This window comes from Actinoplanes awajinensis subsp. mycoplanecinus (assembly GCF_001509495.1).
Lineage (GTDB): Bacteria > Actinomycetota > Actinomycetes > Mycobacteriales > Micromonosporaceae > Actinoplanes > Actinoplanes palleronii.
In genome coordinates this window covers 1-55114 of sequence record NZ_LLZH01000121.1, presented here as the reverse complement: position 1 = coordinate 55114, position 55114 = coordinate 1, and the positions used below count along the sequence as shown (strand labels likewise).

At 70.5% G+C, this 55114-nt stretch carries 58 protein-coding genes and 1 pseudogene (1 of these 59 cut by a window edge); 41 read left to right on the top strand and 18 right to left on the bottom strand.

Annotation, left to right across the window (positions count from 1 at the left end; genetic code table 11):
• Positions 1 to 333 carry the 5' portion of a peptidylprolyl isomerase gene (locus tag ADL15_RS15440; RefSeq protein ID WP_067690458.1) on the bottom strand. The gene continues 207 nt to the left of window position 1, outside the view, so 333 of the gene's 540 nt are visible here — the first part of the coding sequence; it begins with the start codon at positions 331 to 333; the stop codon falls past the left edge of the window.
• 132 nt (positions 334 to 465) lie between these two features.
• Here ADL15_RS15440 and ADL15_RS15435 point away from each other — a divergent pair, with 132 nt between their 5' ends.
• Positions 466 to 1068, top strand: a complete 603-nt coding sequence (locus tag ADL15_RS15435) for a hypothetical protein (RefSeq protein WP_083971312.1) — start codon at positions 466 to 468, stop codon at positions 1066 to 1068.
• Between the two features lie 18 nt (positions 1069 to 1086).
• On the opposite strand, the gene ADL15_RS15430 is transcribed toward ADL15_RS15435, so the two are convergent.
• From ADL15_RS15430 to ADL15_RS15420, 3 genes are all read right to left on the bottom strand, one after another.
• Entirely contained in the window at positions 1087 to 2070 is a 984-nt protein-coding gene (locus ADL15_RS15430) for a type VII secretion protein EccB (RefSeq protein WP_067690454.1), read from the bottom strand.
• 61 nt (positions 2071 to 2131) lie between these two features.
• On the bottom strand, positions 2132 to 3259 hold the full coding sequence (locus ADL15_RS15425) for a magnesium and cobalt transport protein CorA (protein ID WP_067690452.1): 1128 nt from the start codon (positions 3257 to 3259) through the stop codon (positions 2132 to 2134).
• A gap of 203 nt (positions 3260 to 3462) precedes the next feature.
• On the bottom strand, positions 3463 to 4557 hold the full coding sequence (locus tag ADL15_RS15420; RefSeq protein WP_067690449.1) for an aminotransferase-like domain-containing protein: 1095 nt from the start codon (positions 4555 to 4557) through the stop codon (positions 3463 to 3465).
• A gap of 148 nt (positions 4558 to 4705) precedes the next feature.
• Between ADL15_RS15420 and ADL15_RS15415 the strand changes: the two genes are divergently transcribed.
• The 3 genes from ADL15_RS15415 to ADL15_RS15405 are packed head-to-tail and all read left to right on the top strand — an operon-like array spanning position 4706 to position 7192.
• Positions 4706 to 5437 carry a phosphocholine cytidylyltransferase family protein gene (locus ADL15_RS15415; RefSeq protein WP_067690446.1) on the top strand — a complete coding sequence of 244 codons (732 nt, stop codon included), beginning with the start codon at positions 4706 to 4708 and terminating at the stop codon, positions 5435 to 5437.
• Positions 5425 to 6486 (top strand): iron-containing alcohol dehydrogenase family protein, encoded by a 1062-nt coding sequence (locus ADL15_RS15410; RefSeq protein WP_067690443.1) that lies wholly within the window; start codon positions 5425 to 5427, stop codon positions 6484 to 6486. The genes ADL15_RS15415 and ADL15_RS15410 overlap by 13 nt, the downstream gene beginning before the upstream one ends.
• Positions 6461 to 7192: a CDP-alcohol phosphatidyltransferase family protein gene (locus ADL15_RS15405; RefSeq protein ID WP_067690440.1), complete on the top strand. Its 732-nt coding sequence runs from the start codon at positions 6461 to 6463 to the stop codon at positions 7190 to 7192. The genes ADL15_RS15410 and ADL15_RS15405 overlap by 26 nt, the downstream gene beginning before the upstream one ends.
• Positions 7193 to 7321: 129 nt before the next feature.
• Here the strand turns inward: ADL15_RS15405 and ADL15_RS15400 are convergent, their stop codons facing one another.
• Positions 7322 to 8494 (bottom strand): glycosyltransferase, encoded by a 1173-nt coding sequence (locus ADL15_RS15400; RefSeq protein WP_067690437.1) that lies wholly within the window; start codon positions 8492 to 8494, stop codon positions 7322 to 7324.
• 24 nt (positions 8495 to 8518) lie between these two features.
• Between ADL15_RS15400 and ADL15_RS15395 the strand changes: the two genes are divergently transcribed.
• From ADL15_RS15395 to ADL15_RS15340, 12 genes are all read left to right on the top strand, one after another.
• Positions 8519 to 9382, top strand: a complete 864-nt coding sequence (locus ADL15_RS15395) for an Fpg/Nei family DNA glycosylase (protein WP_067690430.1) — start codon at positions 8519 to 8521, stop codon at positions 9380 to 9382.
• A gap of 178 nt (positions 9383 to 9560) precedes the next feature.
• Positions 9561 to 11153: a sugar transferase gene (locus tag ADL15_RS15390; RefSeq protein ID WP_067690427.1), complete on the top strand. Its 1593-nt coding sequence runs from the start codon at positions 9561 to 9563 to the stop codon at positions 11151 to 11153.
• A 207-nt stretch (positions 11154 to 11360) separates the two neighbouring features.
• Positions 11361 to 12554 carry a sensor histidine kinase gene (locus ADL15_RS15385; RefSeq protein ID WP_067690421.1) on the top strand — a complete coding sequence of 398 codons (1194 nt, stop codon included), beginning with the start codon at positions 11361 to 11363 and terminating at the stop codon, positions 12552 to 12554.
• On the top strand, positions 12551 to 13303 hold the full coding sequence (locus ADL15_RS15380; protein ID WP_067690419.1) for a LytR/AlgR family response regulator transcription factor: 753 nt from the start codon (positions 12551 to 12553) through the stop codon (positions 13301 to 13303). The genes ADL15_RS15385 and ADL15_RS15380 overlap by 4 nt, the downstream gene beginning before the upstream one ends.
• A 201-nt stretch (positions 13304 to 13504) precedes the next feature.
• Positions 13505 to 14200: a response regulator transcription factor gene (locus tag ADL15_RS15375; RefSeq protein ID WP_067690417.1), complete on the top strand. Its 696-nt coding sequence runs from the start codon at positions 13505 to 13507 to the stop codon at positions 14198 to 14200.
• 11 nt (positions 14201 to 14211) lie between these two features.
• Positions 14212 to 15249 carry a HAMP domain-containing sensor histidine kinase gene (locus ADL15_RS15370; RefSeq protein WP_067690942.1) on the top strand — a complete coding sequence of 346 codons (1038 nt, stop codon included), beginning with the start codon at positions 14212 to 14214 and terminating at the stop codon, positions 15247 to 15249.
• 17 nt (positions 15250 to 15266) lie between these two features.
• Positions 15267 to 16841, top strand: a complete 1575-nt coding sequence (locus ADL15_RS15365) for a DUF4153 domain-containing protein (RefSeq protein WP_067690415.1) — start codon at positions 15267 to 15269, stop codon at positions 16839 to 16841.
• Between the two features lie 31 nt (positions 16842 to 16872).
• The gene (locus ADL15_RS15360) at positions 16873 to 17256 is read left to right on the top strand and encodes a DUF485 domain-containing protein (RefSeq protein ID WP_067690411.1); all 384 of its coding nucleotides are present in this window, start codon (positions 16873 to 16875) and stop codon (positions 17254 to 17256) included.
• Positions 17253 to 18878, top strand: a complete 1626-nt coding sequence (locus tag ADL15_RS15355; protein WP_067690409.1) for a sodium/solute symporter — start codon at positions 17253 to 17255, stop codon at positions 18876 to 18878. Before ADL15_RS15360 ends, ADL15_RS15355 begins: the two co-directional genes overlap by 4 nt.
• 96 nt (positions 18879 to 18974) lie before the next feature.
• Entirely contained in the window at positions 18975 to 19679 is a 705-nt protein-coding gene (locus tag ADL15_RS15350) for an RlpA-like double-psi beta-barrel domain-containing protein (protein ID WP_067690939.1), read from the top strand.
• Between the two features lie 383 nt (positions 19680 to 20062).
• Positions 20063 to 20842 (top strand): ABC transporter ATP-binding protein, encoded by a 780-nt coding sequence (locus tag ADL15_RS15345; protein ID WP_067690407.1) that lies wholly within the window; start codon positions 20063 to 20065, stop codon positions 20840 to 20842.
• Complete coding sequence (locus ADL15_RS15340; RefSeq protein WP_067690400.1) at positions 20833 to 22428, top strand: ABC transporter permease; 1596 nt, start codon at positions 20833 to 20835, stop codon at positions 22426 to 22428. The genes ADL15_RS15345 and ADL15_RS15340 overlap by 10 nt, the downstream gene beginning before the upstream one ends.
• Before the next feature lie 2 nt (positions 22429 to 22430).
• Here ADL15_RS15340 and ADL15_RS15335 read toward each other — a convergent pair whose 3' ends face one another.
• Both ADL15_RS15335 and ADL15_RS15330 read right to left on the bottom strand, forming a co-directional pair.
• Positions 22431 to 22658, bottom strand: a complete 228-nt coding sequence (locus tag ADL15_RS15335) for a hypothetical protein (RefSeq protein ID WP_067690397.1) — start codon at positions 22656 to 22658, stop codon at positions 22431 to 22433.
• Positions 22659 to 22761: 103 nt separating this feature from the next.
• A complete protein-coding gene (locus ADL15_RS15330; RefSeq protein WP_198170793.1) occupies positions 22762 to 23043 on the bottom strand; it encodes a hypothetical protein in 282 nt (93 codons plus the stop codon).
• 100 nt (positions 23044 to 23143) lie between these two features.
• Here ADL15_RS15330 and ADL15_RS15325 point away from each other — a divergent pair, with 100 nt between their 5' ends.
• From ADL15_RS15325 to ADL15_RS15290, 8 genes and pseudogenes are all read left to right on the top strand, one after another.
• A complete protein-coding gene (locus ADL15_RS15325) occupies positions 23144 to 23647 on the top strand; it encodes a flavin reductase family protein (protein ID WP_067690393.1) in 504 nt (167 codons plus the stop codon).
• A gap of 119 nt (positions 23648 to 23766) precedes the next feature.
• Positions 23767 to 24057: pseudogene (locus ADL15_RS15320) on the top strand (DUF485 domain-containing protein); the annotation flags it as partial.
• Positions 24058 to 24173: 116 nt separating this feature from the next.
• Positions 24174 to 25850, top strand: a complete 1677-nt coding sequence (locus tag ADL15_RS15315) for a solute symporter family protein (RefSeq protein WP_067690390.1) — start codon at positions 24174 to 24176, stop codon at positions 25848 to 25850.
• A gap of 208 nt (positions 25851 to 26058) precedes the next feature.
• Entirely contained in the window at positions 26059 to 27234 is a 1176-nt protein-coding gene (locus ADL15_RS15310) for an LCP family protein (RefSeq protein ID WP_067690387.1), read from the top strand.
• A 43-nt stretch (positions 27235 to 27277) separates the two neighbouring features.
• Complete coding sequence (locus ADL15_RS15305) at positions 27278 to 27613, top strand: rhodanese-like domain-containing protein (protein WP_067690384.1); 336 nt, start codon at positions 27278 to 27280, stop codon at positions 27611 to 27613.
• Between the two features lie 32 nt (positions 27614 to 27645).
• Positions 27646 to 28443 carry a glycerophosphodiester phosphodiesterase gene (locus tag ADL15_RS15300; RefSeq protein WP_067690377.1) on the top strand — a complete coding sequence of 266 codons (798 nt, stop codon included), beginning with the start codon at positions 27646 to 27648 and terminating at the stop codon, positions 28441 to 28443.
• A 49-nt stretch (positions 28444 to 28492) separates the two neighbouring features.
• The gene (locus ADL15_RS15295; RefSeq protein ID WP_067690374.1) at positions 28493 to 29695 is read left to right on the top strand and encodes a sensor histidine kinase; all 1203 of its coding nucleotides are present in this window, start codon (positions 28493 to 28495) and stop codon (positions 29693 to 29695) included.
• 58 nt (positions 29696 to 29753) lie between these two features.
• Complete coding sequence (locus ADL15_RS15290) at positions 29754 to 30629, top strand: DUF5926 family protein (protein ID WP_067690371.1); 876 nt, start codon at positions 29754 to 29756, stop codon at positions 30627 to 30629.
• 182 nt (positions 30630 to 30811) lie between these two features.
• Here the strand turns inward: ADL15_RS15290 and ADL15_RS15285 are convergent, their stop codons facing one another.
• Positions 30812 to 32011, bottom strand: coding sequence for an arginine deiminase (locus ADL15_RS15285; RefSeq protein ID WP_067690369.1), 1200 nt, complete (start codon positions 32009 to 32011; stop codon positions 30812 to 30814).
• A 288-nt stretch (positions 32012 to 32299) separates the two neighbouring features.
• On the opposite strand from ADL15_RS15285, the gene ADL15_RS15280 reads away from it, so the two are divergent.
• The 5 genes from ADL15_RS15280 to pheA all read left to right on the top strand — a co-directional run bounded on the left by ADL15_RS15280 (position 32300) and on the right by pheA (position 35687).
• Positions 32300 to 33040 carry a hypothetical protein gene (locus ADL15_RS15280; RefSeq protein WP_067690366.1) on the top strand — a complete coding sequence of 247 codons (741 nt, stop codon included), beginning with the start codon at positions 32300 to 32302 and terminating at the stop codon, positions 33038 to 33040.
• 82 nt (positions 33041 to 33122) lie between these two features.
• Positions 33123 to 33584 carry a hypothetical protein gene (locus ADL15_RS15275; protein WP_067690363.1) on the top strand — a complete coding sequence of 154 codons (462 nt, stop codon included), beginning with the start codon at positions 33123 to 33125 and terminating at the stop codon, positions 33582 to 33584.
• An 83-nt stretch (positions 33585 to 33667) separates the two neighbouring features.
• Positions 33668 to 34054: an ACT domain-containing protein gene (locus tag ADL15_RS15270; RefSeq protein WP_067690361.1), complete on the top strand. Its 387-nt coding sequence runs from the start codon at positions 33668 to 33670 to the stop codon at positions 34052 to 34054.
• A 43-nt stretch (positions 34055 to 34097) separates the two neighbouring features.
• Positions 34098 to 34721 (top strand): hypothetical protein, encoded by a 624-nt coding sequence (locus ADL15_RS52920; protein WP_067690358.1) that lies wholly within the window; start codon positions 34098 to 34100, stop codon positions 34719 to 34721.
• A 24-nt stretch (positions 34722 to 34745) separates the two neighbouring features.
• On the top strand, positions 34746 to 35687 hold the full coding sequence (gene pheA / locus ADL15_RS15260; RefSeq protein WP_067690355.1) for a prephenate dehydratase: 942 nt from the start codon (positions 34746 to 34748) through the stop codon (positions 35685 to 35687).
• Positions 35688 to 35948: 261 nt separating this feature from the next.
• Here pheA and ADL15_RS15255 read toward each other — a convergent pair whose 3' ends face one another.
• Complete coding sequence (locus tag ADL15_RS15255) at positions 35949 to 36296, bottom strand: metallopeptidase family protein (protein ID WP_198170792.1); 348 nt, start codon at positions 36294 to 36296, stop codon at positions 35949 to 35951.
• Between the two features lie 93 nt (positions 36297 to 36389).
• Positions 36390 to 36818: an OsmC family protein gene (locus tag ADL15_RS15250; protein ID WP_067690352.1), complete on the bottom strand. Its 429-nt coding sequence runs from the start codon at positions 36816 to 36818 to the stop codon at positions 36390 to 36392.
• Positions 36819 to 36884: 66 nt separating this feature from the next.
• On the opposite strand from ADL15_RS15250, the gene ADL15_RS15245 reads away from it, so the two are divergent.
• The 4 genes from ADL15_RS15245 to ADL15_RS15230 all read left to right on the top strand — a co-directional run bounded on the left by ADL15_RS15245 (position 36885) and on the right by ADL15_RS15230 (position 40612).
• On the top strand, positions 36885 to 37589 hold the full coding sequence (locus tag ADL15_RS15245; RefSeq protein WP_157441376.1) for a hypothetical protein: 705 nt from the start codon (positions 36885 to 36887) through the stop codon (positions 37587 to 37589).
• Positions 37590 to 37641: 52 nt separating this feature from the next.
• On the top strand, positions 37642 to 38901 hold the full coding sequence (gene serS / locus ADL15_RS15240; protein ID WP_067690346.1) for a serine--tRNA ligase: 1260 nt from the start codon (positions 37642 to 37644) through the stop codon (positions 38899 to 38901).
• Between the two features lie 107 nt (positions 38902 to 39008).
• The gene (locus tag ADL15_RS15235) at positions 39009 to 39821 is read left to right on the top strand and encodes an HAD family hydrolase (RefSeq protein ID WP_067690343.1); all 813 of its coding nucleotides are present in this window, start codon (positions 39009 to 39011) and stop codon (positions 39819 to 39821) included.
• Positions 39821 to 40612: a Cof-type HAD-IIB family hydrolase gene (locus ADL15_RS15230; protein WP_067690340.1), complete on the top strand. Its 792-nt coding sequence runs from the start codon at positions 39821 to 39823 to the stop codon at positions 40610 to 40612. Before ADL15_RS15235 ends, ADL15_RS15230 begins: the two co-directional genes overlap by 1 nt.
• A gap of 62 nt (positions 40613 to 40674) precedes the next feature.
• On the opposite strand, the gene ADL15_RS55315 is transcribed toward ADL15_RS15230, so the two are convergent.
• The 3 genes from ADL15_RS55315 to ddaH form a co-directional block, all read right to left on the bottom strand.
• Positions 40675 to 42588 carry an FG-GAP repeat domain-containing protein gene (locus tag ADL15_RS55315; protein WP_067690337.1) on the bottom strand — a complete coding sequence of 638 codons (1914 nt, stop codon included), beginning with the start codon at positions 42586 to 42588 and terminating at the stop codon, positions 40675 to 40677.
• A 265-nt stretch (positions 42589 to 42853) separates the two neighbouring features.
• A complete protein-coding gene (locus ADL15_RS15220) occupies positions 42854 to 43393 on the bottom strand; it encodes a bacterial proteasome activator family protein (protein WP_067690334.1) in 540 nt (179 codons plus the stop codon).
• A 41-nt stretch (positions 43394 to 43434) separates the two neighbouring features.
• A complete protein-coding gene (gene ddaH, locus ADL15_RS15215; RefSeq protein ID WP_083971281.1) occupies positions 43435 to 44265 on the bottom strand; it encodes a dimethylargininase in 831 nt (276 codons plus the stop codon).
• A gap of 68 nt (positions 44266 to 44333) precedes the next feature.
• Between ddaH and ADL15_RS15210 the strand changes: the two genes are divergently transcribed.
• Positions 44334 to 44804 (top strand): Lrp/AsnC family transcriptional regulator, encoded by a 471-nt coding sequence (locus ADL15_RS15210; protein ID WP_067690328.1) that lies wholly within the window; start codon positions 44334 to 44336, stop codon positions 44802 to 44804.
• On the opposite strand, the gene ADL15_RS15205 is transcribed toward ADL15_RS15210, so the two are convergent.
• The 3 genes from ADL15_RS15205 to mobA all read right to left on the bottom strand — a co-directional run bounded on the left by ADL15_RS15205 (position 44805) and on the right by mobA (position 46886).
• Entirely contained in the window at positions 44805 to 45890 is a 1086-nt protein-coding gene (locus ADL15_RS15205) for a T3SS (YopN, CesT) and YbjN peptide-binding chaperone 1 (protein ID WP_067690325.1), read from the bottom strand. It abuts the gene before it with no gap.
• Positions 45891 to 45960: 70 nt separating this feature from the next.
• Entirely contained in the window at positions 45961 to 46290 is a 330-nt protein-coding gene (locus ADL15_RS15200; protein WP_067690933.1) for a DUF6457 domain-containing protein, read from the bottom strand.
• Positions 46287 to 46886, bottom strand: a complete 600-nt coding sequence (gene mobA, locus ADL15_RS15195; protein WP_232344111.1) for a molybdenum cofactor guanylyltransferase — start codon at positions 46884 to 46886, stop codon at positions 46287 to 46289. The genes ADL15_RS15200 and mobA overlap by 4 nt, the downstream gene beginning before the upstream one ends.
• Positions 46887 to 47071: 185 nt before the next feature.
• Here mobA and fdhD point away from each other — a divergent pair, with 185 nt between their 5' ends.
• Positions 47072 to 47902 carry a formate dehydrogenase accessory sulfurtransferase FdhD gene (gene fdhD, locus ADL15_RS15190; RefSeq protein ID WP_067690319.1) on the top strand — a complete coding sequence of 277 codons (831 nt, stop codon included), beginning with the start codon at positions 47072 to 47074 and terminating at the stop codon, positions 47900 to 47902.
• 71 nt (positions 47903 to 47973) lie between these two features.
• Positions 47974 to 49623, top strand: coding sequence for an alkaline phosphatase D family protein (locus ADL15_RS15185; protein WP_067690315.1), 1650 nt, complete (start codon positions 47974 to 47976; stop codon positions 49621 to 49623).
• Positions 49624 to 49664: 41 nt separating this feature from the next.
• On the opposite strand, the gene ADL15_RS15180 is transcribed toward ADL15_RS15185, so the two are convergent.
• Both ADL15_RS15180 and ADL15_RS15175 read right to left on the bottom strand, forming a co-directional pair.
• The gene (locus tag ADL15_RS15180; RefSeq protein ID WP_067690930.1) at positions 49665 to 50681 is read right to left on the bottom strand and encodes a DUF4192 domain-containing protein; all 1017 of its coding nucleotides are present in this window, start codon (positions 50679 to 50681) and stop codon (positions 49665 to 49667) included.
• 79 nt (positions 50682 to 50760) lie between these two features.
• Positions 50761 to 51264 (bottom strand): GNAT family N-acetyltransferase, encoded by a 504-nt coding sequence (locus ADL15_RS15175; protein WP_067690312.1) that lies wholly within the window; start codon positions 51262 to 51264, stop codon positions 50761 to 50763.
• 56 nt (positions 51265 to 51320) lie between these two features.
• Here ADL15_RS15175 and ADL15_RS15170 point away from each other — a divergent pair, with 56 nt between their 5' ends.
• The 5 genes from ADL15_RS15170 to ADL15_RS15150 form a co-directional block, all read left to right on the top strand.
• A complete protein-coding gene (locus ADL15_RS15170; protein WP_067690309.1) occupies positions 51321 to 52199 on the top strand; it encodes a fructosamine kinase family protein in 879 nt (292 codons plus the stop codon).
• A gap of 178 nt (positions 52200 to 52377) precedes the next feature.
• Positions 52378 to 53394: a GTP 3',8-cyclase MoaA gene (moaA, locus tag ADL15_RS15165; RefSeq protein WP_157441375.1), complete on the top strand. Its 1017-nt coding sequence runs from the start codon at positions 52378 to 52380 to the stop codon at positions 53392 to 53394.
• Positions 53395 to 53397: 3 nt separating this feature from the next.
• The gene (locus ADL15_RS15160) at positions 53398 to 53637 is read left to right on the top strand and encodes a MoaD/ThiS family protein (protein ID WP_067690302.1); all 240 of its coding nucleotides are present in this window, start codon (positions 53398 to 53400) and stop codon (positions 53635 to 53637) included.
• Positions 53638 to 53974: 337 nt separating this feature from the next.
• On the top strand, positions 53975 to 54544 hold the full coding sequence (locus ADL15_RS15155) for a DUF6939 family protein (protein WP_067690299.1): 570 nt from the start codon (positions 53975 to 53977) through the stop codon (positions 54542 to 54544).
• A gap of 195 nt (positions 54545 to 54739) precedes the next feature.
• Positions 54740 to 55114 (top strand): 4a-hydroxytetrahydrobiopterin dehydratase (locus ADL15_RS15150; RefSeq protein ID WP_232344110.1); only part of this gene is annotated, 375 nt, incomplete at its 3' end.

Here is a 55114-nt window from a genome sequence, read left to right as displayed (position 1 = left end):
GCCGGGGCCCGCGTTCGCCATCGCCAGCAGGTACGGCCGGTCGAAGGAGAGCTCCGGGTGGAACTCGTCACCGAACTGGAAGCCCGGGCCGCCCCGGCCGGTGCCGGTCGGGTCGCCCATCTGGACCATGAAGCCGCTGATCACGCGGTGCGAGATGGTGCCGTCGTAGTACGGTCCGCTGCCCGGCTGACCGGTGCGCGGGTCCGTGTAAGCCTTCGTGCCCTCGGCGAGTTCGACGAAGTTGCGGACGGTCTGCGGGGCGTGGTCCGGGAACAGCTGGAGCCGGATCGGACCATGGTTGGTGTGCAGGGTGGCGTAAATCGTCTCGGCCACGGGTACTCCCGTCTGCGAAGTTCGGAAAATGTTCTCGTCAGGTCGGATCCTCCCCCATGTGTCTGATCCGGCCGCGCGGGGGTACCCGAGAAGGCAACATGAGCTGGGAACAGACCACAGGAGGTGGCACTGATGTTCGCAACGATGCGCCGTAAGCGCCGGAGTGCGCAGATGCGTGACGAGCTCGGTCAGAGCGTGGATCACTTCAAGCGCGCCGCTTCGCTTGCCGCTCTGGAGACCAGCGCGACCGTCGGCCCCAGGTTCAACGCCGCGGTCGAGCGGGTCCAGCCGGTGGCCGGTAAGGCGAAGGACACGGCGTCGCAGAGCTGGGACAGTGCCCTCGCGGCGCTGACCCCGCTGGTCACGGCCGCGACCGACAACGTCCGGCAGGCCGGCAAGACGACCAAGAAGATCTCCAAGAAGGAGATCAAGGCGCAGCGCAAGCGGGCCGAGAAGCTGCAGGCCCGCGCCGAGAAGGCGCTCGGCCGCAAGAAGAGCAACCGCGGCGGCAAGCTCGCCGGGTACGCCCTGCTCGGCACGGCTGTCGGTGTCGGCGCCGCCTGGTACGTCAAGCGTCGCAACCAGGCGCAGTGGGAGGAGTACGACGCGGCGCCCAGCCCGACCACGGTCACCGGCGCGGACGACGCGGCGTTCGAGCCCCTCGAGCCGACCGTCTACACGTCGGCCAACGGCACCTCGGCCGACCCGATCGGCAAGACCGACCCGCTGAAGTAATCCGTCAGTGGTGTCTGCTCAGTGCCGGCGGGCCCGTTCCGGATCCAGGAGCGGGCCGGCCGGCAGCAGCGCCACCAGCTCGGCAGGCACCGGCACCGGGCGTACGTCCGGGTAGCCGAGTGTGACCAGCAACTCCCGGCTCGCCAATGGATAGGCGCGCCCCTCGTCGGTGACCACCTGGACCGCACCGGTCGGTGACGTCACCACGGCACCGTGGCCGCGAGGCACGTACACCGGGGTACCCGACGGCACCGCCGGGTTCAGCCGCACGCTCGCCGGCCCGTCCGCCGGGCGGGTGACACACGCCCGTACCGGAGGATCCGCGAACGCGGGCACCGGCGGGCTGATCAGATCCGGTCCGGCCGGCACCGCGTCGATCCACGCAGCCGCGACCGGCCAGGCAGTCCCGCGCATCGCGCTGTCCACCCGGGACCGTCGGCCGTCGTGCACCAGGAACGTCCGACCGGCCGGGTCCCGCACCAGCAGCGCCCGGTCGGTGACCGGCGGCCCGTCCGGGGTGAACCCGACCAGCAGCGTGCTCGCGCCGTTCTCGGTGCAGACCGTCCAGGCGCCGCCGAGCAGGTTCCCCGCCGCCGGGAGCGCGTCCGGCGCGTCCGGAATGCCCAGCGTCGCACCCAGTGGAACCTCGGCCAGCCGCGCCGCCGTGACAGTTTTCACACCCGGTCTCGGGCCGGCCGCCAGCAGCAGACCGGACGTGTAGTTGAGCACCGGGTGCAGGCGGCGGTCGGACTCCAGGTAGACGTACCGCGCGCCGGTGCGCCGGTCCAGCAGCACCGCGGACGGATCGGTGGGTTCGGCGAGTCCTGTGCCGGCTCCGCTGAGCATCCCGTATCCGGCCAGGACGCCGGCGGTGAGCGCGGCGAGCAGCACCCCGGTCAGCGCCACCGCACCGGCACGCCGCAGCGGCGGCCGGCTCGGGTCCGCGTCGTGCGCGATGAGCGCCCCGGTCAGCCGTTCGAGCGCGAACCGCTCCGACGACATCCGGTCATTTTATCGGCTCCGGTCGATCTTCTGGCGCGCCGGACGGCGGGCGGAAGGGCGCTCAGAGCCAGCCGTTGCGCCGGAAAGCGCGGTAGAGCACCACCGTGATCAGCGAGAGGATCGCGACCAGCCCCGGATAGCCGAACCGCCAGGTGGTCTCCGGCATGTAGTCGAAGTTCATCCCGTAGACCCCGGCCGCGGCGGTCCACACGGTGGCGATACCGGCCCAGGCGGCGATCTTGCGCATGTCGTTGTTCTGGTCCACCGTCACCTGGGCCAGGCGCGCCTGCAGGATCGAGTTGAGCAGGTCGTCGTACGACGCGACCTGCTCGACCGTACGGGTCAGGTGGTCCTGCACGTCCCGGAAGTACCGGCGGATCTCCTTGGGCACCACACCCTGGCTCGCGATGATCCCGGAGAGCGGGCGCTGCAGCGGCACCACCGCGCGGCGGAACTCCACGAGCTCCCGCTTGAGCTGGTAGACCTGCTGGATCGGCGCGCTGCGATCGCGGGAGAAGACACCCTCCTCGATCAGGTCCAGGTCCGCCTCGACCTGCTCGGCGACCACGAGGTAGTGGTCGACCACCCGGTCGGTCACCGCGTAGGCCACCGCCCACGGGCCCTGCTGCAGCAACGCCGCGCGCTGCTTCTCCAGGTCGGCGCGCACCGGGGACATCTCCGAGGCGTCACCGTGCCGGACAGTGATCACGAACTTGTCGGCAATGAAGATCATCATCTGGCCGGTCTCGACCACCTGGGAGCTCTCGGTCAGCTCCTGGTGCGGCACGTACCGCGCGGTCCGCAGGACCAGGAAGTGCACCTCGCCGAACTGTTCCAGCTTCGGCCGCTGCTCGGCCTTGACCGCGTCCTCCACGGCCAGCTCGTGCAGCCCGTAGGTGTGCGCGATGTCGGCCATCTCCAGCTCGGACGGCTCGTGCAGGCCGAGCCAGACGAACGCGTCGTCGCGCCGGCTCACCTCGTCGAAGGCCTGGTCCGGGGAGAAGTCACCGGCGATCCGCTCGCCACCGACGTACACCGCGCAGTCGACCACCGAGGTGCCGGGCGTACCCGGTTCGCCGGCGTCCTCAGGTGTCTCGGCGGAGCCGAGGAAGCGGTTCATCGCCCGGGCCGCCCACGCCTTGGACAACGGCCGGCCTCGGCTCCACGCGCCGTTCTCACGGTCGCTCATGCCAACCTCCCCCGGGTGACCCGACAAACCAACCGAGGCTACTTCCTCGGTGCCCGGTCGCACCGGGAGGGAGTGCCGGAGAGCGTGCCGGAAGAGTTACGACCGGGCGGGCCGCCGCTTGTCGGCGGGGGGTCTGACGCGCGGGGCCCACCCGGGCATGCCGTATCAGTTACCCGACCGGCCCGGGTGGAAACCAGCGACTTTCAGCCGCGTACTTCGTCAATGGCCTCGGCGAGCCGCCGGACACCCTCGTCGATCTGCTCGACGGTGACCGCCGAATACGCCAGACGCACCGAGTTGTGGCCGCCCTCGAGCAGGAAGTCGCTGCCCTTGACGATCGCGACGCCCTTCTTCATGGCCGCCGGGAACAGCTTGTCCACGTTGACGTCGGCCGGCAGGTCGACCCAGAGGAAATACCCGCCGTCCGGCTCGGTGAAGGTGGCGCCGGGGATGTGCTTGCGGATCGACTCGGCGAGGCGGGTGGCCCGCTCGCCCAGCGCCGCGCTGACCGTCCGGACCGACTTCTCGATGTCACCGGAGACGCAGAACTGGTGCACGATCGCCTCGGACACCATGCCCGGGGAGATGTAGAGGTTGGTGGCCTTCTTGGCGATCGCGTCGATCAGCGCGGCCGGGCCGACCAGGTAACCGACCCGGACACCGGGGCAGACCGTCTTGGTGAAGCTGGAGGCGTGCACCACCAGGTTGTTCGAGTCCAGCGAGAGCATCGACGGCAGCGGCTCGCCGCGGAACCGGATGTCCACGTACGGGTCGTCCTCGAAGATGAGGAACTCGTACTGCTCGGCGAGGGCCAGCAGCGCGTGCCGCTTCTCCTCGGAGAGCGTGAGGCCGGCCGGGTTCTGGTAGTTCGGGATGATGTGCGCCAGCTTCGGGCGGATCCCGGACTCCAGCAGGGCGCGCAGCTCGTCGACGTCGATGCCGTCCGGCCGCAGCGTCACCTGGTGCACGGTGGCGCCGAGGTTCTGCAGGTTGAGCAGGGTGCGGTCGTAGGTGGGCTTCTCCACGATCACGTCGTCGCCGGGCTGCACCAGGTGGCCGAAGAGGAACGCGTCGGCCTGCAGTGAGCCGTTGGTCACGATGACCTGATCCGGCGACACGCCGTGCTTGTCCGCGATCCACTTGCGCAGCGGGAGATAACCGACGGACGTGCCGTAAGCGGTCACGCCGGCCGGATCGGCGTCGAAGGCGCGGATGGCGGCGGCCTTCAGGCCCTCAACGTCGACGATGTCCAGCGACGGAGCACCACGGGCGAACGAGATGAGCTGCTCAGCGGTCATGGTGCCAGCTTAGAAGCAGCCTCTACCCGTTTTTCCCGGTGGCCCGCCAGTGTCCACCTCTCGGTCGCCCTGCGCGAAGTCCGGGGAAAGGTGAACGGTAGGTATCCTTCCGGGGCACACCTCTCTCTTCGTTGGAAGGATCCACCCCATGATCGGTCTGGTGCTTGCCGCCGGCGCCGGGCGCAGGTTGCGCCCGTACACGGACACGCTGCCGAAGGCGCTCGTCCCGGTGGACGGGGAGACCACGATCATGGATATCTCCCTGCGCAACCTCGCCGCAGCCGGCCTGACCGACGTGACCATCGTCGTCGGGTACTGCGCGAGCGCGGTGGAGGAGCGGGTCGACGCCTTCCAGAAGAAGTACGGCGTGAAGATCTCCCTGGTGCACAACGACAAGGCCGAGGAGTGGAACAACGCCTACTCGCTCTGGCTGGCCCGGGACCACTTCGCCAAGGGCGCGCTGATGGTCAACGGCGACACCGTGCACCCGGTCGCCGTCGAGGAGATCCTGCTCGCCAAGCGCGGGCCGAGCATCCTGCTCGCCATCGACAATGTGAAGAAGCTGGCTGACGAGGAGATGAAGACCGTCTTCAATGAAGATGGCCAGCTCACCAAAATCACGAAGCTGATGGAGCCGGCCGAGGCATTCGGCGAGTACATCGGCGCCAACATCATCGAGGCGACCGCCGCGGCCGCGCTGGCCGACGCGCTGAAGACGACCTGGGAGCGCAACCCCGACCTGTACTACGAGGACGGCTTCCAGGAGTTCGCGAACCGCGGCGGCGAGGTCCGCGCGGCGACCATCGGCGAGCTGCCCTGGGTCGAGGTCGACAACCACGAGGACCTGGCGAAGGCCCGGGACATCGCATGCCGCTACTAGCTCGTAGCGTCCAGACCCCGCTGCACATCGACGTGCGGCGGGGCGCGGTCGCGGACCTCGGCCGGATCCTCGCGGACGGCCGCATCTCGGCCGGCGGGGACGTGGCCGTGGTGGTCGGTCCCGGGATCGGCGAGCAGATCGTCGACCTGCTGCGCCCGTCGCTGCAGTCGGCGAGCGTCTACGTCACCACCGGTGGCACCCTGGACGCCGCTCTGGAGCTGGCCGACAAGCTGCGCTCCGGGCACTTCGACGCGGTGGTCGGCATCGGCGGCGGCAAGACGGTGGACACCGCGAAGTACGCCGCCAGCCGCTGGGGCCTGCCGATGGTCTCGGTCGCCACCAGCCTGGCCAACGACGGCATCGCCTCACCGGTGGCCAGCCTGATCAACGACGGGATCAAGGGCTCGTACGGGGTGCACATCCCGTTCGGCGTCATCGTCGACCTGGACTTCGTGGAGAACGGGCCGGAGCGGGTCAACCGGGCCGGCATCGGCGACGTGATCAGCAACATCAGCGCGCTGGCCGACTGGGAGCTGGGCCGTCAGGTCCGCGGCGAGCCGGTCGACGGGCTGGCCGCCTCGCTGTCCCGGATGGGCGCCGAGGCCGTGCTGAGCATGCCCGGCGACATGTCCGACGACGCGTTCGTCACCGTGCTGGCCGAGGCGCTGATCTCCAGTGGCCTGGCGATGGCGGTCTGCGGCAGCAGCCGGCCGTCCAGCGGTGGTTGTCACGAGATCATGCACGCCATCGACTCGCTCTACCCGGACACCGCCTCGCACGGCGAGCTGGCCGGCCTGGGCGCGCTGTTCTGCACGTTCCTGCGCGGCGACCAGCGCCGGTTCGAGCAGATGGCCGACTGCCTGGCCCGGCACCAGCTGCCGCGTACGCCGGGTGACGTCGGCCTGACCGCCGAGCAGTTCGTGCGGGCCGTCGAGTTCGCCCCCCGGACCCGCCCGGACCGCTACACGATCCTCGAACATCTGGCGATGTCGCCGGACGAGACCCAGCAGAGACTGGACGCGTATGAGCTCGCCGTCGCGGCCCGCTGAGCCCGGGCGGGTGCCCACCGCCGCCGACTACTACGCGGTCAACCGGGGTGGTGGCCTGTTCAGCGAGGCGATCAGCCAGCGGATCGGCTCCCGGCTCTCGGTCTTCGCGTTCAAGAACAAGCTCAGCCCGACCGTGATGACCGTCGGCAACCTGGGCATCGGCTGCCTCACCTCGTTCGTGGTGATCGCAGCGGCCGGCCCGGTCGCCGACGGCAACGGGTTCGGCTGGCTGGTCGGCCTGATCGCGCTGGTCGGCTGGCAGCTGGCGTACGCGTTCGACTGCTCCGACGGCCAGCTGGCCCGGGTGACCGGCCAGACCAGCGCGGCCGGCGGGCGGCTCGACGTGCTCTGCGACGTGGCCGTGCAGTCCGCCCTAGTCGCCGCGCTGGCCTCGGTCGCCAAGGCGCAGGAGCCGGACACCCCGGCGTGGCTGCTCGCCGCGTTCGCGGCCACCTGGATGGTCAACCTGGTCACCTCGGTGATGCAGCACGGCGATCAGGCGTCCAGCATGCTGAGCAGCACGTCGTTGCCGGTCCGGGCGGTCAAGCTGGTCCGGGACTACGGCGCGGTGATCGCGCTGGCCGGGGTGCTGCTGACCGTGGCGCCGCAGTGGACCGTGTGGTTCGTCGCGCTGTTCACCCTGATCAACGCGGGCTTCCTGGCCGCGAGCATCGCCTTCACCGGCCGCACCGCCCTACGAGGCTAAAACCCACGAGCGTGTGAAGTTTCGGTGCGGAGCGCACCGAAACTTCACACACAACCGCGCTGCCCACCGGGCGTGGGGAGTTTGGGCGCGGAGCGCACCAAAAGTTCACACACAACCGCGCTGCCCGCTTCACGTGCGAGCTGCGGCCATCCCGGCGTAGATGTCGATCAGGCGCTTGGTCAGCACGTCCGGGTGGAAGTGCCGCAGATACCGCTCCCGCGCGCCCACCGCCATCGCCATCGCACCGGCCCGCGCCACCGGCAGCGCCGCGGCCAGCGCGGAGACCTCCGGCGCCGCCAGCCACCCGGCCGCCTCCGGACCGTCCCCGATCAGGTACGGCACCCCGCCCACCGCGGTGCCGAGCACCGGCCGCCCGGACGCCATCGCCTCGAGGATCACCGTCGGCAGCACGTCCTCCCAGGTCGGCACGGCCACCACCACGGCCGCCGCCTGCCGGGCCGCGGTCATCCCGGCCCGGTCCAGCGGACCGAGATAGGTCACGTCGCTCCGGTCCGCGGCGGCCTGCTCGGCCAGATGCCGCAACTCACCGTCGCCGGCGATCCGCAGCGGGCCGAGCGACCCGTCCGGATGCTGCCTCCAGGCGTCCAGCAGCAGGCCGAGGCCCTTCTCCGCGGAGAGCCGGGCGCCGTAGAGGAAACCGTCGCCGAGCGGCTCCGGCTGTCCCGGGTCGGGCAGGCCGTTCGGCTTGATCACGATGCGCTCGGCCGGGATGCCGTAGCTGATCAGGTGCGCGGCGATCTTGTCGGTGAGCGCGATGTAGCGCTCCACCGAGCGCCAGGTCGGCCGGTGCACGGCCAGCGTGGTCGCCATGATCGCGCTCTGCGCCGCCGAGCCGCGGTAGCACTTGTTCGTGATCGCCGGCCAGCCGAGCACCTTGCCGCGGCAGTCGTGGCAGTTGTGCCCGTCCCGGAAGTACAGCCCGGACGAGCAGACCTGCCGGTAGTTGTGCACGGTCTGCACCACCGGGATCTGGTAGCGGTGTGCGGTCCGGATCACTCGGGGCGACAGGAGCGGGTACGGGTTGTGCAGGTGCAGGACATCCGGTCGCTCGGTCTCGATCAGCGCGGCGAGATCGCGCTGCGCGGTGACCCCGAGCATCGGCGAGACCGGCAGCAGCGCCTTCTGCGCCACCGACATCCCCTCGATCGAGTCGGAGCTCCGTTGGAAAGGGACGACTGACAAGCCCGCTGCACGCAGCTGCTCGATCTCAGTGTCGACGATGACGTTCTCCCCGGAGGGAATCGCCTCGCGATACCGGTTGTGTGCTACCACCACCTTCACGCTCGCAAACGCTACCGTGAGGGTGTGCCCGAACTCCCCGAGGTCGAGGCGCTCGCTGCCTACCTGCGTGAGCGTGCGGTCGGCCACACCGTGCAGCGCTTCGAGGTCTCCTCGTTCAGCGCGTTGAAGACGTATGAGCCGGCGCCCTCGGCGCTGGCCGGTCTGCCGATCGTTTCCGCCGGTCGGCACGGCAAGTTCCTGGACATCGGCATCGGGCCCGAGGTGCATCTGGTGGTGCACCTGGCCCGGGCCGGCTGGCTGCACTACCGCGACGCGTTCAAGTCGCCGGCCCCGCTCAAGCCGGGCAGCGGACCGATCGCGATCCGGCTGCGGCTCGACGACGGGTCCGGTTTCGACCTGACCGAGGCCGGGACGCAGAAGTCGCTGGCGGCGTACCTGGTCCGCGACCCGGCGACCGAGGTGCCCGGCGTGGCCCGGCTCGGTCCGGACGCCCTGGCGGTCAGCCGCGACGAGTTCGCCGCCCGGCTGAAACTGCGCAACGGCCAGGTCAAGGGGGTGCTCGTCGACCAGGAGGTGCTGGCCGGGATCGGCAACGCGTATTCCGACGAGATCCTGCACGTGGCGAAGATGTCGCCCTTCGCACTCACCCAGAAACTCACCGACGAGCAAATCACCACGTTGTACGAAGCGATGCGCGAAGTGGAGACCGACGCCGTGCAACGCTCCGTCGGCCAGCGTGCCGCCGAGCTCAAGGGCGAGAAGCGGGCCGGTATGCGGGTGCACGCCCGCACCGGTCTACCGTGTCCGGTTTGCGGGGACACCGTGCGCGAGGTCTCGTTCGCCGACAAGAGCCTGCAATATTGCGCTACCTGTCAGACCGGCGGAAAACCGCTCGCGGATCGTCGCCTGTCCAAGTTGGTGCGGTGAAGACCGCGATCGTTCGATTACGCATCGCGACGGTAAGGATTGCTATCACAACGTCACCTTCTCTCCGGCCGATCCATCGGTATAGTGGCCCGGTCCCTGGGAACCGTTGGTACGCGAACGGGTATCCGCGGACCTGCCGACCGTCCCGAGGTCGTGGCGGTGCGTAATCTTTTTCCGGATGCGGGAGGACGTAGGCGAAGTGACGACTAGCCTGCACCGCCCAACGACCGACAGCAGCCGGAGTAAACCCGTGGGGTACGACAGCTTCGAGTGGCCGGCACAACAGCAGCCACCGAGCAACGGAGTCCCGCGTTCCGCGTGGACCCGCCAGCACCGCCGGATCTCCCGGTGGCATCGGCCGTACACCGCGGTCCTGATCGTCCTGGACCTGCTCTCCACCCTCGCGGCCAGCATGATCGCCGACGCCTTCATCGAGAAGTCGAAGAGCGGCTTCCTCGACAAGAGCTGGTGGTTCCTGCAGGGGACGGACCTGTTCGGCTTCTTCGCCTACCTCGTCCTGCCGCTCGGCTGGGTCTTCCTGCTCTGGACCAGCGGCAGCTACGACCGCCGCTACCTGGGTCTGGGCAGCGAGGAGTTCAAGCGGGTGGTGCGCACCTCGGTCACCGTGGTCGCCGCCGTCTCGCTGCTGTCGTTCGCCACCAAGACCGACCTGTCCCGCGCGACGGTCGGCCTGGTGTCGCTGAGCTCGCTGCTGCTGATCCTGTTCGGCCGGGTCTTCGCCCGGCAGGTCCTGCACATCTCCCGGCGGCGCACCGGCCACGGCGCGCACCGGATGATCCTGGTCGGCACGCTGCCCGAGGCGCTCGAGGTCTACACCGCGGTCACCCGCAGCCCGGCCGCCGGCCTGATCCCGGTCGCTATCCACATCACCGACGGCTACGCGGCGGCCCGCGGCATCGAGACCCCGGTCCCGGTCTTCGCCGGCCGTGACGTGCTCGCCCTGGTCCGTGAGTTCAGCGCGGACACGCTCGCGGTCTGCGGTTCGGCCAGCGCCGAGCCCGGCGAGCTGCGCCGGCTGGCCTGGCAGCTCGAAGGCACCGGCGTCGACCTGGTGGTCGCCCCGCAGCTCACCGACATCGCCGGCCCGCGCGTGCACATCCGCCCGATCGAGGGCCTGCCGCTGCTGCACGTCGAGGAGCCCACCCTCTCCGGCCCCGGCTGGCTGATCAAGAACCTGCTCGACCGGGTGGTGGCCGGCCTCGGCCTGCTGCTGATCAGCCCGATCCTGGGGCTGATCGCGCTCGGCATCCGGCTCTCCGACCCGGGCCCGGTCTTCTTCCGGCAGACCCGCGTCGGGCACGACGGCCGCACGTTCAAGGTCTGGAAGTTCCGGACCATGTACATCGACGCCGAGGAACGCAAGGCCACGCTCGAGGAGCTCAACGAGTCCGACGGCATGATGTTCAAGATGAAGGAAGATCCCCGGATCTTCCCGTTCGGCAGCAAGCTGCGCGCCACCTCGCTGGACGAGCTGCCCCAGCTGGTCAACGTCCTCAAGGGCGAGATGTCGCTGGTCGGCCCGCGCCCGCTGCCCGCCGACGACGGCGACTACCTGGGCGACGTCCGCCGCCGTCTGCTGGTCCGCCCGGGCATCACCGGCCTGTGGCAGGTGTCCGGCCGCTCGGACCTGTCCTGGGACGAGGCAGTCCGCCTGGACCTCTACTACGTCGACAACTGGTCGCTGACCTACGACCTGAGCATCCTGTGGCGCACGATCTGGGTGGTCCTCCGCCGCAAGGGCGCCTACTAAAACCTTCAAGGTCAAAATCAGAAGATCGATGTCGTGCGTCCGCTGGTGTACAGATCGTCGCTCCCGCCGGGACCCCTGCGGGCTTCGCTGGCCGCTGGCGCGTCCATGACGCGAAACCCTCCGGGGCGACGTCCGCGGGTGGGCACGGTCAGACCTGTCGATCTATGAGCTCTGCCGACGGTGCGGTGAAACCCATAGGCTCTGGCGATGGCCGGACAGATCGGTAGTGTGCTGGCGGTTCTCGCCGTGCTGGCGGCGCTGGCCGCCGCCGTCGTGGCCGTGCTGCGGCTGCGGGCCCGGCGCGGGATCGCCACCACCATGCAGCGCGCCACCTACGACGTGCTGCACACCGCGTCGCTGGCCGCCGAGCCGCTGCGGGCCGGGCTGACCCCGGCCACCGCGGCCAAGGCCGTGCGGCATCTGCGCACCCTGGTGGGCGCGGTCGGCCTCGGTCTGGACGACGGCGAGAAATGCCTGGCGTACGACGGTCGCGGCGGCCACCACGCGGAGCAGCTGACCGCCGCCGCGCAGCGGGCCCTGACCGGCCGGCGTTCGATCGTGCTGACCGCTTCCGATCTGCCCTGCGACCGGGTCGACTGCGTGGTCCGCGGCGCGGTGGTGGCCCCGCTGTCCGGCCCGGACGGCGCGGCGGTGGCCGCCCTGGTCGCGGTCGCCGACGACCATCCGGCACCGGGCCTGGTGCAGGCCACCCTGGAGGCGGCTCGCTGGGCCGGTTCCCAGGTCGCGCTCGCCGAGCTGGAGTCGTCCCGGGAGCGGCTGGCCCGGGCCGAGGTGCGTGCGCTGCGCGCGCAGATCAGCCCGCACTTCATCTACAACGCGCTGACCGCGATCGCCTCGTTCATCCGTACCGACCCGGAGCGCGCCCGCGAGCTGATCCTGGAGTTCGCCGAGTTCACCAGGTACTCGTTCCGCACCCACGGCGAGTTCACCACGCTCGCCGAGGAGCTGCGCTCGATCGACCGCTACCTGACCATCGAGCGGGCCCGGTTCGGCGACCGCCTGCAGGTCCGGTTGCTGATCGCGCCGGAGGTGCTGCCGGTCGGCCTGCCGTTCCTCTGCCTGCAGCCGCTGGTGGAGAACGCGGTCCGGCACGGGCTGTCCCGCAAACCCGGCGTCGGTATGGTGAGCATCGAAGCTCGTGATGCCGGCGCCGAATGCCACATCACGGTCGAGGACGACGGTGTCGGCATGGATCCGTCAGTTTTCGGCCTGGACAGTTCCGACAACGAGGACGGCCAGCACGTCGGCCTGGTCAATGTGGACGAACGCCTCCGGTCGGTCTTCGGCGACCATCACGGGCTGGTCGTCGAGACCGCCCCCGGCGCGGGGACGAAGGTGAGCATGCGAGTGCCGAAGTTCCATCCCCAGGTGCGGGCATGACCCTCGTCGTGCTCGCCGTCGACGACGAGCCACCTGCCCTGGACGAGCTGGCCTACCTGCTGAACGCGGACGGCCGGGTGGCGTACGTGCACCGGGCCGGCGACGCCACCGAGGCGTTGCGGGTGCTCCGGGACACCGAGGTGGACGCGGTCTTCCTGGACATCCGGATGCCCGGCCTGGACGGCATGGAACTGGCCCGGATCCTGCGCCGCTTCGCGCATCCCCCGGCGATCGTCTTCGTCACCGCGTACGACGACGGCGCGGTGGACGCCTTCGACCTGGGTGTCACCGACTACGTCCGCAAGCCGGTCCGGGCCGAGCGCCTGGGCGAGTCGCTGCGCCGGGTCGCCGGGCTGCGCTCCACCCCGATGCCGGCGGCCGGCTCTGCCGGTGCCGGCGTCGACGAGCAGGCCATCCCGGTCGAGCTGGCCGGCACCACCCGGATGCTGCCGCGGTCCTCGGTCCGCTGGGTGGAGGCGCAGGGCGACTACGCCCGGCTGCACACCGCGGACGCCTCCCACCTGGTCCGGGTCTCGCTCGCCACGCTCGCCGAGAGCTGGGCGAACGCCGGTTTCGCCCGGATCCACCGCTCCTACCTGGTGCAGTTGCGCCTGGTCACCGAGTTGCGGCTGACCGGTTCCGGCTATGTGGTGGCGGTCGACGGCGTGGAGCTGCCGGTCAGCCGGCGGCACACCCGGGAGCTGAAGGACCGCCTGATCCGGGCCGCCAAGCACGACTGGACCCGCTAATCCACACGCTTATCCACAACCCCACCGAGTTCTCCACAGAGTTATCCACAGGCAGCCGGGGATAACTCATCTCCACAGTTCGTTCACAACTCCACCTCCAGCCCTCCTTCAGCGGTTTATAAGCTGCTGACCACGCGGGCGGCCGGTGAGTCACGGGGGCGCACCGGCCGCGGCCGCGGCGATCGGTGAGGGAGTGCAGGCGTGGAGACGACGACCGAGCGGCGAGTTCTCGTCGTCGAGGACGAGCGGGCCATCGCCGACGCGGTGGCGGCCCGGCTGCGGGCCGAGGGCTTCCTGGTGCAGGTCGTCGGGGACGGGCCGAGCGCGGTCGAGGCCGCCCGGCACACCCCGCCGGACGTGATCGTCCTCGACATCATGCTGCCCGGCTTCGACGGTCTCGAGGTCTGCCGCCGGATCCAGGCCGAACGTCCGGTCCCGGTGCTGATGCTGACCGCCCGTGGCGACGAGACCGACCTGCTGGTCGGCCTCGCGGTCGGCGCCGACGACTACATGGCCAAGCCGTTCTCGATGCGCGAGCTGGCCGCCCGGGTGCACGCCCTGCTGCGCCGGGTCAACAAGACCGCGGCGATCCCGAAGCCCGGCCCGCCCACGCTGCGGTTCGGCGACCTGGAGATCAATCAGGCGGAGCGCCGGGTGCTCCGGGGCGGCGCCGAGAAGCACCTCACCCCGACCGAGTTCGACCTGCTCGTGCACCTGGCCCGGACGCCGCGCACGGTGCTGCCCCGGGAGCGGCTGATGGCCGAGGTGTGGGGCTGGGCGGACGCCTCCGGCACCCGTACCGTCGACAGCCACATCAAGGGCCTGCGCCGCAAGCTGGGCGCGGATCTGATCCGCACGGTGCACGGCGTCGGGTACGCGTTGGAAGTCGACCGATGATCGGCCGGGTGATGCAGGTCGTGCACGACGTGGCGGCCCACCTGTTCCGCTGGCTGCCCCGCCCGCTCGACCCGGTGCGCTCGATCAAGGCGAAGCTCTCGCTGGCGCTGGGCTTCGCCGGCGGCATCGGCCTGCTGGTCTTCCTGTGGAGCATCGACTTCTACCGGGTGGACGTGCTCTGGATCGGCATCGCGGCCGCTCTCGGGCTGGCCACGCTGCAGGTGATGGCACACGGAGCGACGATTCCGCTGCGCGAGATGACGGTCGCGGCCGGCGCCATGGCCCGCGGCGACTACACCCGCCGGATCCGGACCCGGTCACAGGACGAGGTCGGCGAGCTGGCCCAGGCCTTCAACCAGATGGCCGCCGACCTGGAGGCCGCCGACCGGCAGCGCCGCGAGCTGATCGCGAACGTCTCGCACGAGCTGCGTACGCCGATCACCGCCCTCCGCGGCCTGCTGGAGAACATCGTCGACGGGGTGGCCGACACCGACCCGCAGACCATGCACACCGCGCTGAGCCAGACCGAACGGCTCAGCCGCCTGGTCGCCGACCTGCTCGACCTGTCCCGTTTGGACGCCGGTGTGGTGCCGATGCGCCGTGAACTGATCAACGTGCCGGAGTTCCTGGACGAGGTGGTCCGGGAGGCGAAGGTCAACGCCGACGGCATCGGGCAGGACGTCCGGTTCGAGGTGTCCGCGCCGGCGCTGGTGCTGCCCGCCGACCGCGAGCGACTGCACCAGGTGTTCGCGAACCTGCTGGACAACGCGACCCGGCACAGCCCGCCCGGCGGCCTGGTCACGCTGCGCGCCGAGCGCCGCGACGAGCAGGTGCTGTTCGCCGTCGCCGACCAGGGCGCCGGCATCCCGGCGGCGGATCGGGAACGGGTCTTCGAACGCTTCACCCGGGGTGAGCGGCCGACCGGCGGCGGCACCGGGTTGGGCCTGGCCATCGCCCGCTGGGTGGTGCAGCTCCACAACGGAACGATCGCCGTGGTCGAGCCGACCGAGCGCCGCGGCTGCCACATCCACGTACGTCTCCCCCTCTAACAAGACGAGGTTTCGCCATGTCCACGGCACCGCCTGCCCAAAATACGGAACAATTCGTCGCAAAAGGTCAGTTGCACGGCCCGTGGCCGGACGTCTCCACCTGGGGCCGGATGATGCCCGGACCGGGCGCACCGGCCTCGGCGAGCACGATCGTCGCGGTGATCGCCGCCACCGTGGTCGCCGCGGTGTCCCTGCCGCTGGACCAGCCCGGCCTCGGCTGGCTGATCACCGCGCTGGCCGGTGGGATCGCGCTGCTGGTGGCCCGGCCGGCGACCAGCGCGGTGCCGCCGCTGGTGATCCGCCCGGCCCGGCGCCGACGCGGGGACCAGCTGTTCTGGGGTGTCGCCACCATCGCGCTGCTCGGGGTCGGCACGTTCCGCGCGGCCGGCTGGCTGTTCGCGCTCTGCCTGCTCACCGCGACGCTGACCTTCGCGCTGGCGATCGGTGCGGGACGGTCGATCAGGGCGGCGCTCACCACGTACCTGATGGCTCCCCGCGCGATCCTGCGGTCCTTGCCCTGGCTGGTCCGCGGCCTGGCGCGGATGCGCCGGACCGGCAACGGCCCGGCGCCGATCCGGATCATCGCCACCCTGGCCGTCTCGGTTGTCCTGCTGACCGTTTTCGGTCTGCTCTTCGCCTCGGCCGACCCGAAGTTCGCCCGCCTCTTCGACACGGTCCTGCCGGACCTGCAGGTGGACGGCATGTTCCGCTGGGTCTTCATCTGCTGCCTGGCCGCCCCGGTGTTCGGCGGTGCCGCCTTCCTGCTCGCCGCCCCGCCCGACCTGACCGAGCTCGATCACACCGAGGGCCGCAAGGTGAGCCGCCTGGAGTGGGCCGTGCCGCTGGGCCTGCTGACCCTGCTCTTCGCGGCGTTCGTCGTGGTCCAGCTGGTGCCGCTGTTCGGCGGGGACCGGCACGTGCGGACCACTGCCGGTCTCACCTACGCCGAGTACGCCCGCGGCGGCTTCTGGCAGCTCTGCTTCGTCACCGGGCTGACCCTGCTGGTGCTGGCCGGCGCGGCCCGCTGGGCACCCCGGGAGGCACCCGCCGACCGGACCGTGTTCCGCGCGGTCCTGGGCCCGCTGACCGGGCTCACCCTGCTCATCGTGGCCTCGGCGCTGATCCGGATGCAGGCCTACATCGACATCTACGGCCTGACCCGGCTGCGCCTGCTGGTCGCCTGCTGCGAGGTGTGGTTCGGGGTGGTCCTGATCCTGGTGCTGCTGGCCGGGATCCGGATCCGCGCGCCGTGGCTGCCCCGGGTGGCGATCGCGACCGGCGTGCTGGCCCTGCTCGGCCTTGCGGTGGCGAACCCGGACCTGATGATCGCCCGTAACCAGGTGGACGCGCCGGTCGGCCGGATCGACGTGGCCTACCTGTCCGACCTGTCCCCGGACGCGGTCCCGGCGGTGATCGAGCTGTCCGACGCCCGGGACCGCAGTTGCGTGCTCTACCACCTCGGCCTGACCATCGCCGACAGCGACTGGCAGGCCTGGAACCTCGGCCGGTCGACGGCCATGGACCTGATCGGCAACGGCGCGTACCCGATGGACCCGGATGGATGCGCGGCGCTGACCCGGTCCGGGGGTTGACATTCCGCGCGGGGCGGCGAGACTGCCGGACATGGCCGACGAACCGCCGCTGCCACGGACCCGGGTGGTGCTCGGCGAAGCCGCCGCCCGCCGCGGCCCCGCCGACCCGGCCCGCACCGACCTGACCGAGGGCACCCCGATCGGCGATGCCCTGGTGAAGGGGCTGATCCGGGCCCAGCTGGCGCTCGCGCTGCGGCTGTCGCTGGTGGTGGCGGCCGGGCTCGGCGCGCTGCCACTGCTGTTCGCCGCGGCGCCGGCGGTGGGCGGGCTCAAGGTGTTCGGGATGAACCTGCCGTGGCTGCTGCTCGGTGTGCTCGCCTTCCCGTTCCTGGTCCTGGTCGGCGCCGCCTACGTGCACTGGGCCGAACGCAACGAGCAGGACTTCACCGCGGTCATCCGGCGGCCCGAGCGGTGAACCCGTACCTGGTCCCCGGCCTGGTCCTGGTCGTGCTGATCACCGTGGCGATCGGCGCGTACGGCCTCCGTTTCGCCCGCACCACCTCGGACTTCCTGGTCGCCTCGCGCAGTGTCAGCCCGGCCTGGAACGCCGCCGCGATCAGCGGTGAGTACCTCTCCGCCGCGTCGTTCCTGGGTGTGGCCGGGCTGGTCCTGCGGTACGGCGTCGAGGTGCTCTGGTACCCGGTCGGTTTCGCCGCCGGATACCTGGCGCTGCTGCTCTTCGTGGCCGCGCCGCTGCGCCGCTCCGGCGCGTTCACCCTGCCCGACTTCTGCGAGGTACGGCTGAGCTCCACCCGGTTGCGCCGGCTGGCCACCGCGTTCGTGCTGTTCATCGGCTGTCTCTACCTGCTGCCCCAGTTGCAGGGCGCTGGCCTGACCTTCGCCACCGTGACCGGCGGGTCGTACGTCTGGGGCGCCCTGCTGATCGGCATCGTGGTGACCGGCAACGTGGCGTTCGGCGGGATGCGCGCGATCACCTTCGTGCAGGCGTTCCAGTACTGGCTGAAGCTGACCGCGCTGGCCGTGCCGATCGTGTTCCTGATCATGCAGTGGCAGTCCGACGGCCGTCCGCCGGTGACACCGCCGGCCGGTGCGGTGTTCCCGGCCGCGACCAGCGTGGTGATCGAGCGGGACGCCGAGCTGGCCGGGATCGGTCCGGTGAGCGCGGGCGAGACGCTGCACTTCGCGGCCGGTGACCCGGTGCCCCGGGTGAGCACCGTCGACGCCAAGTTCGGCGCGGACTGGCTGCAGCCGGGCGGCGACTCCGGGCTGTTCGGGACGTACTCGCTGATCCTGGCGACGTTCCTGGGCACGATGGGGCTGCCGCACGTGCTGGTGCGGTTCTACACGAATCCGGACGGCGCGTCGGCCCGGCGCACCACGCTCGTGGTGCTGGCCATGGTCGGGCTGTTCTACCTGCTGCCGACGCTCTACGGGGTGCTCGGCCGGATCTACACGCCGCAACTGCTGATGACCGGGCGTACCGATGCCGTGGTGCTGCTGCTGCCCGAGGCTGCCCTGGGCGGCGGGCACCTGGGCCGGCTGCTCGGCGCGCTGGTCACCGCGGGGGCGCTGGCCGCCTTCCTGTCCACCTCGTCGGGGCTGCTGACCAGCGTCGCCGGGGTGATCTTCACGGACGTGCTGCGGCCCGGCCGGTCCGGTTCGGTGCGCGAATTCCGGCTGGCCACGCTGCTGGCCGCGGTCGTACCGATCACCATGTCGATGTTCGTGTCCGACATGGACGTCTCCCGGGTGGTCGGGCTGGCGTTCGCGGTCGCCGCGTCGAGCTTCTGCCCGCTGCTGGTGCTGGGCATCTGGTGGCGCGGGCTGACCGACGCCGGCGCGACCGCCGGAATACTGGTCGGTGGCGGTGCGGCAGTGCTTGCGGTGCTGGTCACGGTGCTCGGGGCGGACCTGCCGAGCGGGCTCGCCGAGTTCGTCGGCCAGCCGGCCGCCTGGACCGTGCCGCTGGCGTTCCTGGTGATGGTGGCGGTGTCACTGCTGACCAGCCGCCGGGTCCCGGCCGACGTGAGCGCCACCATGCTGCGCCTGCACGCCCCGGAATCCCTGCGTTCCTGAAGCACCGGCGGTTGCGGCCGCGGGCCGCTGGAGCATTTAAGGATCTTTAAGGTACGACCCACGTCCGCGGCCGAACCGCCCTGCGTAATGACGGTCATGAGGAGCTCACGTGCATACAAGCGGCCGGGTAGCGGACTGTTCGGGCGCAACCGCAAGGTCGTGATCGGACTGGTTGTCGCGGGCCTGGCCGGCGGTGCGCTGGCCGTCGGCACCGGGATGAGCAACGCCGCCACCAACTGCGGCGGCCTGGACCAGTCGTTGCGCGACACCCTCACCTTCATGGCCGATCAGCGAGCGCACCCCAACGCGCAGACCGACGCGATCCTGGCGAACCGGCAGGCCGTGGTCGACCTGATCAACCTGCAGCGCCGCGAGGCCGGCTGCACCACGAACATCGCCGCGCCCGCCGCGCCGACGAAGGCGCCGACCAAGGCGCCCACAAAGGCCCCCACGAAGGCGCCGACTCAGGCGCCGACCAAGGCCCCCGCGACGACCGCGCCCGCGCAGCAGGCGACGAGTGCGCCGGCCGGGGCCGCGAACGGCACCGGCGCCGGCGAGGTGGTCTGCAAGGGCTCGACCGTGACGCTGTCCGGCGAGGCCGGCGCGCCGTTCGCGTCCAGCGGGACGTTCCCGATCGGCACTCGTCTCAAGGTCACGAACCTGGACAACAACAAGAGCACCACGGTGACCGTGCAGAGCACGTCGGGTAGCTGCATTCTGCTGAACAACGCCGCATTCGAGCAGGTTCGCGAGGCGGGCAAATTCCTGATCCGCCGCGCGGTGATCGAGCGCGTGGGCTGATCGGGTCCGGGTGTTCCGCGTTCCCCCCGTTTAGCCGCGGAACACCCGTCCCTTTCGGAAACCGGAATGCACCCGGTATTTCCGTGACGCAGCAATGATCTAGCGGTGCAACCCCCGTTCCGCATCGCAAGATCATGCGTTATCGCGGCAGATCTTGCGCCGCGCCGGGTCGGCGGAGCAAGCCGAACCGGACGCCTGTGACAAGCGTGACAACGGGGCCAGAATGTCAATTAACTGAACTAATTGTGCCGTCCGTTCTCCATTGTGGAATGGTGACGGTGTCGGCCGAACCGGCAGCCCGTTCTGTCCGGACCGTCGTATCCACCCGCCGGGCCGGTGAACAGGCTGGTCGGAGCCCGGATGCCCGGCTAGGTTGCTAAGACATGACGCTGCCGGAACAACGCACCGGCCAGATGGCCCCGGCGATGTCGGTGCGCGGGCTGGTCAAACACTTCGACACCAAGCTCGCGGTCTCCGGCGTCGACCTGGACGTCCCGGCCGGGTCCTTCTATGGCCTGCTCGGCCCGAACGGCGCCGGCAAGACCACCACCCTCTCGATGGCCGTCGGCCTGTTGCGGCCCGACGCGGGTCAGGCTTTCCTTCTCGGGTACGACGTCTGGCAGGCCCCGGTCCAGGCGAAATCCCTGGTCGGAGTGCTCCCCGAGGGCAGCCGGATGTTCGACCGGCTCAGCGGCCCGGAGCTGCTGGCCTACCAGGGCCTGTTGCGCGGGATGCCGGCCGCGACCGTCGACCAGCGTTCCCGTGACCTGCTCGACGTGCTCGAGCTCGGTGTCGACAACCGCACCCTGGTGGTCGACTACTCGGCCGGGATGAAGAAGAAGATCGGCCTGGCCTGCGCCCTGCTGCACGCGCCGCGGCTGCTGGTGCTCGACGAGCCGTTCGAGGCGGTCGACCCGGTCTCGGCCGCCCTGATCCGGGACATCCTGCAGCGGTACGTCGCCGGCGGCGGCACCGTGGTCTTCTCCAGCCACGTGCTGGAGGTGGTCGAGCGGCTCTGCTCGCACGTCGCGATCATGTCGGACGGCGTGCTCCGGATGCACGGCGCGCTCGACGACGTCCGCGCCGGCCGTCCGCTGCAGGACGTCTTCGTGCAGGTCGTCGGCGGCCGGGTGGCCACCGGCTCGGAGCTCGCGTGGCTGTAGGCGTCTGGCCGTTCGTCAAGCTCAAGCTCCGGATCACCGCGAACGGCCTGCGCGGCCGACCGGCCCGGGTCACCCTCTTCGTGGTCGGCGCGTTCGCGGCCACCGTGCTGGCCGTGCTCGGCTACGCCGGGTTCGCCCTGCCCGGGCTGCTCGGCGACGAGCGCGCGGCCGGCATGCTGCTGCCGTTCGGCGGCGCGCTGCTGGTGCTCGGCTGGCTCTTCCTGCCGCTGCTGTTCTTCGGCGTCGACGAGTCGCTGGACCCGGCACGGTTCGCGCTGCTGCCGCTGCGCCGGCGCACCCTGATCGCCGGGCTCGGCGTCGCCGCCCTGGCCGGGCTGCCGGCCCTGGCCACCCTGACCGCCACCGCCGGGATGGTGGACACCGCGACCCGGCTCGGCGGACCCCTGGCCGGGCTCGCCGAGGCGCTCGGGGTGACCGCCGGGCTGCTCCTGTGCGTGACCCTGAGCCGCGCGGTGACCAGCGCCTTCGCCACCGCGCTGCGGTCCCGGCGGGCACGTGACCTGGCCACCATCATGCTGGCCGTGGTGGCCGCCTCGGTCGGGCCGCTGCAGTTGCTGCTGCTCGGGCTGCTGAACCGGGCCGACTGGGACAACGTCGCGGCGATCGCGACGGTGGCCGGGTGGACACCGCTCGGCGCTCCGTACTCCATGGGTCTGGATGTGGTGGCCGGGCGGGCCTGGGCCGTACCGATCAAGCTGGTGATCGTGCTCGCCGCCGTCGGCGGCCTGGTCTGGTGGTGGAGCCGGACCCTGGAGCAGGCGATGGCCGGCACCGCGACCTCCGGCGGACGCGGACCCGCGGCCCGGGCCGACGGTCGCGGACCTGTCGATCAACTGATGTTCCGCTGGTGGCCGCGGACCCGGTTCGGCGCGCTGGTGGCCCGCGAGACGCGGTACTGGTGGCGGGAGAACCGGCGGCGGGCCGGGCTGGTCGCGCTGACCATGGCCGGGCTGTTCCTGCCGCTGACCTCGGCGCTCGGACCGGTCACCGGGATGGCCGGCGGCATGGCGTTCCTGGTCGGCGCGATCGCGCCGGTGGCACTGTCCAACCAGTTCGGGTACGACGGCAGCGCCTACGCCACCAACCTGTCGATCGGGATACCCGGCCGCCTGGAGATCCACTCCCGGGCGGCGGCACACGCCCTGTTCACGGTCCCGCTGCTGGTGCTGGTGGCGGTGCTGGCCGGCGTCATCTCCGGGCAACCGGCCCGGATCCCGGCCCACCTGGGCACGCTGTTCGCGGTCTACGGCACCGGGCTGGCCCTGATGCTGCCGATCTCGGTACGGGCCGCCTACGCCCTGCCGGAGTCCACCGGCCCGTTCGCCGTCACGTCCGGTGGCGGCCTGGCGAAGGGCCTGCCCAGCCTGGCCGGCATGATCGGCGGTCTGTTCGGGGCGCTGCCCGTCGTGCTGGCCGGCTACCTGCTCGGAACGGCGTGGACCTGGGCCGGGCTGCCGATCGGCCTGGGTTACGGAGCGGCCGCCTATCTGGTCGGCTCCGGAATAGCCGGTGATCTGCTGGATCGCCGGATGCCGGAAGTGCTCGCCGCGGTCACTCCGCGATAGCGTCAGCACATTTTCCGCAGCCCGTCGTGGCGGACGAAAATGACCCGCCGATCGACCGCTTCACCGGACGGGCCCAGCACATATCCGTCGATCCACAGCCAGCCGTCATAGGTCCGTCGGGGATCCACCCGGATCACCCGGAACGTCAACGCCCGCTCCCCGGCGAACTGCACACTGGCCGCGCCACCGACGTGCAGCACGTCGCCCGCGCGCGGCAAATCGTCGGTCATGACGGCACCCCCGGACGAGATTACACAGAATGGGTAATCCGATGAAACCCGGAGATCGTCCACTTTCGAGGGTTAAATGGCGGTCGCCATTACCGGCCGTTCCTCAGGGGCGGCCGACATTTCGAGATCCATTACGCGGGGCCGGCACCCGGTTGGCCCGGATCGTCCGCAGACCCTCCTGCCGGACGAAGATCCGCCGTCGCTGCAACGCGTTGCCGGCCGGGCCGAGGACGTACCCGTCCAGCCAGATCCAGCCGTCGTAGGTGACCCGGGGATCAACCCGGATGATCCGGAAGGTCAGGGCCCGGTCGCCGGAGAACTGCACACTCGCGTCGGCCCCGACGTGAACGACGTCGCCTGGCCGTAGAACCACCTGTTGAGGCATGCGCCGTCTCCCTCCCGCCAGAAGCCCCCAGAGGAAAATAGCCGCTGATCAATTAAATTCGGAAGCGACGTGCACGATCTGTAATCGGGAGAATGATCGGATGACGATCCACTCCACCGACCCGTTCGCCGTGCCCGACGAGGACAAGTCCCCGGTACGCCGGTTCCGGGGCCGGCTGGCCGCACCGGTCACGCTCTGGACCACGCCCGGACCGGCCGGGCTTACCGTCTCCTCGATCCTGGTCGCCGACGGTGATCCGGGCCGGGTGCTCGGCCTGATCGACGAGGAGAGCGACTTCTGGGACGCCGTCGCCGAGTCCCGGCGGTTCGCGGTCACCCCGCTCACTCCGGCCGACCGGCAGCTCGCCGACCGGTTCGCCGGGCTGATGCCGGCGCCGGGCGGGCTGTTCGCCACCGGTGAGTGGCAGCAGACCGCGTACGGCCCGATCCCGGCACACGCCGGCACCTGGCTGGGCTGCCGGCTGGACTCCGACCGGCCCTGCGGCTGGGCCCTGCTGACCGAGTCGATCATCGAATCGGTCCAGGTGGGCGGGGCCGCCGCACCGCTGGCGCACTTCCGGGGGAGGTACGCCGAACTGCACTGACAACCGCTCAGCGCAGTCAGACCACCACTCAGCGCAGGCACTGACCGGGGTTCCGGGCGGTACGGCTTTCCTTCGTACGGTGCCGGAAAGTCCACCCGCCGATCAAAGGTGGTGATCCCGTGCCGGCTACGCCCGAGAGATATCTCGAGGTGCAGAACTCCGAGGAATTCGGTCGACTGCGCCAAACCCTTCGCAAGTTCATCTTCCCGACGACGATCGCGTTCATCCTCTGGTACGCCCTGTACGTCCTGCTCTCCGCGTACGCGCGGGACTTCATGGCGATCAAGCTGGTCGGCAACATCAACGTCGCCTTGCTCCTCGGCCTGCTGCAGTTCGTGACGACGTTCGTGATCGCCTGGTACTACGCGCGGTTCGCCGCGCGGGAGGTCGACCCGCTCGCCGACGACATCTACAACACGATCGAGGACGGCCAGCCGACCGCCGCAGCGGATCGGGCCGCCAAGACCGACAAGACCTCCGCCAAGGCTGCTGCCGAGGCTGACAAGCCCGTCGAGGGGAGTGCGCTGTGACGCCGACCCTGCTCGCGGCCGAGTCCTCGTCCAGCACCTCGCGGACGCTGACCATCACGCTCTTCCTGGTCTTCGTGGCGATCACCCTGGGCATCACGATCTGGGCGAGCCGGCAGACCAAGACCGCCACCGACTTCTACGCCGGTGGCCGCCAGTTCTCCGGGTTCCAGAACGGCATGGCGATCGGTGGCGACTACATGTCGGCCGCCTCGTTCCTCGGCATCGCCGGCCTGATCGCGCTCTACGGCTACGACGGCTTCCTCTACTCGATCGGCTTCCTGGTCGCCTGGCTGGTGGCGCTGCTGCTGGTCGCCGAGTTCCTGCGCAACTCCGGCCGGTACACGATGGCCGACGTGCTGGCGTTCCGGATGCGTCAGCGCCCGGTGCGCACCGCCGCCTCGGTCTCCACCGTCGTGGTCTCGATCTTCTACCTGATCGCCCAGATGGTCGGCGCCGGCGCGCTCGTCTCGCTGCTGCTCGGCATCACCGCGGACGAGAAGTTCCTGGGTATGGACGCGGCCACCGCCAAGGTCTTCACGATCATCCTGGTCGGCGCGCTGATGATCGTCTACGTGGTGGTCGGCGGCATGAAGGGCACCACCTACGTCCAGATCGTCAAGGCGTTCATGCTGATGACCGGCGCCCTGGTGATGACGATCCTGGTGCTGGCGCACTACAAGTTCAACCTGTCGACGCTGCTCGGTGACGCCGCCGCGCAGTCCGGCAAGGGCGCGGCCTTCCTCGAACCCGGCCTGCGGTACGGGGTCGAGACGGCCGGCGACGCCACGAAGACCTTCTACAGCAAGATGGACCTGCTGTCGCTGGGTCTCGCGCTGGTGCTCGGCACGGCCGGCCTGCCGCACATCCTGACCCGGTTCTACACCGTGCCGACCGCGCGGATCGCCCGCAAGAGCGTGCTCTGGGCGATCGGCATCATCGGTGTCTTCTACCTGTTCACCCTGGCCCTGGGCTTCGGCGCGGCGGCTCTGGTGGGCGGCAAGGCGATCACCGCGCAGGACAAGGCGGGCAACACCGCGGCGCCGCAGCTGGCACAGAAGCTCGGCATCGACTACCTGGGCGGGGACACCGGCGGCGCGGTGCTGCTGGCGATCATCGCGGCGGTCGCGTTCGCGACGATCCTGGCCGTGGTGGCCGGGCTGACCCTGGCGTCGTCGTCGAGCGCCTCGCACGACTTCTACGCCAACGTGATCAAGCGGGGCAACGCGTCCGAGCGGGACGAGGTCCGGGTCGCCCGGTTCTCCGCCCTCGGCATCGGCGCGGTCGCGATCGCTCTGTCGATCTTCGCGCAGAGCCTGAACGTCGCGTTCCTGGTGGCATTGGCGTTCGCGGTGGCGGCGTCGGCGAACCTGCCGGCGATCCTCTACAGCCTGTTCTGGCGCCGGTTCAACACCTCGGGCGCGATCTGGTCGATCTACGGTGGCCTGCTCACCGCGGTTCTGCTGGTGTTCTTCTCGCCGGTGGTGTCCGGCTCGCCCACCGCGATGTTCCCGGACCACGACTGGCACTGGTTCCCGCTGTCCAACCCGGGCCTGATCTCGATCCCGCTGGGCTTCTTCTTCGGCTGGCTGGGCACCGTGATCAGCAAGGAGACGGACGCGGAGAAGTACGCCGAGCTCGAGGTCCGGTCGCTGACCGGGCACGGGGCGCACTGAGCCATCCCGCACCGCCCGGGCCGGCGTAGTCGCCACGCCGGCCCGGGCACCGGCTCATCCGGCGTCCGTTCGATGCACCGGGACCGGATCGTCGGTCCGGGAGCGGATCATCGTTGCAGGTCACCGGCGTTCCGGAAGAACTCCCACCTTCGTGCCGAACCCCCGTCCGATGTCCGGATCATTCGCGTTCCCGACCTAATCTGGTCTCATGTCTGCGACCACCTCTCCCAGCGGGAACTCCTCCGGACGGGCCACCGTCCCGCCGTCCGGGCCGGCTTCCGCCCGCCCCACCGGACGCTCCGTGCCGGCCGCCGGGCCGGCCGGGCCGGGTGGACCGAGCGGCCCTGGCGGCCCCGGTGACCGCGGACGCTCCTACAAGGGCGGCAAGGCTCGCCCGCGCTGGGGCCGGATCGCCCTGGTCGCCGGCGGCGTGGCGCTGATCCTGGCCCTGGTCGGCGGCATCTACGCGGTCAACTACGTGAACGGGATCGACAACGACCTCAAGCGCACCGACGCGTTCTCCGAGATCACCACGGACCGGCCGGCCAAGACGGTCGACGGGGCGTTCAACATCCTGCTGGTCGGCAGCGACTCGCGGGACCCGGACGCCAAGGAGGACCAGGCCAACGCGTGGCGCGCGGACTCGCTGATGATCATGCACGTGCCGGCCGACCACAAGAACGCGCAGCTCGTCTCGATCCCCCGCGACCTGTGGGTGGTCGTCCCGAGCGGCAACAACGCGCCGTGCAGCTCCGGCTCCCGCGCCAAGATCAACGCCTCGTTCGCGTTCGGCGGCCTGCCCCGCGCGGTCCGTACCGTCGAGTGCCTGACAGGTGTGCGGCTGGACCACGTCGTGGCGATCGACTTCGGCGGGTTCAAGGAGGTCACCAACGCGCTCGGCGGGGTCGACCTCAAGGTGGACCAGACCATCACGTCGATCCACAAGCCGTTCCGGGTGTTCAAGAAGGGCATGATGCACATGAACGGCGCCCAGGCGCTGGACTGGGTGCGTCAGCGCAAGCAGTTCGCCCGCGGCGACTTCGCCCGCATGCAGCACCAGCAGGAGTTCCTCAAGGCGCTGATGGACAAGGCGGCCAGCAGCGGCACCCTGACCAGCCCGGGCAAGCTCGACGACTTCCTCACCGCGGTGGCCGCGGCGGTCACCGTCGACAACGACTTCTCGCTCAAGGACATGGTTCTGCAGTTCCGCAATCTGCGCGGCGACAACCTGACGTTCCTGACCAGCCCGAACAAGGGCAGCGAGACGATCAACGGGCAGTCCGTGGTGGTCTCCGACAAGGAGAAGGCGCTGGCGCTCTTCGAGGCGATGAAGGCCGACAAGATGACCGACTGGATGGCCGCCAACCCGTCGAAAAAGTCCTGACCTCCCGGCAGGCGAGAGTTGATCTCGCCGTACCCTGAGAGCCGTGTTCGGACCTCAGGTACCCACCGTGACCCCGGAGCAGGTAGGCACCGATGCCTACCTGCTCGACGTTCGTGAGCCGGACGAGTGGACCGCGGGCCACGCCCCCGGCGCCCACCACCTGCCGATGATGGAGGTGCCGGCCCGGATGGCCGAGGTGCCGTCGGACGGCGAGGTCGTGGTGATCTGCCGGGCCGGTGGGCGCTCCGGCCAGGTGGTGGCCTATCTGATGAACCAGGGTTGGGACAACGTTCGCAACCTGGACGGCGGAATGCAGTCCTGGGCGGCCCGCGGCCGTGACATGGTCAGCGAGGACGGACAGCCGGCCCGGGTGTTGTAGCAGCTAGGCCAGAACTTTCGCGGCGGTAGAACATGAACATCAGCGATGACCATCGCCCCCTCGTCTTCGCCCACCGCGGCGGTGCGGCCGAGTTGCCCGAGCACACGCTCGGGGCGTACATGCGCGCACTCGAAGCCGGCGTCGACGGTCTCGAGTGCGACGTGCGGCTGACCAGAGACGGTCATCTGGTCTGCGTGCACGATCGGCGCCTGAACCGCACCAGCAACGGGAAAGGCTTGGTCAGCCGGCGCACCCTGGCCGAGCTCGACCAGCTCGACTACGGCTCCTGGCACCCCGGCTATCCCGCCGACGAGGAATTGCCCGAGCTGAGCCGGCTGCTCACCCTGGAGCGGCTGCTGGGCGCGGTCCGTGAGTCCGGCCGGCGGGTCCGCCTGCTGATCGAGACGAAACACCCGTCCCGGTACGGCGCCGAGGTGGAACGCCGGCTGATCCAGATGCTCCGCCGGTTCGGCCTGGCCGACCCGAAACCGGACGACCCGGTGCAGGTCACCGTGATGTCGTTCGCGGCGCTGGCACTACGCCGGGTCCGTGCCCAGGCACCGTCCCTGCCCACCGTCTATCTGCTCGAGCTGGTGCCGCCCGGTGTCGGCAAGGGCAAGCTGCCGTTCGGCGCGCGGATCGCCGGTCCCGGCGTCGACCTGCTGCGCAACCGGCCCAGCCTGCTGCCGGCGATGCGGGCGGCCGGCCACCAGACGTACGTCTGGACCGTCAACGAGCCCCACGACCTGGAGCTCGTGCTCCAGCACCGGGTGGACGGCGTGATCAGCGACCGTCCCGCGTTCGTCCTGGACCGCCTGCAGCAGATGTGACCGCTGACACAGCTGCACAAAACGAGAACACCGAGGCAGACTCGCAGACATGCCGGACAGTCCCGACTACCCAGCGCTGACCCGGGGTCAGATCGCGGTCGCCGACCGCGTCAACGCCGGGGAGAGCGGCCTGCCCGTCCTTCAGCAACTGGTCCGGCTCGCCCAGGACGTGCTCGGCGCGCGCGGCGCCGGCTTCGCCGAGTACACGGACGGCCACGGCCGGATCATCGCGGCCACCGGGGTGTGCGAGCCGGCCATCGGCCGCCGGGTGAAACGTGCCGACGACCGGCTCCGCCGCGGCGGCCGCACCCTGCTGGTGCCACTGGACTCGGTGAACGACGAGTTCGCCCGGCAGATCGAGGGCGGCGACCTGCGGCACATGCTCGGCGCCCGGTGCGAGGCCGGTGACACGTTCGCCGGGTCGCTGCACGTCTACTTCGGCGACGTCGGGGAGCCCGGGCCGGAGCATCACGCCGTACTGGAATTGCTCTCCGGTCAGATCGGCCGCCTCTACGGACTCGGCCGCGGCCTGCCGGTGCATCCGGCGGCCGCGCCGGACGCGGCCGGCGCGCAAGCCGACCGCGATCTCTGGGTCGCGGTGACCAGCCACGAGCTGCGCACCCCGGTCACCGTGATCAAGGGGTACGCGGACACCCTCACCAACCACTGGGAGACGCTCGGCGAGCCGGGACGCCGGGAGGCGGTCCGGGTGATCGGCAACCGGGCCGGTGAGCTGGCCCGGCTGGTCGACCGGCTGCTCTCCGCGGCAAGCGACGACGGCGTGGTGGGCACCTCCCCGGCCGGCCCGTTCGACCTGGTCGAGGCGCTGCGCGAGGCGGTCGAGGAGCTGCCAGCCGACCTGCGGCGCCGGTTGAAGCTCGCGCACCTGCCGGCCGACCTGCCGAAGGCGTACGGGAACCGCGACTCGATCGCCACCATCCTCACCGAGCTCACCACGAACGCCGAGAAGTACTCCCCGCCGGAGAGCACGGTCGAGGTGTGCGCCGGTACCGACGACGACACGCTGCGCTTCCGGATCTCCGACCGCGGCGCCGGCATCGCCCCCGAGCACGTCGAGCGCGCCTTCGAGCGGTACTGGCAGGCCGAGGGCGGCGACCGGCACCACCACCCCGGCGCCGGCCTGGGCCTCTACCTGGTCCGGCGGATGGTGGAGCGCCAGCACGGCTGGGTGTCGCTGCGCCCGCGCGAGGGTGGCGGAACGGTCGCTGAGGTGCGATTCCCGCGCGCCTGACACACACGGGTGGCCCGCATCACCGCTTTTCGGGTGACACCGCCTACGCTGGTCCCTCGTGAGTAAGCGTCGTAAGCCCCGCGAGTCCGCCCCCAAGACCAAGGTGCGCGACATCTTCGTCGCCCGCCCGTTCGAGGGCCTGGCCGACGAGCCCGAATGGGTCGCGCTCCGCGAACTGGTCCCGGCCGCGTCGGCGAAGCTGACCCTGACGCCGGCGATCATCGAGGAGTTCGGCGACCGCCCGGTCACCCTGTCCACGGTGCTGCCGATGGCCTGGCCGGCCATGTCGCGCCAGGACGGTGAGGTCTTCATCGGCCTACAGCGGCACGTGCAGTCCGGTGACGTCTCCCGCGACCTCGCCGTCGCCATCCTCGCCGCGCTCGGCACCACGCCGGGCAACCCGGTGTCGGTCCCGGCGCTGCCCGGTGAGGGCGTGCGCCTGCAGGACGTGCTCGTCGACGGCCCGCTCGAGATCACCATGCACGACGGCTTCGAGTACTGGCTCGACGACGACCAGCTGCAGGACGCCAACGTCAAGGCGTCCCTGGAGCGGGCCAACGCGTCGATCTACCCGACCGTCCGGCTGGCCGCGGCGAAGGCCGCGTACTGGTGCCGGATCGCGCCGGACAAGGGACACGTCCGCTGGGTGCTGGGTGACGACGAGGACCCGGCGCTGGACGCGCTGTCCCGGCTGTCGGCCGCGGGCGAGCTGCTGCTCGGCGACGGCACCAAGTTCGCCGGCATGTTCCGCGCCCACGGACTGCTGGTGCCGGTGTGGGACATCCCGGGCGAGCCGGAGGCCGCCGACTGGGAGGCCCCGTTGGCCGATTTCGTCAAGCGCTACCAGGACACCCTGGCGATCACGGAGCCGCTGGACGCCGCCGCCCGCAGAGCAAAGCAGGGCCTCATCGGCCGTCAACTGACACTGCGCTAACTGGCTTCGCTTCGCTCCGCGGGCAAAAAGCTGGGCTAGCTTGGCTCCGCTTCGCTCCGCAGGCAAAAAACGCCTTTTAGTCGTTGCCGGCGCAGCTGATTTTCCGCCGCCCGCAAACCCCGCGGGCGTCGGAAAATCAGTTGCGCCGGCAACGACGCGTTTTTTGCAGACCTGTCCACAGGTCACCTGGCAAAGACCCAGGGGTCTCGGGTGATGGGGCAGCTCATGCACCTCGGGCCGCCTCGGCCGCTGCCCAGCTCGGAGCCCTGGATTCGGACTACCTCGATGCCGGCTCGTTCCAGCTGGGTGTTGGTCTCTACGTTGCGTTCGTAGGCGACGCAGAGGCGTGGGGCGATGGCGAGGGTGTTGTTGCCGTCGTCCCACTGCTCGCGTTCCGCGGTCACCGGGTCCAGCCCGGTGTCGATGACCCGCAGGTGGTCGATGCCCATCGCCTCGGCGGCGGCCTCCAGGAACGGGCGGGGCGGGCGCACCACCACCTCGCCCTCCAGCCCCGCGGTGATCGTCCAGGCCTCCAGGGTGTCGGCGACGTACGGATACATCACCACCGCATCCGCGTCGACCATCGTGCAGACCGTGTCGAGGTGCATGGTCGCCCGCTCCTGAGCGATCGGCACGGCCAGCACGGTGTGTGCCAGCCCGGCCGCGAGCACCCGGCGGGCCAGCCGTTCGGCCCCGGCAGGGGTGGTTCGCTCACCGACCCCGATCGCGAGCACCTGGGGTGCCAGCACGAGCACATCACCACCCTCGACGTGCTCGAGTGACGGGTCGTAGAGCAGCTCGGTCCCGGCGAACCGCGGGTGAAAGCGGTACACCGCGTGGGTGAGCGTGGTCTCCCGTCGCCTCGCGCGCATCGCCAGGCTGGTCACCGCCACCCGGTCGCGCACCCAGACCGAGGAGTCCCGGGTGAAGAGCAGGTTGGGCAGCGGGTCGATGACGAAGTCGTTGCGCTGCAGCATCTCGTAGACCAGGCTGCCGCCGCCCGGCTTGACCTCCTCGTGGGCCAGACCGGCGACGAGCACCTCGGCCAGCCGGTCCGGGTCCTGATCGGCCAGGTACCCGGCGACGCCGGCCCGCAGCCCGTCACCCAGGCGGGGGTCGGCCAGCACGCCGTCGGTCAGCTCGGCCCGGGCCTCCGGTACGGCGAGCGTCTCGGCAAGCAGCCGGTCCAGGTGCAAGACCTCCACCCCGCGCGAGCGGAGCGCCTCGGCGAACTGGTCGTGCTCGTCCTGCGCACGGCCGACCCAGGGGATGCCGTCGAAGAGCAGGGAGCCGCTGTTCCGCGGGGTGAGCCGAGCCAGCTCTTTCCCGGGGCGGTGCAGCAGGACGGTGCGCAAGCGGCTGACTTCACTGTCGACGTACACCGTGCCGACGTTAGTCCGTACCGAACGCTACCGCTCGGTGACGTTATGACTAGATCTTGGGACGGGTATGCACCGAACGGGGGACGGCGATACGTTGTCAGAGTGCGACGAACCGCGGACTGCACGTGTCGAGATGCACCATCAGCAAGAAGCTGTTGTCGTGAATGCGGTATTCATCCATACTCCTTCCCCTTTCTTTCACTGCCGTCACCCTGTTCTGTGAACGCCTGAGCACGTACGGTAGTGAAAAAGAGAGCCAGCCCGATTGACCTTTTGCCGGAGGTCGCAGTGACTGTCTTCCCCGCCCGCCCTGCGCTGACCGCGCCGTCCAGCAACAGAGAGCTGACGCCGGTCGGCCATCCGCAGCAGTCCACGAGTCTCGAACAGCAACGCCTCACCCCGATGGAGTGGGCACGGCGCCGCCGTGCCGAGCGTGAGTCCCGCCGCATGGACGCGGCCGGAGCTCGTGCTCTGACCCGGCTCGACCGCCTCGGCGCGAGCTGGCACATCGTGGACTGGCCGCGCGCCGATCTCTCCCAGTCGTATTACGAGCCCGACCCGACCGATGACCGGGCGGGCTTCCTCGCCATCGGTCCCGGCGGGGTCTACGCGGTGACCGTCGCCGACCACGGCCGATCCCGCGTCCTGATCGCCGGGGACGTCGTACAGATCAACGGCAAGCGCCCCGCGTACGTGGCCGAGGCCCGTCGCGACGCCCGCCGTGCCGCCAAGGCGCTCTCCGCCGCGGTCGGCCTGAACGTTCCGGTCACCCCCGTGCTGACGTTCGTCGGCTCCGGCGTGATCAGCGTCCACGGCCTGCCGAAGGACTGTCTGGTCGCCACCGACAAGCAGCTCGACCGGTTGCTCCTGGCCGGCGGGGCCCGCATCTCGGCGGCTACCGCGAGCAAACTCTCAGAGGTTGCTCACAACCCCGGTACCTGGTCGAACGCGCCGTACAAGCCGGCCGGCGACTACCGGTGGTACAGCAACGGACAGACGGCCGCTGACAAGCGGCCGACCCGCCGGTAACGTTCCTTGCGACGACGCCGATGGTGGCGCTCCGGCTGACCGGGGCGCCATCGATCGGCGCGACGGAAGCGAGGAGGAGCCGGTGGCGCATGTTGAGCTCTCCCTCTCGGGAGCGTTCGTCCCCCAAGCACGCACACCATCCGAGGCCGAATTCGTCACCGGTCTCGAGCGCTGGGCGAGCACCGTGGCGGTCGCCGACGAGGCCTGTCTGATCGTCGACGCAGGTGGCGCGATCGTGGCCGTCTCGCCGTCCTGCAGCGAGCTGCTCGGCCTGGGCAAATCGGGCGACGCACTAGGCAAGCGGCTGACCACGACGGTTCAGCTGATCGACTTCACGGCCGGCGCGGGCCGGCTCGAGGACCCGGAGGCGGACATGATTCCGCCGCTGCTCGCGGTCCGCAGCGAGCGCCTGGCCCGAGGCGTGATGCGGGTCGTGCCGGATGCCGGGAAGCCGCCGTTGACGATCGACGCGATCTCGACGCCGCTGATGGCCGGTGACCGAGTGGCCGGTTCGATGACCTTTCTCTCCCCGGTGCACTACTGAAGTCCGGTTTGTCCATGGCGGTGTGGTGTTCAACGCATCCGACAACCATTGGGTGTTACCTATCCGTAACGTAGTCTGCCGTCATGCTCGATCTAGACCTGTTACCAGGTGAGTACGCGGTGTGCCGCCTACCGGCCGGCTCCACCCTGCCCGCGTCACTGACCACGGGTCCGGACGACAAGAGCGTCATCTCGGTGACCTGGGGCCTGGATGAGATCTCGATCATCTGCCGGTCCGAGCGGGTGCCGGACGGCGCGGAGGCCGACACGGCATGGCGCGCGCTGCGGGTGGCCGGGCTGGACCTGACCATGACCGGGGTGCTCGCCTCGCTGGTCAGCCCGCTCGCCGAGGCTCGGGTCAACATCGTCACGTTCTCCACCTACGACACCGATTACCTCCTGGTGCCCACCGTGCGGCTGACCGAGGCGGTCAACACGCTGACCGCGGCCGGGCACCGCATCGCCGGCTGACTTTCTTCTGGCACCGGCCCGGCCGGACTCCTACCATGAGCGCGTGTCCCCCCACACACGCCACATCCCCCTGGCCGTGGGTCTGCTGCTGTTGACGGCCGCCTGCGGGGCGCCGCCGGAGCCGTTGCCCGCCAGCCCTCCGCTGTCCCCGGTCACCGCCGCGCCGGCCGCGTCCGCTTCCGCGTTCCTGCCGCCGCCGGTCATCGCGACCCAGCCCACCGCCGCCGTGCCGACCGGCTACCCGACCGTGGATCCGGCCTATCCGACGATCGCGCCGCCCGCGTTCCCCTATCCCACCTATCCGCCGACTACCGGGACCACCACCGCGCCGCTCACCAAGTCGCCGACGCCCACGCCGGCGCACGCGGCCAAATGCGTCGGTCAGCCGACCAAGGCGGAGATCCTCGCGCTGCTCAAGCTCAGGGGTGGTGACGCCATCCCGGACAAGGCGCTGAAGGTGCAGAGCGGTCCCTACTGCACCGCCAACTGGTCGTTCACCACGGTGGAGATCGCCGGGCAGGACGCGGACAGCCTGGAGCCGCTGATGGTCGTCGCCACCGGCAAGGGCGCCACGCTGGACATGGTGGCGGCCGGCACGGACGTCTGCAATCCGCAGGTGCAGGCCTCCGCCCCGGCCGGGATCCGAGTGCTGGCCTGCGGCTTCTGAACGTTCGCGCCATAGACTGACGACATGCCCGGAACGCCGCCCACCCGCTTCAGCTACCTCGGCCCGGAAGGCACCTTCACCGAGGCGGCCCTGCGCACCATCCCGGCCGCCGAGCACGGGCTGCGCAGCCCGGCCCGCAGCGTGCCGGAGGCCCTCGAGGCGGTCCGTTCCGGTGAGGCCGACGCCGCCCTGGTCCCGCTGGAGAACTCGGTGGGTGGCGCCATCCCGGTCACCCTCGACGAGCTGGTCACCGGCAGCCCGCTGATGATCACGCGGGAGGTGCTGCTGCCTGTCGAGTTCGTGCTCGCCGCCGACGCGCTGAAGCCGCTGGCCGCCCTGCGCACCGTCGCGGCGCACCCACAGGCCTCCGCGCAGTGCCGGCGCTGGCTGCAGGCGAACGTGCCGGACGCCGTAGTGATCGACGTGCTCTCCAACGCCGCCGCGGCGATCAGCGCGGCCGCCGGGGAGTTCGACGCGGCTCTCTGCGCCCCGATCGGCGTCCCGCGCAACCGGCTCACCGTGCTCGCCGAGAAAGTGGCCGACCGGGCCGAGGCGGTCACCCGGTTCGCGCTCGTCGCCCGGCCCGCGGCCCCGCCACCCCCGACCGGCGACGACGTCACCTCGCTGGCCGTCTCGATCCGGCACGACCAGGTCGGCGCGCTGCTCGCGGTCCTCACCGAGCTCGCGGCCCGCGGCATCAACCTGTCCCGGATCGAGTCCCGTCCCACCGGCGAGCAGCTCGGCACGTATTTCTTCTTCCTGGAGTGCACCGGCCACGTCGCCGAGGCCCGCCTCGGCGAGGCGTTGCAGGGCCTGCGCCGGATCTGCGCCGAGGTCCGCTTCCTGGGCAGCTACGCCCGCCACCGCCTGCAGCCGGAACCCCCGGTCCAGCCGCCGGCCGGCCTCTCCGACGCCGACTTCGCCGACTCCGCTGCCTGGCTGGCCCGCCTCCGCACCGGCAATTAACCCTTTCGGTACGAATACCGAGCGCTCGCCCGCAGGCTACGAGCCACGTCCCGCCCGTGAGGCCACCGCGACGTCGCAGCCCGCTCCCGACCGCAGCGCGACTCCCAGTCTCCAGAGCGTGGGGACTTTCGGCGCGCAGCGCACCCAAACTTCACACGCAACCGCCGTTGCCACACTGCGTGGGGACTTTCGGCGCCCAGCGCACCCAAACTTCACACGCAACCGCCGTTGCCACACTGCGTGGGGACTTTGGGTGCGGGGTCAGGCCCAGCCCAGCTCGTGCAGGCGCTGGTCGTCGATGCCGAAGTGGTGGGCGATCTCGTGGACCACGGTGATCGCGACCTCGTCGATCACGTCCGCCTCCGACTCGCAGGTGCGCAGCGTGGGCAGGCGATAGATGGTGATCCGGTCGGGCAGGGTCCCGGCGTAGTCCCAGCCGCGGTCGGTGAGCGCGGTGCCCTCGTAGAGCCCGAGCAGGTCGTCGCTGCCGTCCGCCGGGGTGTCCTCGACCAGGAACACCACGTTGTTCATCAGAGAGAGCAGCTCGACGGGGACCTCGTCGAGGGCCTCACCGACGAGCTCTTCGAAACGTTCCCGATCCATGTCCACCGGCACACCCCACATAGTGCCCTGTCCAGCTGTATTGATCCTGAACCGCCGGTGCGGACCGCACGCGGCCGCACCGGCGTACTCAACAGGGAATCAGACCAGCTTCGCCGAGAGGCTGATCGCCGCGCCCGGGCTCAACAGCCGCGAGATCGGGCAGTTCTCCTTGGCGCCCTCGGCGATCTTCTGGAACGTGGCGTCGTCGATGCCGGGAACGTCACCGACGGTCTCCAGCTCGATCCGGGAGACGCCGAAGCCGGCGTCGGTCTTGTCCAGGTGCACCTTGGCGACGGTCTCCACCGAGCTGGGCGTGAAACCCGCGTCGGCGAGGCCCTTCGAGAAGGCCATCGAGAAGCAACCGGAGTGGGCAGCCGCGATCAGCTCCTCCGGGTTGGTTCCCTCACCCTCCTCGAAGCGCGACTTGAAGGAGTAGTTCCCCTGCAGGCCACCCTTACCAGTCTTTACCGTGCCGGAACCCTCGGTGAGGTTCCCTTCCCAGCGGGCCGTAGCAGAACGAATAGGCATGAACAGAACGCTAGCCCATCGGCGAGCGGGTGGAAGGCCGACGCTGCAGGGCTCATCATGGATCCCATGCCGGAAATGGTGTCCGAGACAGTGGTCGAATTCGGTCTGCCGGAGTCCGAGCCTCGTCGGGAACGGGCCGCGGGCTTCCTCCGCGAGCTCGGCACCGACCGCAGGCTCGCTCCGCTGGTGGCGGTGCTGGGCGGGATCGCAGCGTTCGCCTCGCTGGTCTCCGAGTGGCAGGTGACCTCGGTCGACAGCCTGCTGCTCTCCGGCGACGACGTGGGCGCCAGCAAGATGCTGCCGACCGACCTGTTCGACCTGGGCGGAATCGCCGCGGCGTACCTGGGTGGCCTGTTCCTGGTCGCGGTCGCCCTGGTGCTGACGATCTTCGGCCCGGCGCCCGGGCGGCGCTACGCCCGGCTGGCCGGCCTGGCCTCCGGCGGGGTGCTGGCCGCGCTGCTGCTCGCCCTGGTCCACCTGCTGAACGACCAGAGCCGGCTGATCTCCCGGTTCTACACGATCCAGTTGGAGGCCGGGCACATGGACGTCCGGTACGGCCGGGGGCTGTGGTGCGCGCTGGCCGGGGTGGGTGCGGCGCTGATCGCGCTCTGGCTCTCCGGGCGTGACGACGAGGCCTCCGAGGCGCCCCGCTGGCAGCGAACAGAACCGGTCGACACCGACGATGACGCCCCGCTGGAGCTGAGCATCGCGCCGACCGCGCCGTTCGCCTCGTACGCCGCCGACCTCGACCGACCGCACCAATCCGGATGACCGGGGATATCCGGGTGATGACCGGACCGGGCCGCCGGTAGGCTCGACAACCGTGATTGACCTGCGTCTGCTTCGCGAAGATCCGGAACTGATCCGCGCCAGCCAGCGGCTACGTGGCGAGTCCACCGAGTTGGTGGACTCACTGCTGCGTGCCGACGAGGAGCGGCGGGCCGCCACCCAGCGGTTCGAGGCGCTCCGGGCGGAGCAGCGGTCCATCGGCAAACAGGTCGCCAAAGCCTCCGGCGACGAGCGTGCCGCCCTGCTGGCCCGCACCAAGGACCTGTCGCAGGAGGTGAAAGCGGCCGAGGCCGCCAACAACGAGGCCGACCAGGCCCTGCGCGCCGCGCACCTGGCGGTGCCGAACGTGGTGCAGGGCGCCCCGCCCGGCGGCGAGGACGACTTCATCGTGCTGCGCACGGTCGGCGACCTGCCCGAGATCGAGAAACCGCTCGACCACCTGGAGATCGGTGAGGCGCTGCGCGCGATCGACACCGAGCGCGGCGCGAAGGTGTCCGGTTCGCGGTTCTACTTCCTGACCGGTGTCGGTGCGCTGCTCCAGCTCGGCATGCTCCAACTGGCGATCCAGCAGGCAGTGGAGCACGGCTTCACCCCGACGATCACGCCGACCCTGGTCCGCCCGGAGGCGATGGAGGGCACCGGCTATCTCGGTGCGCACGCCAGCGAGGTCTACCACCTGCCGGCCGACGACCTCTACCTGGTCGGCACGTCGGAGGTCGCGCTCGCGGCGTACCACTCCAACGAGATCATCGACCTGAGCAACGGGCCGGCCCGGTTCGCCGGCTGGTCGTCGTGTTACCGGCGCGAGGCCGGCTCGCACGGCAAGGACGTCCGCGGCATCCTGCGGGTCCACCAGTTCGACAAGGTCGAGATGTATTCGTTCTGCAAGCCGGAGGACGCGACCGAGGAGCACCAGCGCCTGCTCGCGATGGAGGAGGAGATGCTGGCCAAGGTCGAGATCCCGTACCGGGTGATCGACGTGGCGGCCGGCGACCTCGGCACCAGCGCGGTCCGCAAGTTCGACTGCGAGGCCTGGGTGCCGTCGCAGAGCCGGTACCGCGAGGTCACCTCGACGTCGAACACCACCACGTTCCAGGCCCGCCGGCTCAACGTGCGGTACCGCGACGAGGACGGCAAACCGCAGACCGCGGCGACGCTGAACGGCACCCTCGCCACCACCCGCTGGCTGATTCCGATCCTGGAGAACCACCAGCTGCCGGACGGCTCGGTACGCGTCCCGAAGGCGCTGCAGCCGTTCCTCGGTGGCCGGGAGATCCTCGAACCCAGCCGCTAACGATCTCGACATCGCCCGGTCACCAATTGTCATAGCAGCTGGTGGCCGGGCCGGTGTAACGTTCTCCTTCCGCCCTCCGCGGGGGTTTCACACCCTCGGAGGTTCCGATGCTCAAGCCCGGGCTCCCCAAGCTGATCGCCACCGATCTCGATGGCACGCTGGTCCGCAGCGATGACACGGTTTCCGCGTACACCCACGACGTTCTGGACCGGGTCCGGTCGGCCGGCATCCGGATCGTCGCCGCCACCGGGCGCGGTCCCCGGCTCACGTCGCTGACCCGCAACGACATCCGGGTCGCCGACTACCTGGTGCTCGCACAGGGCGGCTGGGTGCTCGACCAGGCCGAGGGGCGCTATCTGCGCCAGGCCCGGCTGCCCGGCTACGCGGTCGCCGACGTGCTGGCCCGGATCGAGACGATCACCGGCCCGCTGTCGGTGATGTACGAGGCGCTGGAGCACGACGACTCCCCGCTCTGGGGTGACTTCGACCCGACCTGGCGCTACCCGGTCACCGTCGAGGCGCGCACCCGGGCCGAGTGCCTGACCGGCGACGTGATCAAGGCGTTCGCCCGGTCGTTCCGGCTGCACGTGGACGAGCTGCTCGCGGTCGCCCGCCGGGTGGTGCCGGCCGACGTCGCCACGGTCACCCAGGCCGGCCTGGACTACGTGGAGATCTGCCCGGCGCAGGTCGACAAGGGCACCGGTCTCGCGGTGGTCGCCGAGGCGGTCGGCGTCGATCCGGCGGACGTTCTGGTCTTCGGCGACATGCCCAACGACCTGCCGATGTTCGGCTGGGCCGGGTGGAGCCGGGTGGCCGTCGCGAACGCGCATCCGGAGCTGCTGGCGGTCGCCGACGAGGTGACGCTGACCAATGACGAGGACGGCGTGGCCGTCTACCTGGACCGGCTATTGTCGAGGTGATGGCACCTTTCGGCTTGGTCGCGACCGATATTGACGGCACTCTGATCAACAACGAGCGGCTGCTCAGCCAGCGGACCATCAGCACGCTGGCCGCGGTCGGAGTTCCGGTGGTCCTGGTGACCGGCCGGCCGCTGCGCTGGCTCGAGCAGCTCAACGAGCAGCTGCCGGTGCCGCTGCCGGCGGTCTGCGCGAACGGTGCGGTGGTCTACGACCCGCACACCGACGAGGTGCTGCGCGCCGACCCGCTCTCCTCCGGCCTGCTGACCGACGTCATCCGCCGGCTGCGCGACGCGGTGCCGGACATCTCGCTGGCGGTGGAGGTCGAGGACGGCCGTTCGTTCCTGCACGAGCCGACCTGGCCGCTGCGCTGGACCGATCCCCGGGTGCGGGTGATCGGCTCGCCGGACGAGCTGACCTCGGTGCCCGCGGTGAAGCTGCTGGCCCGCTCGGCGACCGCCGACCCGGACGACTTTCTGGACCTGGTCAGCACGTCGCTCGGCGGTGTCGCCGAGGCGACCCGCTCGTCGTCGTCGGCACTCGTGGAGATCTCGGCGGCCGGCGTGACCAAGGCGGCCGGTCTGGCCTGGCTCTGCGAGCGCGAGGGGATCACCGCCGACCAGGTGGTGGCGTTCGGCGACATGCCCAACGACATCCCGATGCTGACCTGGGCGGGTCACGCCGTGGCGATGGGCAACGCCCACCCGGCGGTCCGCGCGGTCGCCGACGAGATCACCGAAACCAACGACAACGACGGCGTCGCGGTCTACCTGGAGAAGGTCTTCGGCCTCTAGCGGCCTCCGGACGTGCCGGGAGGCCGGCCGACGTGTGCCGGCCGGCCCCTCGATCAGGTGTGTCAGCTGGTGGTCGCCGGGTTGCTGGCGGCCGGGGTGTCGGCGCAACCGCCGTACTTGGTGCCACCCTTGATCTGGGTGCCGGTCCGGCTGCTGCTGATCCACCAGCTCGAACCGGTGGAGCAGTCCCGGCGGTAGAGGGCGAGGTCGGTGTACCCGTCGCCGTCGTAGTCGCCGGGCGCCGGGATGTCCTTGCACCCGCCGTACTTGTAAGTGCCCTTGATCTGGGTCCCGGTCTTGATGTTCTTGATGTTCCAGACCGAGCCGTTGGTGCAGTCCGGGCGGTAGAGCGCCAGGTCGTCGCGCCCGTCGTTGTCGTAGTCACCGGGCGCCGGGACGTCCGCGCAGCCGCCGTACTTGTGGCTGCCGAGGACCTGGGTGCCGGTCTTGACGTTCTTGATGTTCCAGAGCGAGCCGTTGGTGCAGTCCCGCCGGTACAGCGCGAGCTCGGTGCGCCCGTCGCCGTCGTAGTCGCCCGGCGCCGGGATGTCGGTGCAGCCGCCGTACTTCGAGCCGCCGACGATCTGGTTGCCGGTCCGGCTGCTCAGGATCCACCAGCTCGATCCGTTGGTGCAGTCCGGGCGGTAGAGGGCCAGGTCGGTCCAGCCGTCACCGTCGTAGTCGCCGGGGGCCGGGATGTCGTGGCAACCGCCGTACCGGTAGGTGCCCTTGAGCTGCTTGCCGGTGTGCAGGTTCTTGATGTTCCAGACCGAGCCGTTGGTGCAGTCCTGGCGGTAGAGCGCAAGGTCGGTGTAGCCGTCGCCGTCGTAGTCACCCGACGCGGTGAGGTCCTTGCAGCCGCCGTACTCGTGGCCGCCGACCAGCTGGGTGCCGGTCTTGCCGCTGCTCGCCCACCAGTTCGAGCCGGTGGAGCAGTCCTTGCGGTAGAGGGCGAGGTCGCTGTACTTGTCCTTGTCGAGGTCGGCCGCCACGTGCGGGGTCGGCGCGGGGCTGCCGCCACCGCCCTCGCCGTCCTCGTCGTCCGGGATGCCGCCACCGCCACCGATGCCACCGGAGTCCGCCGGGATCACGTCACAGACCTGCGCGGACGGGCCGGTGGTCTGCTTGCTCCAGCTGTGTCCGGCGGATCCGAAGGTGATCTCGGGCCCGGCCGGGGTGATGTTCAGGTTGGAGATCGTCGTGCTGTCCCAGGTGTGCACGTAGTCCGGGAACAGTTTGGCGTTCGTGCAACTGCCGTTGAGCAGGTCGAAGCCGACGACGATGGTGCCGTTGAACAGGTTCAGGTCGAGGGTGCTGTAGTCGCCCGGCGTGTAGTTGCAGACGCCGCTGTCGTACGCGACGTTGCGGGCCTTGTCCTGCCAGGTGTAGCCGACGCCGTTCTCGTTCGCGACCGCCGGCGGGCCGATGTCGATGGTGTCGTAGTTGCCGTCCGAGGAGTCCAGCGCGTTGTCACCCCACGCCGTGGCGCTCTCGCTGACGACCTGGAACTCACCGCCCGCGATGCGGACCAGGACGCTGTCCCAGCCACCGATCTTGTTGTCGAAGCAGCCGGTCCACGACTCCTCGGTGCCGTAGCTGTGGTCGTTCCACTTCCAGTTGACGATGCCGTAGTACGTCTTCATGACGTTGTCGTAGAGCAGCGACATGTTGTTCCACGACACCGAGGCGTCACCGGAGCTGAACGGCGTGATCCCCTGCGTGCCGATCGGGTTGATGCACCAGTCGGACGACAGCTTCGCGGTGACCTGTGCCTCGGTCTTCCCGGTCTGCCGCATCTCGCGGACCAGTGCGGCGACCCGGTCCGCGGAGGTGGAGAGGTTGAGCGAGTCGGCCGGCCGGTTCGCGCAGGCGCTCGTGCTGGGCGCCGGAGCGGCCCCGACGGGGGACGCCGGCGCGACGACGGCCAGGGGCACGGCGGCGACGACAGCCGACGCCAGCCATAGACGGATCTTCATGGACACCCTTCGGAGACATCGATGTGGATGATCTTCGATGAGTGACGCTAACAGCGGCGCAGTGGCTGATCTTTACGGTGAAAAGTTACCTGCCGGAATAGCCGCGGAACGCGCGGTAACCGGGGCGTTACGCAAAAAACCGTAACCGAACTGAGCAGGGCCGCGACTCGCGTCGCGGCCCTGAGCTGCGCGAACGTCGCGCGGGCGAGCCGGGGACTCGGCTTGTAGCCTCCGCCGGGGACTCGCTGTTCGTACAAAATGGGGTTTAAAGGTATTGGCCTGTCGGGCTTTCGGCCTTGCCCGGGATGCCCATCGGGAGCGCCGGGCGGCCCTGACCACCGCGCATCTGCTCGAGCTGGAGGCGGGCGGCCATCTGCTGGGCGACGAGCGCGGCCTGGATGCCGTGGAAGAGGCCTTCCAGCCAGCCGACCAGCTGGGCCTGCGCGATCCGCAGCTCGGCCTCGCTCGGCGGGGTCTCGCCCTCGAACGGCAGCGACAGCCGCTCCAGCTCCTCGCGCAGCTCCGGGGCCAGTCCGTCTTCCAGCTCCTTGATCGAGCGCTCGTGGATCTCCCGGAGCCGGCTGCGGCTGGCCTCGTCGATCGGAGCGGCCCGCACCTCCTCGAGCAGCTGCTTGATCATGCTGCCGATGCGCATGACCTTCGCCGGCTGCTCGATGAGGTTGCCCGGCTCTTCCGGACTCATCGTGCCGTCTTGCTCCATGGTGCCCAGTGGGCGGCCATCGGGGCCCACGACGATGACGGAGCCGTCTTCCTTGTGCTCATTGGTTCGGGAGTCGTCGGTCATGTTTCCATCTTTGCGCACCGGCTCTCGCGCAGCCCGTACGGTCAGGCCCGCAATTCGGCGACGGCACACTTCACGCTGCCGCCACCGCGCTTCAGCTCGGAAAGATCCACGTGCACGGGCTGATATCCGGCATCCCGGACCTTGTGTCCCATCCCCACCGCGTCAGTGTTCAAGATCACGTGGCGGCCGTCGCTGACCAGATTCAGGCCGAACGCCTCGGCGTCGGCCCGGTCGGCGAGCACCGCGTCCGGGAACAGTTGGGCGAGCACCCGCTGCGAGGCCGCCGAGAACGCGGCCGGGTAGTACGTGACGTGCCGGTCGTCGAGCGCCGCCAGCGCGGTGTCCAGGTGGTAGAACGCCGGATCGACGAGCCGCAGCGAGATCACCGGGCGGCCCAGCACCTCCTGCGCCTCGGCGTGCGCGGCCGGATCGGTACGGAAGCCGTAGCCGGCCAGCACGATCCCGCCGTACGCCGCGGGCAGGTACGCGAAGTCGCCCTCACCCTCGTTGACGTGCTGCGGAGCAACGAACTTCCACGCGCTGTCGGTGTCGTAGAACGCTTGATGGGCGCTCGCCTCGTCGGCCCGCTGCGGGTAGAGGAAGCGTGCGCCGTAAACCGTGCCGTCCACCGAGAAAGCGCCGTTCGCCGAGTAGACCATGTCCGGCAGGCCCGGCCGGGCGTCGAGCACGTGCACCAGGTGACCGAGATTGACCAGGGTGGTGCGTAGCGACTCCCACTGCGTGAGCGCTCGGGCGGCGTCCACCGCGACGGTGGTGTCCATCCACGGGTTGATCGCGTACTCGACCGTGAAATGCTCCGGGGGACACATTAAATATGTCCGCGTTCGCGGCAATCGCTCCAGGTGGCTCATGAGGTTTTAGCGTAGGTAGGCTGCGGTGCAGCAAACAGCTCGAAATCTTGCTCCTCGGAGGCGAATCGTTGCAGATGGACGCCGTCGACCAGCGAATCATTGCGTTGCTCGTGGCCGACGCCCGAGCCTCGTACGCGGAGATCGGCGCCCGGGTCTCGCTCTCCGCTCCGGCGGTGAAGCGCCGGGTGGACCGGCTCCGCACCGTCGGGGTGATCAAGGGATTCACCGCGGTCATCGAACCGAGCTCACTCGGGTGGACCACCGAGGCCTTCGTCGAGCTGTTCTGCACCGGGCGGACCACGCCGGCGCAGATCACGGTGGCGACCCGGCGGCATCCGGAAGTGGTCGGCGCCTACACGGTCTCCGGGCAGGCCGACGCCCTGGTGCACCTGCGAGCGGCCGATATCGGTCACCTCGAGCAGGCGTTGGAGCGGCTGCGCGCCGAGCCGTTCGTGACCTCGACGCGCAGCATGGTGGTGCTGTCCCGGCTGGTGGAGACGGCCACCGCGGTGCCCGCCCTGCCAGACAAGCCGCTCTAGCTAGAGATACATCCCCGGGCGGTGGTCGTCGCCGTTGTTCTTCGGGGTGACCGGCTTGTCGCCCTCGCCGAAGAACCGTTTGCCGCCGAACTCACCGTGCAGCCGGTCGTCGAGCTCGTCGGCCAGACCCGTCATCACCTGCACCGCGAGCATCAGGTGGGTCGCCTGGAAATTGCGGCCGAAGACCGGGATGGACGCCCACACGGTGTCCTGCGCGACGTAGAGCCGGCCGATCGGCATCCGGTTGGTCAGCTCGGACAGCTTCACGTAGAGCTGCTCGGTCGGCTCGACCTCGGTCAGGATCGGCGAGAACACGTCGACGAGCGGCGGGTTGTCCCGGACCCGGACGAAGACCATCGCCGAGCCGGCCCGGATGCCGACGTCGCCGTCCGCGTCGACCTGGAGCTGGTCGACGGTGGTCTTCGACATGGTGGCGATCACCGTGCGGACCCGCTCGTCGAGCGGCACCAGCTCCTCGGTGCCGGCCATCGCCTCGGCCAGGGCCTTGTCGTCGTCCAGCTCGCTCAGGTCCAGCCCGCTGCTGTCCAGGCCGGGCTCGGGCCGCGCGGTGGCCAGCGGACCGGCCTCGATCGGCTCGTCCTCCTCGTCGTGCACGAGGTAGACCAGGAAGGCCGGGTGCGGGGCGCCGTAGACGTCACGCAGCGTCCGGGAGACCGCGGTGGCCAGCTGCTTGCCCTTGTCCTGCTCGGTGCGGACCCCGAAGAAGTCACCGGAGCCGGGCAGCACCCCGGGCGGCGACCAGCCGAGCGCCACCATGTCGGCGACGGCGGCGCGGTCCATCCGGAACTCGGCCGGCAGCGCGGCGTTGCCCACCGCGAGCGCCTCGATCACGCCGTCCGGCAGGATCCGGATGCTGACCGAATAGATCGCCGAGCCGGTGCCGGACGCGGTCGGGTCGAGGGTGAGGTCGACCTGCGCACCCGAGGGCAGGCCGGACAGCATGCCGGCCAGCGCGCCGGCGAACTCCCGCCATGCATCGGTGACTTTGGCCCGCAGGTCAGCCGTGGTCGGTTCGTCGAGCAACACGCCTTCGGGACTGTCGCCCGCTGTGCCTTCTGCCGTCATGATCGCACCTCCTGCCGTCACCCTATCGAGCGCGAGCGGGGCGCGAACGCCCTCTCCGGGTGTGCGGTTGCTACTCCGCCTTCGGCGGGCTCTGCGCGGCGTCCGGATCCACGTCCGGCTCTGCTTTCGGCTCTTTTTTTGGCTCCACGTCCGGCTCTGCTTTCGGCTCTGCGTTCGGCCATGCCAGGGCGAGGCCGCTGATGCGCGCGGCCGCCTCGGCCGGATCCAGACCGCGGCCCACCGCAAGACCCATGAGGTACGCGGTGACCGGCGCCCCGGGCCGCAGCACGTTGTGTGCCACATCACGCGCCACGTCGAGCACCGAGGTCACCGGAACGTCCCCGGGGGACACGCCGAGCTCGGCCCCGGCCGCAGCGACCCACCTGTCCAGCTCGTTCATCGCGCCCACTCCTCGGCGGTGCGCAGGTCGTCGTCGGTGTCACAGTCGAACCACGGCGGCGGGCCGGGACGGCGCCAGGACACCTCGGCGACCCGGAGCAGGTCCACGAGTTCACGGACCGACGCGCCGTGCAGGCCACCCCGCTCGGTGGCGAGCCGGTCGATCGCCGCACGCAGCGCGGCGGTGCGCCACACCCCGCAGAGAATCTGCCGACGCCCCTCGGCATCCCGGTAGACCGCGCCCTCCATCGGCGCCGACTCCATCGTCAGCCGCAGCACGTCGATCGCCTCACCGGTCAGGAACGGCAGGTCAGCGGCGAGCAGCGCGGTGTACGCGATGGTCGGCGGCACCAGCGCCAGCCCGGCCGCGGCGGCCGCGACCGGCCCGCCACCGGGCGGGTCCTCGCGGGTCACGTGCACCGGAACCGGCAGGTCAGCGGAGACTCGGCCGACCACCACACGCGGGTCCGCGTCGTGCACCGCGGCAAGCACCCTGGTCAGCATGGACTGGCCGGCGACAGCAAGCGTCGGCTTGTCCGCACCGCCCATTCGCCGAGCCGCACCACCGGCCAGGACCACCGCCGCAAATCCCCCCACGTGAGTACCGTATCCCGACCGGGTGTCAGACGTGAGCACGCGCTCAGACCGCGGGCGCTTTCCGGCCCGCCGAAGACCGCTCGTGCGGGCCCTCAAAAGCCGCCTTTCGGCCGTCGCGCGGGCCGCCGGAAGGCGCTTTCCGGCCGGCGCCCGGGCTTTCACCATCCCGACGTAGGCTCGCGTTCATGGGGCGGAGCACAACGCGGCGGCCAGTGGTCCGGATCGATCTCGGCGCGCCGTCCGGCGAGGTCCGGCGGCGGCCCGACGAGCTCGCCGCCGAGGAGCCGCTGGAGATCCGGGTGCGCAAGCAGCCGCTCGCGGTCACCATGCGCACCCCGGGCCACGACATCGACCTGGCGATGGGCTTCCTGCTCAGCGAAGGCATGATCCACGCCGCCGAGGACGTGACCACCGCGCAGCTCTGCGCCGGGACGGACACGCCGAACACGTACAACGTGGTGGACATCGTGCTCGGCGCGCACGTGCCGCCGCCGGAGACCGACGTCAGCCGGAACTTCTACACCACCAGCTCGTGCGGCGTCTGCGGCAAGGCCAGCATCGACGCCGTGCGGACCCGCTCACGGTACGACGTGACCGCCGACCCGCTGCGGGTCCCGGCCACCACCCTGGCCGAGCTGCCCGACCGGCTCCGGGCCGTGCAGCGCACCTTCGACCGGACCGGCGGCCTGCACGCGGCCGGGCTGTTCACCGCCGCCGGTGAGCTGCTGGTGGTCCGCGAGGACGTGGGCCGGCACAACGCGGTCGACAAGGTGATCGGCTGGGCGCTGCGCGAGGGCCGGCTGCCGCTGACCGGGCACGTGCTGATGGTGTCCGGGCGGGCCAGTTTCGAGCTGACCCAGAAGGCGTGGATGGCCGGGCTGCCGATGCTGGCCGCGGTCTCGGCGCCGAGCACGCTCGCCGCCGAGCTGGCCGACGAGGCCGGGATGACACTTGTCGGCTTCCTGCGCGGCCAGACGATGAACGTCTACGCGGGAGCGGAACGCGTCACGCTCTGACCACGCGACATTCCCATGCTGGCCACCCACCGTATCCATTTGTTTTCATCTATGCCCGTGAGGCTGCGGGCATGCCGATATCTCGTCGCACCCTGCTGCTGAGCTCCGCTGTCGGCGCTGCCGGCGCCACCACCTTGTGGCCACTGGCGGCCGGCGCCGCGCCGTACCGGGGCCCGCTGCGGTCCGATCCGTTCACCCTGGGCGTCGCGTCCGGCGACCCGGAGCCGGACGGGTTTGTGCTCTGGACCCGGCTCGCCGTCGACCCGCTCGCCGAGGACGGGCTGGGCGGCATGCCGGACCGGGCGATCCGGGTCGGCTGGGAGCTCGCCGCCGACGAGCGCTTCCACCGGGTGATCCGGCGCGGCGCGATCCTGGCCCGGCCGGGATCCGCGCACGCCGTCCACGTGGAACTGGACGGGCTGTCGCCGGGTCGGGAGTTCTTCTACCGCTTCCACGCCGAGCGCTACACGTCCCCGACCGGGCGGACCCGCACCACACCGCCGCACTGGGCCACCCCGGCCAGCCTGGCCATGTCGTTCGTCTCCTGCTCGCAGTACGAGCACGGGTACTTCACCGCGTACCGCCGGCTGGCCGAGGACGAGCCGGAGCTGATCCTGCACCTGGGCGACTACCAGTACGAATACCAGGCCGGCACGTACGTGGCGCCGGGCGGCAACCCCCGTGACCACCAGGGCCCGGAGACGGTCACCCTGGCCAACTACCGGCAGCGGCACGCCCAGTACAAGACCGACCCGGACCTGCAGGCCGCCCACGCGGTCGCGCCGTGGGCGGTGGTCTTCGACGACCACGAGATCGAGAACAACTGGGCCGACGAGGTGCCCGAGCAGCCCGACCCGAACTTCCCGGCGCGCCGGGCGGCCGCGTTCCAGGCGTACTACGAGAACATGCCGCTGCGCCGGACCTCGATCCCGCGCGGCATCGACATGCAGCTCTACCGGCGGATCCGGTGGGGCCGGCTGGCCACCTTCCACCTGCTCGACACCCGGCAGTTCCGCGACGACCAGGGCTGCGGCGACGGCTACAAGGACTGCCCGGCGGCCTACGACCCGGCCCGCTCGATCACCGGGGCCGAGCAGGAGGCCTGGCTGCTGGACGGCTTCCACCGGTCGTCGGCCCGCTGGGACGTCCTCGGCCAGCAGGTGTTCTTCGGGCAGCGGGACAACAACGCCGGCCCGGCCGAGGTGGTCAGCATGGACTCGTGGGACGGCTATCAGGCGTCCCGGCAGCGGATCACCCAGGGCTGGGTGGACGCCGGGGTGCGCAACCCGGTGGTGCTCACCGGGGACGTGCACGCGCACTGGGCCGACGAGCTGAAGCTCGACTACGACGACCCGACCTCGCGGACGGTGGGCACCGAGCTGGTCTGCTCGTCGATCACGTCGACCGGCGACGGCGTCGACGTGCCGAGCGGGACCCACCCGTGGACGGCCTGGAACCCGCACCTGAAGTTCTACAACAACCAGCGCGGGTACGTCCGTACGACGATCACCCCGGACGCGATGACCGCGGACTTCGTGGTGCTGCCGTACGTCAGCCGGCCGGGAGCGCCCGCGCACACCAGGGCCAGCTTCGTGATCGAGGACCGGGTGCCCGGCCTCACCAAGATCGCCGACAGCCCGACGCCGGGGGCGGGTCTGCGCGCCGAGGGGTCCGCCGATCTCGGGGCGGAGACCGTACGCCAGGAAACCGAACGTCCCTGATGCCGGTGCCGGCCGGGTCACCACCCGGCCGGCCACCGTCGTCATCGGGCGCGCCGGGATCGCCGCAGTGCCCGGGACGATCTCATCAGGTGCGGCGGCAGCCCGTGGGCCAGCACCTGGTGCAGCAGCCCGGCCAGGCGGTGCTGCGGCTCCTCGGCCAGCGCCCGGTCGACCGCGACCCGGGCCAGGGCGCCCCGGCCGGCCTGCCACGCGGTGATGCCGAGCAGGCAGGCGGGCGGGGCCACGTACGCCGGGTCGACCCGGCGCAGCACGTCGATCCAGAGCCGGATCCGCCACTCGTGGGGATCGGTGCGGTTCAGCGCGTAGTCCTGGACCGACCGCTCCACCAGCAGCACGCTCAGCCAGGCGGTCTCGTCCGGGCTCAGCGTGCCGCCGTTGCGGTAGGTCTTCTCCGCGGCTCGGAGCGCGGCCTGGCCGTTCTGCTTGACCAGTTGCCCGAGCCGGGCCGCGCTCAGGTCGTCGGCCATCAGGTCGGTGAAGCGATGCCGGGCCCGTTCGGTGGCCCGGCCCATCTCGGCCCGCTCGGCGCCGTCCACCGCGGCCACCTGCGCGATCAGCTCCTCCCGGCTGGGCAGCGCGACCTGGCCGCGGAACGTGGCCTCGGCGGCGATCACGCTGTCCGCGGGCAGGCAGGGCCGGCCCTCCGGGGGACAGCACTGGTCGTCGGCGCAGACCAGCGACCGCCATCGGCCTTCGTACACCCCGATGGCGTCGAGCACGCTCAGGTTCTTCTGGTTCAGGGCCTCGCCGCATTGCGCCAGCGCCGCCATGACCGGGGCCGGGCGGCCGTACCCGATCACCACGAGGTCCTTGGCGCCCTGCCGGGCGATCGCGGCGGCGACCGAGGCGGCGGATGCCCGGGCCTCCTCGACGGTCCAGTCCGGCGGAGGCAGGTTGTGGCAGACGGCGAATTCCACCCGCTTGCCGGCCAGGCCGACCACGGCCAGGCTGTCGCTCGGGTGGTAGCCCAGCAGGTACGGCACGATGGCGATGAGTTCGTCCGGCCTGCGGACGACGAGGGAACGGTCAGGTGTCATGCCGGGCAGCGTGGCCCGGCTCACCGGCTCGGCGACATGCCCGATCCTCGGCCTGTGGACAACTCGTCCACAGGCTGGCCTAGTTTCGGAACGGCAGACCCTGCAGCTCCAGGCCTTCCTCCTGCCAGGCGTGGGCGTGCCGGTCCAGGTCCATGGTCAGCTCGATCGAGGAGACCACGTCGTACCCGGCGGCGTGCAGGCTGCGGATCGCCTCGACGTTCCGCGAGGCGGGCGAGATGGTCAGCGACAGCATGTTCCGCTTCTTGGCCTCGGTGGCGACGTGCTGCAGCAGCGTGCGCCCCACACCCTTGTGCCGGTGGGTGATCGTGACGATCACCGGTTCGACCTCGCCGGCCCGGGCCCGCATGATCAGCCCGACCATCCCGATCACTCCGTCGTCGGCGTGGTCGGCGACCCACAGGCCGCTCAGGTCGAGCCGGGTCAGGTACTCCTCGAAGCCGGCGCCACCGTCGTCGTCGGTCTCGCCGTACATCTCGTGCTGCTGCCGGGTCAGCTCGGTCCACAACCGACGGCCCGCGGCATGGTCACTCGGGCGATACGAACGCACTGCGACAGGGCCCATGCCGACATTTTGCCTGCGAATGGAGACATCCGTCACCGGAAGTGGAAGATAACCGGGTGGACATGGCGTACCTGCGCGCGCATCCCGAGCACCTACCGACATTTCTCACCCATCAACGGATCCGCGAGACGCCGGTGCATCGCGGCGTGTGCACGGCGTCCCGGCTGACCCTTGACGACGGGACGTCACTGTTCGCGAAGACGTGGCCGGCCGGGGATGCTCCGGCCGGGCTGTTCGCCGCGGAGGCGGAGGGGCTGCGCTGGTTGCGGGCGAGCGGCGCGGTACCCGTACCGGAAATTTTGGTGACCCTGCCCCGGATGATCGCGATGGAATGGGTCGAACCTGGCGACGCCGGCCGTCAGGCCGCGGAGGATTTGGGGCGCGGCCTCGCCGCGCTGCACCGCAGTGGCGCGGAAAGTTTCGGGGCCCCTTGGCCCGGCTGGATCGGACCGCTGCCGCTCGACAACACCCCCTGCCCCGGGCCGTGGTCCACCTGGTTCGCCGAACGCCGCCTGCTCCCCTACCTGCGGATCTCCGCGGATCAAGGCGCGCTCTCCGGCGCCGACACCGCGCTGGTCGAGGAGGTCGTCAAGACCATTGATCGGTACGCGGTGGAAGAGCCGCCCGCGCGCCTGCACGGTGACCTGTGGCCGGGCAACGTGCTGTGGGGTGCGGACGGGCGGGCGTGGCTGGTCGACCCGGCCGCGCACGGCGGGCACCGGGAGACCGACCTGGCGACGCTGGCGCTGTTCGGCGGGGTCCCGCACCTCGACGTGATCCTCGACGCGTATCGGGCGGAGTGGCCGCTGGCCGCGGGGTGGCGGAGTCGGGTGCCGCTGCATCAGCTGCACTTGTTGCTGGTGCATACGGCGGCTTTCGGCGCCGGGTATCGGGGGGCCGTGGTGGCGGCGGCCGAAGCCGTCCTGCGGAGCTGAGCGCCGTCGGCGTCGCAGGGTGGCCCGTCATGCGCTTTCCGGTCCGTCTTTCGTGTCGCTTCCCGGGTTGTTCCTTCGTGTCGTTGTCCACAGGGCGATATCAGCGGCGGCAGTCGGGGCCCGGAGCGGCTAGATTCGATGTTGTGAGTAGGACCGGGAGATCAGCCGAGCGGGCCGGGTGGCGGCCGTGATCGCGCTTGCCGATCGGTTCGGCCGTGTCGCGACCGACCTGCGGGTCTCGCTCACCGACCGCTGCAACCTGCGGTGCACCTACTGCATGCCCGCCGAGGGCCTGGCCTGGATGCCGCAGCCCGAGCAGCTCACCGACGACGAGGTGATCCGGCTGGTCCGGATCGCGGTGGAGCAGCTCGGCGTCACCGGGGTCCGGTTCACCGGCGGCGAGCCGCTGATCCGGCGCGGGCTGGTCGGCATCATCGCCGCGACGGCCCAGCTCAACCCACGGCCCAAGATGTCGGTCACCACCAACGGCATCGGGCTCGAGCGGCTCGCCCCCGCCCTGCGGGACGCCGGACTCGACCGGGTCAACGTCTCCCTCGACACTCTCGACCCAGACCGATTTCGTACGCTGACGCGCCGCGACCGGCACGCCGACGTCCTGCTCGGCCTGCGCGCCTCGGCCGAGGCCGGGCTGACTCCCGTGAAGATCAACACGGTCCTGATGCGCGGGGTCAACGACGACGAGGCGCCGGCCCTGCTGCGGTTCGCGCTGGAGCACGGCTACCAGCTGCGGTTCATCGAGCAGATGCCGCTGGACGCCCAGCACCAGTGGGATCGTCACGCCATGGTCACCGCCGACGAGATCCTCGCCGCGCTCACACCCTTCGATCTCCAGCCCGACGATGTTTCACGTGGAACGGCTCCGGCCGAGACCTGGCTCGTCCCGGGCCACGTCGACGCGGCGGGCGAATCGGCCCGGGTCGGCGTGATCGGCAGCGTCACCAGGCCGTTCTGCGGCGACTGCGACCGCACCCGCCTGACCGCCGACGGCCAGATCCGCAACTGCCTCTTCGCCACCGAGGAGAGCGACCTGCGCAAGCTGCTCCGCGACGGCGCGCCGGACACCGAGATCGCCGAGGCCTGGCGGGTCGCCATGTTCGGCAAGCGAGCCGGCCACGGCATCGACGACCCGTCCTTCCTGCAGCCGGCCCGCCCCATGTCCGCCATCGGAGGCTGACCGTTGCTGACCATCCACTACTTCGCCGGCGCCCGAGCGGCGGCCGGGGTGGCCACCGAGGAGGTGGCCGCCCAGTCCCTGGAGGAGCTGACCCAGCACCTCACCGACCGCCACGGCGAACGACTCGGCCTGATCCTCAAAGCCGCAAGCTTCCTGGTAGACGGCCTAACCTGCCACAACCGCCAAGCACCCCTACCGACCGACGCAACCGTCGACATCCTGCCCCCCTTCGCCGGCGGCTAGACCAAATCCGACCCCGCCCCGACGCGGCGCGGCCCGACGCGGTCCGATGCGGCCCAATGGGGCCCGGCGCGGCCCGATGCGGCGCGGCCCGGCGGGGGCCCTGCGCGGCAGGGCTCGGCTCGGCACAGCCCAGTGCAGTCGGCACGGCACAGCTTGCCGCGCTCGGCAGCAAGGCGGTGCCGGAGCCTCCCGTTGCCGGGGCAGCAAGGCGGTGCCGAAGCTTCTGGTTTTGTCGTACCCCTCGGGCAGGATCCGTGTCGATCGGAGGTGGCTTCCGTTCGGTCCGCGATGGCGGCCGGCCATCTCTGGATTCGGGATGGCACGGGGGTGGGGCGGGATGTTCGTTCGAGTGGCGAGTCGCCGGCGAAAACCGGAGTCGGTGCAGGCCGAGTTTCCGGGTGCGACGGTGCTCGACGTGACGTCCCGGGCGGCTGAGCCGTGGGTCCGGCTGAGCCCGTTCTTTCCACACGGGGACATCCCGGTGCCGTTCACCCCGGGCACGGTCAGCGCCTCGGTGGAGGGCGTCTGGCAGGCGCTGAAGGTCTTCGAGCAAGCCGACGTCGACCCGGCAAAACTGACTGTCACCTCGATGACCGGCCTGAAACGAACGGTCCGCCGCTTCGGCCCGGTCCGCGGCCATCGAGCCGGTCTGCACGGGCAAGAGCTGCTGCCCTACGAAACGGCCCGCCGCCTCATCTACCTCCCGACCTACCGCTGGGTCCTCGAACACCGCACCACCGACCTGATCGACCAGATCCGCCAGCACGCCGACGAGGGCGTGGTCCTGCTCGACTACACCACCAACAACGACCCAGCAGACCCGACGAGCCCCCTCTCTCACGCCGCCCTGATCGCCCACCACATCACCGGCACGTGGCCATCCGAGCAGCCCCCAGCCCCGGCCTGATCCCCATCGGCCCTCCGAACTGGCGCCGCTCTTCCCGCCGGCACACATGATCATCAGCTGACGACTCGGTGGGGCTCATCGCACTGGCCCACGCGGCTGGGCGGATTGGGCGGGATGCGTAGCGGGAACAAGCGGCGGACTGTGCCCGGTCTCGCGGCGAGTGCACGACAACGAGCGACAAAGGAGATCAACGTGGTGCGCGTGGTAAGTCGGGCGGAGGCCTCGGAGGCCGTCCTCGAGCTGGGGTGGCGATACCTCCTAGGCGCCCTGCAGACCGTTGTCCCGATCGGCTCGCTGAGCGCCGGCATCGAAGTGATCGCCCGAGCCGTCGCAGCCTGCGGCACCTCCGCCGACGGCCACCTGCGAGTCGACCTACGCCCGGACCGGGTCATCCTCACCCTGCAGACCCTCAAGCTGGCAGCGCTCACCAGCCGCGACGTCGCCCTGGCCCAACAGATCTCCGCCGCCCTGACCGAAATCGGCCACCAAACAGCACCCGGCACCCCATCAGGCAACCCGCAACCCCCGGCGGCGCACGACACAAACGGCCAACGTGGCGGTGGCGGTGGC

Coding starts and splice junctions, on each gene's coding strand:
- ADL15_RS15435 (WP_083971312.1), top strand. CDS start 466: ATGTTCGCAACGATGCGCCGTAAGCGCCGGAGTGCGCAGATGCGTGAC.
- ADL15_RS15430 (WP_067690454.1), bottom strand. CDS start 2,070: ATGTCGTCGGAGCGGTTCGCGCTCGAACGGCTGACCGGGGCGCTCATC.
- ADL15_RS15425 (WP_067690452.1), bottom strand. CDS start 3,259: ATGAGCGACCGTGAGAACGGCGCGTGGAGCCGAGGCCGGCCGTTGTCC.
- ADL15_RS15420 (WP_067690449.1), bottom strand. CDS start 4,557: ATGACCGCTGAGCAGCTCATCTCGTTCGCCCGTGGTGCTCCGTCGCTG.
- ADL15_RS15415 (WP_067690446.1), top strand. CDS start 4,706: ATGATCGGTCTGGTGCTTGCCGCCGGCGCCGGGCGCAGGTTGCGCCCG.
- ADL15_RS15410 (WP_067690443.1), top strand. CDS start 5,425: ATGCCGCTACTAGCTCGTAGCGTCCAGACCCCGCTGCACATCGACGTG.
- ADL15_RS15405 (WP_067690440.1), top strand. CDS start 6,461: ATGAGCTCGCCGTCGCGGCCCGCTGAGCCCGGGCGGGTGCCCACCGCC.
- ADL15_RS15390 (WP_067690427.1), top strand. CDS start 9,561: ATGCGGGAGGACGTAGGCGAAGTGACGACTAGCCTGCACCGCCCAACG.
- ADL15_RS15385 (WP_067690421.1), top strand. CDS start 11,361: ATGGCCGGACAGATCGGTAGTGTGCTGGCGGTTCTCGCCGTGCTGGCG.
- ADL15_RS15380 (WP_067690419.1), top strand. CDS start 12,551: ATGACCCTCGTCGTGCTCGCCGTCGACGACGAGCCACCTGCCCTGGAC.
- ADL15_RS15370 (WP_067690942.1), top strand. CDS start 14,212: ATGCAGGTCGTGCACGACGTGGCGGCCCACCTGTTCCGCTGGCTGCCC.
- ADL15_RS15365 (WP_067690415.1), top strand. CDS start 15,267: ATGTCCACGGCACCGCCTGCCCAAAATACGGAACAATTCGTCGCAAAA.
- ADL15_RS15360 (WP_067690411.1), top strand. CDS start 16,873: ATGGCCGACGAACCGCCGCTGCCACGGACCCGGGTGGTGCTCGGCGAA.
- ADL15_RS15350 (WP_067690939.1), top strand. CDS start 18,975: ATGAGGAGCTCACGTGCATACAAGCGGCCGGGTAGCGGACTGTTCGGG.
- ADL15_RS15345 (WP_067690407.1), top strand. CDS start 20,063: ATGACGCTGCCGGAACAACGCACCGGCCAGATGGCCCCGGCGATGTCG.
- ADL15_RS15335 (WP_067690397.1), bottom strand. CDS start 22,658: ATGACCGACGATTTGCCGCGCGCGGGCGACGTGCTGCACGTCGGTGGC.
- ADL15_RS15330 (WP_198170793.1), bottom strand. CDS start 23,043: ATGCCTCAACAGGTGGTTCTACGGCCAGGCGACGTCGTTCACGTCGGG.
- ADL15_RS15325 (WP_067690393.1), top strand. CDS start 23,144: ATGACGATCCACTCCACCGACCCGTTCGCCGTGCCCGACGAGGACAAG.
- ADL15_RS15310 (WP_067690387.1), top strand. CDS start 26,059: ATGTCTGCGACCACCTCTCCCAGCGGGAACTCCTCCGGACGGGCCACC.
- ADL15_RS15300 (WP_067690377.1), top strand. CDS start 27,646: ATGAACATCAGCGATGACCATCGCCCCCTCGTCTTCGCCCACCGCGGC.
- ADL15_RS15295 (WP_067690374.1), top strand. CDS start 28,493: ATGCCGGACAGTCCCGACTACCCAGCGCTGACCCGGGGTCAGATCGCG.
- ADL15_RS15270 (WP_067690361.1), top strand. CDS start 33,668: ATGCTCGATCTAGACCTGTTACCAGGTGAGTACGCGGTGTGCCGCCTA.
- pheA (WP_067690355.1), top strand. CDS start 34,746: ATGCCCGGAACGCCGCCCACCCGCTTCAGCTACCTCGGCCCGGAAGGC.
- ADL15_RS15250 (WP_067690352.1), bottom strand. CDS start 36,818: ATGCCTATTCGTTCTGCTACGGCCCGCTGGGAAGGGAACCTCACCGAG.
- ADL15_RS15245 (WP_157441376.1), top strand. CDS start 36,885: ATGCCGGAAATGGTGTCCGAGACAGTGGTCGAATTCGGTCTGCCGGAG.
- ADL15_RS15235 (WP_067690343.1), top strand. CDS start 39,009: ATGCTCAAGCCCGGGCTCCCCAAGCTGATCGCCACCGATCTCGATGGC.
- ADL15_RS15230 (WP_067690340.1), top strand. CDS start 39,821: ATGGCACCTTTCGGCTTGGTCGCGACCGATATTGACGGCACTCTGATC.
- ADL15_RS55315 (WP_067690337.1), bottom strand. CDS start 42,588: ATGAAGATCCGTCTATGGCTGGCGTCGGCTGTCGTCGCCGCCGTGCCC.
- ADL15_RS15220 (WP_067690334.1), bottom strand. CDS start 43,393: ATGACCGACGACTCCCGAACCAATGAGCACAAGGAAGACGGCTCCGTC.
- ddaH (WP_083971281.1), bottom strand. CDS start 44,265: ATGAGCCACCTGGAGCGATTGCCGCGAACGCGGACATATTTAATGTGT.
- ADL15_RS15205 (WP_067690325.1), bottom strand. CDS start 45,890: ATGACGGCAGAAGGCACAGCGGGCGACAGTCCCGAAGGCGTGTTGCTC.
- ADL15_RS15200 (WP_067690933.1), bottom strand. CDS start 46,290: ATGAACGAGCTGGACAGGTGGGTCGCTGCGGCCGGGGCCGAGCTCGGC.
- fdhD (WP_067690319.1), top strand. CDS start 47,072: ATGGGGCGGAGCACAACGCGGCGGCCAGTGGTCCGGATCGATCTCGGC.
- ADL15_RS15185 (WP_067690315.1), top strand. CDS start 47,974: ATGCCGATATCTCGTCGCACCCTGCTGCTGAGCTCCGCTGTCGGCGCT.
- ADL15_RS15180 (WP_067690930.1), bottom strand. CDS start 50,681: ATGACACCTGACCGTTCCCTCGTCGTCCGCAGGCCGGACGAACTCATC.
- ADL15_RS15175 (WP_067690312.1), bottom strand. CDS start 51,264: ATGGGCCCTGTCGCAGTGCGTTCGTATCGCCCGAGTGACCATGCCGCG.
- ADL15_RS15155 (WP_067690299.1), top strand. CDS start 53,975: ATGTTCGTTCGAGTGGCGAGTCGCCGGCGAAAACCGGAGTCGGTGCAG.